This window comes from Marmoricola sp. RAF53 (assembly GCF_052114005.1).
Lineage (GTDB): Bacteria > Actinomycetota > Actinomycetes > Propionibacteriales > Nocardioidaceae > Marmoricola.
In genome coordinates, this window is sequence record NZ_JBFRDX010000013.1 from 57,236 (window position 1) to 112,271 (window position 55,036).

56 protein-coding genes and 1 other RNA gene (2 of these 57 cut by a window edge) are annotated in these 55,036 nt (G+C 73.2%); 27 read left to right on the top strand and 30 right to left on the bottom strand.

All coding sequences use genetic code 11. The features are described from left to right. Together cydB and cydD are read left to right on the top strand one after the other, a co-directional pair. Nucleotides 1-862: the 3' portion of a cytochrome d ubiquinol oxidase subunit II gene (gene cydB / locus AB4Y76_RS13020; RefSeq protein ID WP_441925888.1), read on the top strand. 179 nt of this gene lie to the left of the window's left edge; the window shows 862 of its 1,041 coding nt (coding positions 180-1,041); its start codon lies beyond the left edge, outside the window; it ends in the stop codon at nt 860-862. Continuing rightward, nucleotides 859-4,101: a thiol reductant ABC exporter subunit CydD gene (gene cydD / locus AB4Y76_RS13025; protein WP_441925890.1), complete on the top strand. Its 3,243-nt coding sequence runs from the start codon at nt 859-861 to the stop codon at nt 4,099-4,101. The genes cydB and cydD overlap by 4 nt, the downstream gene beginning before the upstream one ends. An 18-nt stretch (nt 4,102-4,119) precedes the next feature. On the opposite strand, the gene AB4Y76_RS13030 is transcribed toward cydD, so the two are convergent. The 3 genes from AB4Y76_RS13030 to AB4Y76_RS13040 all read right to left on the bottom strand — a co-directional run bounded on the left by AB4Y76_RS13030 (nt 4,120) and on the right by AB4Y76_RS13040 (nt 5,061). Further along, nucleotides 4,120-4,272 carry a GPGG-motif small membrane protein gene (locus AB4Y76_RS13030; RefSeq protein WP_441925892.1) on the bottom strand — a complete coding sequence of 51 codons (153 nt, stop codon included), beginning with the start codon at nt 4,270-4,272 and terminating at the stop codon, nt 4,120-4,122. A gap of 82 nt (nt 4,273-4,354) precedes the next feature. Then, nucleotides 4,355-4,900: a hemerythrin domain-containing protein gene (locus AB4Y76_RS13035; RefSeq protein WP_441925894.1), complete on the bottom strand. Its 546-nt coding sequence runs from the start codon at nt 4,898-4,900 to the stop codon at nt 4,355-4,357. Nucleotides 4,901-4,923: 23 nt separating this feature from the next. Next, a complete protein-coding gene (locus AB4Y76_RS13040; protein WP_441925896.1) occupies nt 4,924-5,061 on the bottom strand; it encodes a hypothetical protein in 138 nt (45 codons plus the stop codon). Between the two features lie 72 nt (nt 5,062-5,133). On the opposite strand from AB4Y76_RS13040, the gene AB4Y76_RS13045 reads away from it, so the two are divergent. Further along, on the top strand, nt 5,134-5,619 hold the full coding sequence (locus tag AB4Y76_RS13045) for a DUF6328 family protein (RefSeq protein ID WP_441925898.1): 486 nt from the start codon (nt 5,134-5,136) through the stop codon (nt 5,617-5,619). Here AB4Y76_RS13045 and AB4Y76_RS13050 read toward each other — a convergent pair. Beyond that, a complete protein-coding gene (locus AB4Y76_RS13050; RefSeq protein ID WP_441925900.1) occupies nt 5,616-6,281 on the bottom strand; it encodes an HAD family hydrolase in 666 nt (221 codons plus the stop codon). The genes AB4Y76_RS13045 and AB4Y76_RS13050 overlap by 4 nt on opposite strands. Nucleotides 6,282-6,416: 135 nt before the next feature. Here AB4Y76_RS13050 and AB4Y76_RS13055 point away from each other — a divergent pair, with 135 nt between their 5' ends. Both AB4Y76_RS13055 and AB4Y76_RS13060 read left to right on the top strand, forming a co-directional pair. Further along, nucleotides 6,417-7,055, top strand: coding sequence for a methyltransferase (locus AB4Y76_RS13055; protein WP_441925902.1), 639 nt, complete (start codon nt 6,417-6,419; stop codon nt 7,053-7,055). Nucleotides 7,056-7,186: 131 nt separating this feature from the next. Next, on the top strand, nt 7,187-7,885 hold the full coding sequence (locus AB4Y76_RS13060; RefSeq protein ID WP_441925903.1) for a GAF and ANTAR domain-containing protein: 699 nt from the start codon (nt 7,187-7,189) through the stop codon (nt 7,883-7,885). A 23-nt stretch (nt 7,886-7,908) separates the two neighbouring features. On the opposite strand, the gene AB4Y76_RS13065 is transcribed toward AB4Y76_RS13060, so the two are convergent. The 4 genes from AB4Y76_RS13065 to AB4Y76_RS13080 form a co-directional block, all read right to left on the bottom strand. Further along, nucleotides 7,909-8,124, bottom strand: coding sequence for a hypothetical protein (locus tag AB4Y76_RS13065; RefSeq protein WP_441925905.1), 216 nt, complete (start codon nt 8,122-8,124; stop codon nt 7,909-7,911). Beyond that, nucleotides 8,124-8,645 (bottom strand): hypothetical protein, encoded by a 522-nt coding sequence (locus AB4Y76_RS13070; RefSeq protein ID WP_441925907.1) that lies wholly within the window; start codon nt 8,643-8,645, stop codon nt 8,124-8,126. Before AB4Y76_RS13070 ends, AB4Y76_RS13065 begins: the two co-directional genes overlap by 1 nt. Nucleotides 8,646-8,655: 10 nt before the next feature. Continuing rightward, the gene (locus tag AB4Y76_RS13075; RefSeq protein WP_441925909.1) at nt 8,656-9,033 is read right to left on the bottom strand and encodes a hypothetical protein; all 378 of its coding nucleotides are present in this window, start codon (nt 9,031-9,033) and stop codon (nt 8,656-8,658) included. A 176-nt stretch (nt 9,034-9,209) separates the two neighbouring features. After that, on the bottom strand, nt 9,210-10,034 hold the full coding sequence (locus AB4Y76_RS13080; RefSeq protein WP_441926010.1) for a pseudouridine synthase: 825 nt from the start codon (nt 10,032-10,034) through the stop codon (nt 9,210-9,212). Between the two features lie 167 nt (nt 10,035-10,201). Here AB4Y76_RS13080 and AB4Y76_RS13085 point away from each other — a divergent pair, with 167 nt between their 5' ends. The 8 genes from AB4Y76_RS13085 (at nt 10,202) to AB4Y76_RS13120 (ending at nt 18,174) form a co-directional block, all read left to right on the top strand. Further along, nucleotides 10,202-11,542 (top strand): serine hydrolase domain-containing protein, encoded by a 1,341-nt coding sequence (locus AB4Y76_RS13085; RefSeq protein WP_441925910.1) that lies wholly within the window; start codon nt 10,202-10,204, stop codon nt 11,540-11,542. 238 nt (nt 11,543-11,780) lie between these two features. Then, nucleotides 11,781-12,311 (top strand): CAP domain-containing protein, encoded by a 531-nt coding sequence (locus tag AB4Y76_RS13090; RefSeq protein WP_441925912.1) that lies wholly within the window; start codon nt 11,781-11,783, stop codon nt 12,309-12,311. A gap of 4 nt (nt 12,312-12,315) precedes the next feature. After that, a complete protein-coding gene (locus AB4Y76_RS13095; protein ID WP_441925914.1) occupies nt 12,316-13,323 on the top strand; it encodes an alpha/beta hydrolase in 1,008 nt (335 codons plus the stop codon). 63 nt (nt 13,324-13,386) lie between these two features. Then, nucleotides 13,387-14,235 carry an LLM class F420-dependent oxidoreductase gene (locus AB4Y76_RS13100; RefSeq protein WP_441925916.1) on the top strand — a complete coding sequence of 283 codons (849 nt, stop codon included), beginning with the start codon at nt 13,387-13,389 and terminating at the stop codon, nt 14,233-14,235. Nucleotides 14,236-14,237: 2 nt separating this feature from the next. Beyond that, nucleotides 14,238-14,897, top strand: coding sequence for a TetR/AcrR family transcriptional regulator (locus AB4Y76_RS13105; protein WP_441925918.1), 660 nt, complete (start codon nt 14,238-14,240; stop codon nt 14,895-14,897). Next, complete coding sequence (locus tag AB4Y76_RS13110) at nt 14,897-16,438, top strand: FAD-dependent oxidoreductase (RefSeq protein ID WP_441925920.1); 1,542 nt, start codon at nt 14,897-14,899, stop codon at nt 16,436-16,438. The genes AB4Y76_RS13105 and AB4Y76_RS13110 overlap by 1 nt, the downstream gene beginning before the upstream one ends. A 179-nt stretch (nt 16,439-16,617) precedes the next feature. Further along, nucleotides 16,618-17,283: a hypothetical protein gene (locus AB4Y76_RS13115; protein ID WP_441925922.1), complete on the top strand. Its 666-nt coding sequence runs from the start codon at nt 16,618-16,620 to the stop codon at nt 17,281-17,283. Between the two features lie 6 nt (nt 17,284-17,289). Continuing rightward, on the top strand, nt 17,290-18,174 hold the full coding sequence (locus tag AB4Y76_RS13120) for an SMP-30/gluconolactonase/LRE family protein (protein WP_441925923.1): 885 nt from the start codon (nt 17,290-17,292) through the stop codon (nt 18,172-18,174). A gap of 40 nt (nt 18,175-18,214) precedes the next feature. On the opposite strand, the gene AB4Y76_RS13125 is transcribed toward AB4Y76_RS13120, so the two are convergent. From AB4Y76_RS13125 to AB4Y76_RS13150, 6 genes are all read right to left on the bottom strand, one after another. Next, a complete protein-coding gene (locus tag AB4Y76_RS13125) occupies nt 18,215-18,952 on the bottom strand; it encodes a hypothetical protein (RefSeq protein WP_441925925.1) in 738 nt (245 codons plus the stop codon). Then, nucleotides 18,949-19,614 carry a SatD family protein gene (locus AB4Y76_RS13130; RefSeq protein ID WP_441925927.1) on the bottom strand — a complete coding sequence of 222 codons (666 nt, stop codon included), beginning with the start codon at nt 19,612-19,614 and terminating at the stop codon, nt 18,949-18,951. The genes AB4Y76_RS13125 and AB4Y76_RS13130 overlap by 4 nt, the downstream gene beginning before the upstream one ends. A gap of 45 nt (nt 19,615-19,659) precedes the next feature. Then, nucleotides 19,660-20,124 (bottom strand): alternative ribosome rescue aminoacyl-tRNA hydrolase ArfB, encoded by a 465-nt coding sequence (arfB, locus tag AB4Y76_RS13135; RefSeq protein WP_441925929.1) that lies wholly within the window; start codon nt 20,122-20,124, stop codon nt 19,660-19,662. Nucleotide 20,125: 1 nt separating this feature from the next. Continuing rightward, nucleotides 20,126-23,131: a bifunctional [glutamine synthetase] adenylyltransferase/[glutamine synthetase]-adenylyl-L-tyrosine phosphorylase gene (locus tag AB4Y76_RS13140; RefSeq protein ID WP_441925931.1), complete on the bottom strand. Its 3,006-nt coding sequence runs from the start codon at nt 23,129-23,131 to the stop codon at nt 20,126-20,128. Between the two features lie 22 nt (nt 23,132-23,153). Then, nucleotides 23,154-24,491: a type I glutamate--ammonia ligase gene (gene glnA, locus AB4Y76_RS13145; RefSeq protein WP_441925933.1), complete on the bottom strand. Its 1,338-nt coding sequence runs from the start codon at nt 24,489-24,491 to the stop codon at nt 23,154-23,156. Between the two features lie 115 nt (nt 24,492-24,606). Next, complete coding sequence (locus tag AB4Y76_RS13150) at nt 24,607-25,986, bottom strand: FAD-binding oxidoreductase (protein ID WP_441925935.1); 1,380 nt, start codon at nt 25,984-25,986, stop codon at nt 24,607-24,609. 173 nt (nt 25,987-26,159) lie between these two features. On the opposite strand from AB4Y76_RS13150, the gene AB4Y76_RS13155 reads away from it, so the two are divergent. Next, entirely contained in the window at nt 26,160-27,281 is a 1,122-nt protein-coding gene (locus tag AB4Y76_RS13155; protein ID WP_441925937.1) for a LuxR C-terminal-related transcriptional regulator, read from the top strand. On the opposite strand, the gene AB4Y76_RS13160 is transcribed toward AB4Y76_RS13155, so the two are convergent. Both AB4Y76_RS13160 and AB4Y76_RS13165 read right to left on the bottom strand, forming a co-directional pair. Next, nucleotides 27,265-27,963 carry a type 1 glutamine amidotransferase gene (locus tag AB4Y76_RS13160; protein ID WP_441925939.1) on the bottom strand — a complete coding sequence of 233 codons (699 nt, stop codon included), beginning with the start codon at nt 27,961-27,963 and terminating at the stop codon, nt 27,265-27,267. The two genes, AB4Y76_RS13155 and AB4Y76_RS13160, sit on opposite strands and share 17 nt — an antisense overlap. A gap of 52 nt (nt 27,964-28,015) precedes the next feature. Beyond that, entirely contained in the window at nt 28,016-30,091 is a 2,076-nt protein-coding gene (locus AB4Y76_RS13165) for an NAD(+) synthase (RefSeq protein ID WP_441925941.1), read from the bottom strand. A gap of 332 nt (nt 30,092-30,423) precedes the next feature. Here AB4Y76_RS13165 and AB4Y76_RS13170 point away from each other — a divergent pair, with 332 nt between their 5' ends. From AB4Y76_RS13170 to AB4Y76_RS13200, 7 genes are all read left to right on the top strand, one after another. Further along, nucleotides 30,424-31,764, top strand: coding sequence for a DUF222 domain-containing protein (locus AB4Y76_RS13170; RefSeq protein WP_441925943.1), 1,341 nt, complete (start codon nt 30,424-30,426; stop codon nt 31,762-31,764). Nucleotides 31,765-31,975: 211 nt separating this feature from the next. After that, nucleotides 31,976-32,263: a DUF1330 domain-containing protein gene (locus AB4Y76_RS13175; protein ID WP_441925945.1), complete on the top strand. Its 288-nt coding sequence runs from the start codon at nt 31,976-31,978 to the stop codon at nt 32,261-32,263. Between the two features lies 1 nt (nt 32,264). After that, a complete protein-coding gene (locus AB4Y76_RS13180) occupies nt 32,265-32,588 on the top strand; it encodes an antibiotic biosynthesis monooxygenase family protein (protein ID WP_441925947.1) in 324 nt (107 codons plus the stop codon). After that, nucleotides 32,585-33,148, top strand: a complete 564-nt coding sequence (locus tag AB4Y76_RS13185; RefSeq protein WP_441925949.1) for a GNAT family N-acetyltransferase — start codon at nt 32,585-32,587, stop codon at nt 33,146-33,148. Before AB4Y76_RS13180 ends, AB4Y76_RS13185 begins: the two co-directional genes overlap by 4 nt. A gap of 103 nt (nt 33,149-33,251) precedes the next feature. Beyond that, nucleotides 33,252-34,133, top strand: coding sequence for a 3-methyl-2-oxobutanoate hydroxymethyltransferase (gene panB, locus AB4Y76_RS13190; protein ID WP_441925951.1), 882 nt, complete (start codon nt 33,252-33,254; stop codon nt 34,131-34,133). Nucleotides 34,134-34,135: 2 nt separating this feature from the next. Further along, on the top strand, nt 34,136-34,789 hold the full coding sequence (locus AB4Y76_RS13195) for a class I SAM-dependent methyltransferase (RefSeq protein WP_441925953.1): 654 nt from the start codon (nt 34,136-34,138) through the stop codon (nt 34,787-34,789). Between the two features lie 26 nt (nt 34,790-34,815). Further along, nucleotides 34,816-35,973, top strand: coding sequence for a PQQ-dependent sugar dehydrogenase (locus AB4Y76_RS13200; RefSeq protein ID WP_441925955.1), 1,158 nt, complete (start codon nt 34,816-34,818; stop codon nt 35,971-35,973). A 33-nt stretch (nt 35,974-36,006) separates the two neighbouring features. Here the strand turns inward: AB4Y76_RS13200 and AB4Y76_RS13205 are convergent, their stop codons facing one another. Further along, entirely contained in the window at nt 36,007-36,210 is a 204-nt protein-coding gene (locus tag AB4Y76_RS13205) for a hypothetical protein (protein WP_441925957.1), read from the bottom strand. A 65-nt stretch (nt 36,211-36,275) separates the two neighbouring features. Continuing rightward, nucleotides 36,276-36,467, bottom strand: coding sequence for a hypothetical protein (locus AB4Y76_RS13210; protein WP_441925959.1), 192 nt, complete (start codon nt 36,465-36,467; stop codon nt 36,276-36,278). Nucleotides 36,468-36,490: 23 nt separating this feature from the next. Between AB4Y76_RS13210 and map the strand changes: the two genes are divergently transcribed. Further along, on the top strand, nt 36,491-37,339 hold the full coding sequence (gene map, locus AB4Y76_RS13215) for a type I methionyl aminopeptidase (RefSeq protein WP_441925961.1): 849 nt from the start codon (nt 36,491-36,493) through the stop codon (nt 37,337-37,339). 14 nt (nt 37,340-37,353) lie between these two features. Here map and AB4Y76_RS13220 read toward each other — a convergent pair whose 3' ends face one another. Then, nucleotides 37,354-38,121 (bottom strand): hypothetical protein, encoded by a 768-nt coding sequence (locus AB4Y76_RS13220; RefSeq protein WP_441925963.1) that lies wholly within the window; start codon nt 38,119-38,121, stop codon nt 37,354-37,356. Between the two features lie 53 nt (nt 38,122-38,174). Further along, nucleotides 38,175-38,594 carry a tetratricopeptide repeat protein gene (locus tag AB4Y76_RS13225; RefSeq protein ID WP_441925965.1) on the bottom strand — a complete coding sequence of 140 codons (420 nt, stop codon included), beginning with the start codon at nt 38,592-38,594 and terminating at the stop codon, nt 38,175-38,177. A gap of 149 nt (nt 38,595-38,743) precedes the next feature. Between AB4Y76_RS13225 and AB4Y76_RS13230 the strand changes: the two genes are divergently transcribed. Then, nucleotides 38,744-42,121 carry an AAA family ATPase gene (locus AB4Y76_RS13230; RefSeq protein WP_441925967.1) on the top strand — a complete coding sequence of 1,126 codons (3,378 nt, stop codon included), beginning with the start codon at nt 38,744-38,746 and terminating at the stop codon, nt 42,119-42,121. On the opposite strand, the gene AB4Y76_RS13235 is transcribed toward AB4Y76_RS13230, so the two are convergent. From AB4Y76_RS13235 to rnpB, 3 genes are all read right to left on the bottom strand, one after another. Then, the gene (locus tag AB4Y76_RS13235; RefSeq protein WP_441925969.1) at nt 42,118-42,381 is read right to left on the bottom strand and encodes a hypothetical protein; all 264 of its coding nucleotides are present in this window, start codon (nt 42,379-42,381) and stop codon (nt 42,118-42,120) included. The two genes, AB4Y76_RS13230 and AB4Y76_RS13235, sit on opposite strands and share 4 nt — an antisense overlap. A 509-nt stretch (nt 42,382-42,890) precedes the next feature. Beyond that, nucleotides 42,891-43,583, bottom strand: coding sequence for a GAF and ANTAR domain-containing protein (locus tag AB4Y76_RS13240; RefSeq protein WP_441925971.1), 693 nt, complete (start codon nt 43,581-43,583; stop codon nt 42,891-42,893). Between the two features lie 324 nt (nt 43,584-43,907). Next, nucleotides 43,908-44,299: RNase P RNA component class A (gene rnpB / locus AB4Y76_RS13245), an RNA gene on the bottom strand. Between the two features lie 59 nt (nt 44,300-44,358). On the opposite strand from rnpB, the gene AB4Y76_RS13250 reads away from it, so the two are divergent. Genes AB4Y76_RS13250 through AB4Y76_RS13260 form a run of 3 tightly spaced genes read left to right on the top strand, consistent with a single transcriptional unit; the run spans nt 44,359 to nt 47,736 of the window. After that, nucleotides 44,359-45,957 (top strand): circularly permuted type 2 ATP-grasp protein, encoded by a 1,599-nt coding sequence (locus AB4Y76_RS13250; RefSeq protein WP_441925973.1) that lies wholly within the window; start codon nt 44,359-44,361, stop codon nt 45,955-45,957. Next, nucleotides 45,951-46,877 carry an alpha-E domain-containing protein gene (locus AB4Y76_RS13255; RefSeq protein ID WP_441925975.1) on the top strand — a complete coding sequence of 309 codons (927 nt, stop codon included), beginning with the start codon at nt 45,951-45,953 and terminating at the stop codon, nt 46,875-46,877. The genes AB4Y76_RS13250 and AB4Y76_RS13255 overlap by 7 nt, the downstream gene beginning before the upstream one ends. 19 nt (nt 46,878-46,896) lie before the next feature. Next, nucleotides 46,897-47,736, top strand: coding sequence for a transglutaminase family protein (locus AB4Y76_RS13260; protein ID WP_441925977.1), 840 nt, complete (start codon nt 46,897-46,899; stop codon nt 47,734-47,736). Here the strand turns inward: AB4Y76_RS13260 and AB4Y76_RS13265 are convergent. Next, nucleotides 47,733-49,178 carry an RNB domain-containing ribonuclease gene (locus AB4Y76_RS13265; RefSeq protein ID WP_441925978.1) on the bottom strand — a complete coding sequence of 482 codons (1,446 nt, stop codon included), beginning with the start codon at nt 49,176-49,178 and terminating at the stop codon, nt 47,733-47,735. The two genes, AB4Y76_RS13260 and AB4Y76_RS13265, sit on opposite strands and share 4 nt — an antisense overlap. 81 nt (nt 49,179-49,259) lie before the next feature. On the opposite strand from AB4Y76_RS13265, the gene yaaA reads away from it, so the two are divergent. Then, the gene (gene yaaA, locus AB4Y76_RS13270) at nt 49,260-50,054 is read left to right on the top strand and encodes a peroxide stress protein YaaA (protein ID WP_441925980.1); all 795 of its coding nucleotides are present in this window, start codon (nt 49,260-49,262) and stop codon (nt 50,052-50,054) included. On the opposite strand, the gene AB4Y76_RS13275 is transcribed toward yaaA, so the two are convergent. The 6 genes in view from AB4Y76_RS13275 to AB4Y76_RS13300 are tightly spaced (at most 43 nt apart) and all read right to left on the bottom strand, a layout consistent with a single transcriptional unit that may run on beyond the window. Then, nucleotides 50,007-50,285: a hypothetical protein gene (locus tag AB4Y76_RS13275; protein ID WP_441925982.1), complete on the bottom strand. Its 279-nt coding sequence runs from the start codon at nt 50,283-50,285 to the stop codon at nt 50,007-50,009. The two genes, yaaA and AB4Y76_RS13275, sit on opposite strands and share 48 nt — an antisense overlap. A gap of 37 nt (nt 50,286-50,322) precedes the next feature. Further along, a complete protein-coding gene (locus AB4Y76_RS13280; RefSeq protein ID WP_441925984.1) occupies nt 50,323-51,330 on the bottom strand; it encodes an LLM class flavin-dependent oxidoreductase in 1,008 nt (335 codons plus the stop codon). A gap of 9 nt (nt 51,331-51,339) precedes the next feature. Beyond that, the gene (locus AB4Y76_RS13285) at nt 51,340-52,545 is read right to left on the bottom strand and encodes a bifunctional RNase H/acid phosphatase (RefSeq protein ID WP_441925986.1); all 1,206 of its coding nucleotides are present in this window, start codon (nt 52,543-52,545) and stop codon (nt 51,340-51,342) included. Next, nucleotides 52,542-53,261 (bottom strand): zinc ribbon domain-containing protein, encoded by a 720-nt coding sequence (locus tag AB4Y76_RS13290; RefSeq protein WP_441925988.1) that lies wholly within the window; start codon nt 53,259-53,261, stop codon nt 52,542-52,544. Before AB4Y76_RS13290 ends, AB4Y76_RS13285 begins: the two co-directional genes overlap by 4 nt. Before the next feature lie 43 nt (nt 53,262-53,304). After that, nucleotides 53,305-54,423, bottom strand: coding sequence for a Nif3-like dinuclear metal center hexameric protein (locus AB4Y76_RS13295; protein WP_441925990.1), 1,119 nt, complete (start codon nt 54,421-54,423; stop codon nt 53,305-53,307). Nucleotides 54,424-54,453: 30 nt separating this feature from the next. Beyond that, on the bottom strand, nt 54,454-55,036 hold the 3' portion of the coding sequence (locus AB4Y76_RS13300; protein ID WP_441925992.1) for an AMP-binding protein. The gene runs 947 nt beyond the window's last position; only the last 583 of its 1,530 coding nucleotides appear in the window; its start codon lies off the right edge, out of view; it ends in the stop codon at nt 54,454-54,456.

Sequence of the window (55,036 nt, forward strand, 5' to 3'; positions counted from 1 at the left end):
GCTGGTCGCCGGCGGCGCCACCTTCGCCGCCTTCCCGGAGTGGTACGCGACCCTGTTCAGCGGGTTCTACCTGGCGCTGCTGCTGATCCTGCTCGCGCTGATCGTCCGCGGTCTCGCGTTCGAGTACCGCGCCAAGCGGGACGACGACCGCTGGCGGAAGTGGTGGGACGCCGCGATCTTCGTCGGCTCGCTGGTGCCCGCGATCCTCTGGGGCGTCGCGTTCGGGAACATCGTCCGCGGGGTGCCGCTGGACGCCCAGCACGAGTACGTCGGGAACTTCTTCGACCTGCTCAACCCCTACGCGCTGCTCGGCGGCGTGACCACGCTGCTGCTCTTCGTCACCCACGGCGCGATGTTCCTCGGGCTCAAGACCGACGGTGAGATCCGGGTCCGGGCACGCAGGATCGCCGTCGGCACCGGCCTGGGCGCAGCGGTCGCGGCCGTGCTCTTCCTGGGCTGGACCCAGGCCGACACCGGCACCGGCTCGTCCGCCGTGCTCTTCGTCGGCGCGGCGGTGGCCCTGCTCGGCGGGGTGTTCGCCGTCTCCCGGGGCAGCGAGGGCTGGGCGTTCGTCGGCACCTTCGCCACGATCGCGCTCGCGGTGGCCGGCCTGTTCGTCGCGCTCTTCCCGGACGTGCTCCCGACGACCCTCGACAACGGCGCCAGCCTGACCACGACCAACGCCGCGGCGACCGCGTACACCCTCCGGATCATGACCTGGGTCGCGGTGATCTTCACGCCGATCGTGCTCGGCTACCAGGCCTGGACCTACTGGGTCTTCCGCCGCCGCATCGCCGAGCACCACATCCCCGAGACGGTCCCCGAGAAGATCGCGGCGCCCGTCCCGGAGGCTGCTTCGTGAGACCCACCGACCCGCGGCTCCGGTCCCGGCTGCAGGTGGCCCGCGGACCGCTCACCGTGGTCGTCGCGGCCAACCTGGTGGCCGGGATCGCGGTGATCGTGCAGGCGTTCGCGGTGGCCGCGCTCGTGGTCGCGGTCGTCGGCGGCCACGACCTGCTCGGGCCTGCCGTCGCGGTCGCGGTCGCGTTCGCGGTCCGGGTCGCGGCGCAGTCGACCGGCGACGTCGCGGCCGGCCGGGCCGCGACCCGGGTCTCGGCCGACCTGCGCCGCCGGATCCTCGACGCGATCGTCGCCGGCGGGACCGGCGACCGGACCGAGGGCGAGCTCGCCACCCTGGCGACCCGCGGCGTCACCGCCGCCGAACCGTTCGTGACCCGCTACCTGCCCGCGGTCGCGCTCGCCGCGGTGCTCCCGGCGCTCACCGTCGTCACGATCGCCACCCAGGACCTGCTGGCGGCGCTCATCGTGGTGCTGACGCTCCCGCTGCTCCCGGTCTTCGGCGCCCTGGTCGGGCACGCGACCCGCGACCGTGCCGAGGCGCAGTGGCGGTCGCTGGCCTCGCTCTCGGGGCACTTCGTGGACGTCGTCCGCGGACTGCCGACCCTCGTCGCCTACCGCCGCGCCCGGGCCCAGTCCGGCACAATCCGGGCGATCACCCACCGCTACCGGCGGGCCACCGTACGGACGCTGCGGATCGCGTTCGCGTCCTCCGCGGTGCTCGACCTGGTCGCCACGCTCTCGGTGGCCCTGGTCGCGGTGGTCGTCGGCGTCCGCCTCGCCGCCGGCGGGCTCGGCCTGGAGACCGGCCTGGTCGTGCTGCTGCTCGCTCCGGAGGCCTACTGGCCGCTGCGCCGGATGGGCGCGGAGTTCCACGCGGCCGCCGAGGGCGTCGCCACCTTCGAGGCCGTCGACGCGCTGGGGACCGGACCGGCTGCCCCGCACCACGCGGCGGCGGTCCCCCGGCTCTGCGCCCGGAACGCCTCCTACACCTATCCGGGCAGGCGGGTACCGGCAGTGGCCGGGCTCGACCTCGCCGTCCCCGACCGCGGCCTCACCGTGCTGGTCGGGCCGTCCGGCTGCGGCAAGTCCACCGCGCTCCGGCTGCTCGCCGGCCTGCTCGTCCCGGACAGCGGCCCGGTTTGCGGGACCGTCACCACCGACAGCACCCGGGTCGGGTGGCTGCCGCAGCGGCCGTCGTTCCGGGCCGGCACGGTCGCGGAGAACCTGCGCCTCGGCGCGCCCGACGCGACCGACGAGCAGCTGCTCGCGGCGCTGGACCGGGTCGCGCTCGGTGAGCGGATCGCCCTGCTCGGCGGCCTGGGCGCCGACGTCGGCGAGGACGCCCGGCTGCTGTCGGCCGGCGAACGGGTCCGGCTCGCGCTGGCCAGGACCGTCCTCGCCGACCGGCCCTGGATCATGCTCGACGAGCCCACCGCGCACCTGGACCCGGTGACCCGGAAGGTGATCCTCGACGTGCTCGTCGAGGAGTCCCGGCAGCGGGCCGTCGTCGCGGTGACCCACGAGCCGGAGACGATCGCCGTCGCCGACCAGGTGGTCCGGCTGCCGGCCCGTCCGGTCCCGGCCGCCGTCGCGACCCCGGTCCCGCCGCCCCCCGTCCGCGCGGCGCCGGCCCCGGTGGCCACCGACCCGGACGACCGGAAGCCCGCGCGGTTCTGGCTCAGCACCCTGCTCGGCACGCTGTCCTCGTTGGCGGGGATCGCGCTGACCGCGACCGCGGGCTGGCTGATCGTGAAAGCCTCCGAGCAGCCGCCGATGCTCACCATGCTGGTCGCCATCGTCGCGGTCCGCACGTTCGGCCTGGCCCGGCCGGTGCTGCGCTACGTCGAGCGGATCCGGTCCCACGACGCCGCGCTCCGGCTCCTCGCCCGTCGCCGCGTCGAGGTGTACGACGCGGTCGTGCCGCTCACCCCGGGACGGCTCGGCAAGCGCCGGGGGGACGTGCTCGCCTCGGTCGTCGACGACGTGGACGCGACCCTGGACCGCGAGCTGCGGATCCGGCTTCCCCTGCGCACCTACCTCGCGACCACCGTGGTCGCGGTCGTGCTCACCGCCCTGCTGCTGCCGGCCGCCGGCCTCGTGCTCGCCGCGAGCTCGGCCGTCGGCACGGCGCTCGGCTACCTGGTCGCCCGGGTCCGCTGCGCCGGCGCCGAGCGCGCCGCCGTGAGCACTCGCGCCGAGCTCTCAGCGTCCGTGCTGGAGACGGCCCAGCTCGCCGAGGAGCTGCGGATCTGGCAGGCGGGCGACGGGGGCGCCGTCGACCGGCTCGGGTCCCGGCTGTCGGCTGCTACCCGCCGCGTGGCCGGCGCGACCACGGCCGGTCGTGCCCTGGTGAACGCCTCGGTCGGCGCCGGCGTCCTCGGCGCCGCCGCCGTCGCAGCGAGCGCGGTCGGGGACGGCCGACTGTCCGGGCCGCTCGCTGCCCTCGTCGTCCTGGTCCCGCTCGCGCTCGGCGAGGTCGCCACCGGGGTGGTCGAGGCCGGTGCGCTCGAGGGTCGGGTGCGTAGCGCCGAGCAACGGCTGGCGGCGTACGCCGCGACGGCACCGGCCGTCACCGACCCGGCGGCCCCCGAGCCGCAGCCGGTCGGCAGCGCCGTGGACGGGCGCGACCTGTCCCTCGGCTGGGAGCGGCCGGTCAGCACCGACGTCTCCCTGCGGATCGGTCCGGGTGAGCGGGTCGCGGTCGTCGGACCGAGCGGGTCAGGCAAGAGCACGCTGGCAGCCACGCTGGTGCGCTTCATCGATCCCGTCGGCGGGACCGTGACGCTCGGCGGCACCGGCCTGGACGCGCTCGCGCTCGACGACGTCCGCTCCCGGGTCGGTCTCGTCGACGACGACCCGCACGTCTTCGCCACCACCTTGGTGGAGAACGTGCGGCTGGCCCGTCACGGCGCGAGCGACGACGACGTGCTCCGCGCCCTCCGGGCCGCCCACCTCGGGCCGTGGGTGGCCCAGCTCCCCGAGGGCCTCGACACCTGGCTCGGCGACGGCCACGCGCAGGTCTCCGGCGGCGAGAGAGCACGGCTCGGGCTGGCCCGGTCGCTGCTCGCGGACCAGCCGGTGCTCGTCCTGGACGAGCCGCTGGCCCACTTGGACCGAGGCACCGCCGAGGAGGTCGCTCACGACCTCCTCGACGGTGCCGGCGCTCGCAGCGTCGTGTGGATCACCCACTCCGACATCGGCCTGGACCAGATGGACCGGACCGTCGACCTCGGACGCTGACCCGTTGCCCCTGGGGGTTCAGGCCCGGTTGGCGAACAGCGAGACACCTCCAGGGCCGACGAGCAGCCCGAGCACGATCAGCACGATGCCGAAGATGATGCTGCCCTGGAGCAAGGTCACGACTCCCGCGACGACCAGGACGACGGCGATCAGCCAGAGAAGCAAATTCATGATGAGTCCCTCCTTCGGCCACCGGCGGTGGCGCTCGTCCTGGTATTACCCCGAACCTCGCGAAACACTCACCTGCACGCACTCACCGGCGCAGCACCGCGCCGGCCACGTCCCGCACCATGTCGGCCAGGGTCGAGGCCGAGGACGCGGCGAGATTGCCGACCGCGGACTCCCCGGCCGCGGGGTGCGGGTGCGTGGGTGCGACGTCCTCGATCGCGCGCAGGGCCTCGGCGGCACGGACCTGCTCCTCGACGGTGAGGCCCTGCACCAGCAGGGGGAACTCGAACTCCTCCTCGGCCTCGATGTGGTCCAGGACGCGAGCGCGAAAAGCCGCGAAGCGGTGGTCGAACCCGGCGTGGTCCGTGCCGAGCTCCTCGAGGTCGGCGAGCGCTTCCTTCAGCTCGTGCTCCTCCTCCAGGCGACCGCCCACCAGGTCCCGGTTGACGTCCCGGGCCACCGGGTGGGTGACCACCTCCTCGGCCGTCTCGTGGGCGACCAGGAAGCGGCCGAGCTCGTCGAAGGCACGCCGGCGCCGCGCGCCCGCGGTGTCGGCCACCTCCTCCAGGAGCTTGCGGAGGTGGGTGTGCTGGTCGGCCAGCATCTGCACGACGGTCTTGCGAACATCCATGGTGTCCTCCACGGGTCCTCCGGTCAGCCGACCGGGCCCGAAGGCTCCGTCTGCGGCTCGGGCTGGTCCGGATCGCCGGGGAACGGACCCGGGTCGACCGGGATCGGCCGCGAGGTGCCGGGGACGATCTCCGGGTCGGGCAACGGCGGTGTGCTGGTCATGACGTCCTCCCTCCGAGGGATTTCCGGACCCGGTACCCGAGAAGGTGGCACGCATTCGGGTACCCACCGGTCATGGGCGAGGAGAAGATCGGGCCGGACCGGCTGACCCGTAACTGGAACGAGCTGCTCCAGGAGATCCGGGTGATCGAGACCGGGGTGCAGATCCTGACCGGCTTCCTGCTGACGGTGCCGTTCAGCCAGCGGTTCGGCGACCTCACCGGGTTCCAGCGCAACCTCTACCTGGTCGTGCTCTCCGGCTCGGTCGCGACCACGGCGCTCGTGGTGGCGCCGGTCGCGTTCCACCGGGCGCTCTTCCGGCACCGCAAGCGGTACTGGCTCGTCGAAGCCGCGAACCGGTGCGCGCGCGTCGGCCTGGTGATGACGGCGATGACCAGCAGCGGCGTGCTCTTCCTGGTGTTCGACGTCGTGGCGGGGACGGCCGTCGGCGTGGCCGCCTTCGGGCTGTCGCTCGGCCTGTTCGCACTGCTCTGGGGCGGCTCGCCCCTGCTGTCCGGGCGCCGCCGTCAGGTGCCGGACGGATCCGGGCCAGAGGACTAGCGGCGATCGCCACCGAGGGCGAGCACGTCGTCCACCGACTCCCGCAGCGCGTCGACGTCGGGGTAGACGCGGACGGCCCCGGCCTCCTCGAGGCGTTCGCACGCGATCCCGCCGGTCAGCACCCCGACCACCGGGACACCGGCACGGCGGCCGGCCTCGACGTCCCAGACCGTGTCGCCGACGAGCACGCCGTCGGGACTGCCCCCGGCGTCGAGCGCGAGCGTGATCAGGTCGGCGGCCGGCTTCGTCCGCTCGACGTCGGCACTGCTCACCAGCGGGAACTCGTCACGGCCGATCTCGAGGATCTGCAGCGTCCGCTCGATGTGCTCGTCGTGGCCGGAGGTCGCGAGCACGACCGCCTTGCCGGCGTGCCGGAACTCCTGCAGCAGGTCCGCCGCACCGGCGAACGGCCGGACCTCGCCCAGCAGCTCGTCGTACGCCTTGCGCCACAGCGCGCGCACGTCGTCCCCGACGCTGTGCTCCACCACCGCGCCGGCCGCGGCCTCGACCAGGTGGTCGCCGCCCATGCCCATGCAGGCGTGCAGCCGCCACGCGGGGACCCGGACCCCGACATCGTCGAAGGCCCGCGACCAGGCGAGCAGGTGGTGGTACGACGAGTCGACCAGCGTCCCGTCGACGTCGAAGACAACGGTGTCGACCATGCGCGCCCAGTTCCCCGTTCCGGCCCTGAACATGCGCCGGACATGCGCCGGACATGCGCCGGCGGGCATGCGCGTGAACAGACCCACATCGGGGTACGGCATCAGTGGCAAGGCATCTCGGGGGAAGGAAATCGCATGCCCAGACTGGTCTCCGCACGTGAGAACGGGACCCACACGATCCGCTACGGCCCGCTGACCATCGGGTACGACGCGAGCGTGCTCAGTCCGCGGAAGTGGACCCAGCTGCAGGCTCACTGGGGGTCGCAGCTCCTCGGCGACCTGCCGGCCGGCCCGGTCCTGGAGCTCTGCGCCGGAGCGGGCCAGATCGGCCTGCTCACCGTGCACGGCCACGACCGGAGCCTGGTCGCGGTCGACTCCAGCGCAGCGGCCTGCAACTGGGCCCGCCGCAACGCGCACCGGCACGGGATCGACGCCGACGTCCGGCACGGCAACATGGCGCACGCCCTCGACCCGGAGGAACGCTTCCCGCTGATCACCGCGGACCCGCCGACCGTCCGGCACGCCGACGTCGACAGCTTCCCCGAGCAGCCCGGCCCGGCGATCGACGGCGGCCCGGACGGCCTGACCGAGGCCCGGCGCTGCGTGCGGGTGATCGGCCACCACCTGAGCACCACCGGCGATGCGCTGATCCAGCTCGGCTCCGTCGACCAGGTCCACCAGCTCGGCCCGTCGCTGCGGCTCGCGGGCCTGGCCCCGACCGAGCTCCGGGTCATCCCGGACCGGGCCGTCGTCGTGCGGCTGCGGCACCGGTGAGGTGCCGGACGATGACCCGCCCCGGCGACGGTCTTGCGCCGCCGCACGCTCACCGCTTCCGGAGGACCCGGGAGCGACGTAACCTGGAACGGCGACGTGCCGGACGCCGCTGCTGACGCAGGGAACGACCGATGACGGAGCCGCACAACGACCCCAGCCGGTTCGCCGAGCTGGCCCTGGACCTCCACGAGGACGAGTCCGTCCCGGCCGCTCTGGAGACGCTCCTCGGCTTCGTCCGGACCGCGCTCGACGTGGACTACGCGGGCGTGATCCTGATCCGGACCGAGGGCAAGATCGAGACGGCGGCGGCGACCGACCCGCTGATCGCGAAGCTCGACGCCGTCCAGGGCGAGCTCGGCGAAGGCCCGGACGTGACCATCGTGTCCGACGTGCTCAGCGTGATGGTGCCGGACACCCGGGCGGAGACCAGGTGGCCGCGGTGGTGCCGGATCGTGGCGGACTCGGGGATCCGCAGCATGCTCGGCGTCCGCATCCACACCCACCAGGCGGTCGTCGGGTCGCTCAACTTCTACTCGACGCGTCCGGACGCCTTCGAGGTCGAGGACCAGGAGGTCGCGCACGTGCTGGCGCGGCACGCCGCCGTCGCGCTGCGGTCGCGGTTGAAGATCGAGAACCTCGGCAAGGCACTCGACTCCCGCAAGCTGATCGGGATCGCCCAGGGCATCCTGATGGAGCGCTACGACCTCGACATCGACCAGGCCTTCGGCGTGCTGCTGCGCTACTCCCAGCAGCAGAACGTCAAGTTGCGGCTGATCGCGCAGACGATCGTGGACACCCGCGAGCTGCCGGACTCAGTGTTCGACCGTTAGGCATTCGACCGTTCGCTGTTCGATCACTGGTGCGGACCGGTACGTCGCGCCCGTGCCCGCTCGAGCAGCCGCAGCCGGAGCGCGATGATCCCCTCGACCGGGACCTCCGCCTCTCGGGCGAGCCGCTCCGACGTCTCCTCCGGGAGCTCCGCGCACGCGTCGGCCAGCTCGTCCAGCGCGGCGTGGCGCTCGTCCTCCGCGGACCGCAGTCGCCTGCCCGCGCGCTCGACCCGCTCCATCAGCCGTTCCCTGATCGGACTCGGGGGACATGCCATCGCCGGCCGTCCTTCCACCTCTGGGCCGCCGTGGGAGACGCCCTCATCAGCCCCGTACCCCACGGCATAGGAGTCACACGTGTCACTCGGGCGACAGCCGGTCGCCCACGACTACCCGGATGGCGGCCGAAGGGGTCGCGGGGGTCGAGGTGGAGGTAGAGCGTGATCGGCCGGCGGGCCACCGGCGGTTGAGGAAGGCGCTCCGCGCCCACCGGTGGTCGAGGAAGGCGCTCTGCGCCCACCGGTGGTTGAGGAAGGCGCGCAGCGCCTGTCTCGAAACCCCCGGACGACACCATCTCGCCGCGAGCCAGGTTCCCCAGCGCCTCGGCCCGGCGTGCATCCAGCGATGCCTCCGAACCCCATTCCTTGAGCTGGGCCGCATCGGCCGACAGCCGGGCGTCGAGGTCGAGGGCCTCGACGAGGTCGAGCTCGCCGTGGATCAGGCTGGCGCCGTCGAAGGAGACCTGGTGGTGGTCCACGGTCACGTGGCGCTGATCAGCGCGACGTTCGGCGCGATCCCGATCCGGCCCGCCACACCTGCAAGGTCCCGGAGGTGACGCGGTGCCAGACCCGCGGCAGGCGGTGGGCGATCTCCAAGGCCTCGGCGATCAACGCCCGCCCGGAGTGGTCGGACATGCCCAGGGCGGCGGAGAACTCGGTGACACAGAAGTTCGACACCAACGGCGCATCCTCGCCCGCCAGCGGGACCGGAGAGTCACCCCAGGTCGCGGCGAAGTCCGGGTCGGTGACCGTGTGCTGGTTGGCCCAGGCGACAGCTTGCACCAGGACCTCGACCTCGGCGGCGTCCGCCTCCGAGCGGGCACGACGCGCAGCAGTCAGTGCCGTTGCTGCGTCGAGGGTGCCGGTCGCCATGGGATGAATCTACGGACCTGGATCGACAGTCTTGGTCTCGGATTCGCCTTGTCCGCAGGGGTTTCGAGACGGTCGCTGCGCGACCTCCTCAACCAGCGGGGATCGCGACCTCCTCAACCAGCGGGGATCACGCCTGCGCAACCAGCGGGGATCGCGCCCGCTCAACCAGCGAGGCGTCAGTCCTCGGCCACCAGCGGCAGCCGTCGCCGGCTCACGAACCGGCGCTCGGTCCCGTCGACGGGGTCGGTGAACGCGACCTCGCTGGCGAGCAGCTGCAGCGGCCGGGAGAAGTCGTCCACGTCGACGTCGAGCACGTCGGGGTAGAGCGGGTCGCCGACGATCGGGATCCCGAGGCCGTGGAGGTGGACGCGGAGCTGGTGGGTCCGGCCGGTGCGCGGGCTGAGCCGGTAGATCGCGGTCTCCCCCAGCCGGGTCTCGACCTCGACCAGGGTCTCGGCGTTGACCGGCGCCCCCGGCACCACCTCCGCCTGCCAGTTCCCGCGCACCTTCCGGAGGTGGTCGCGCACCGTGACCGGCAGCTCCAGGTCCGCGCGCCAGGGCGCGACCGCGCGGTAGGTCTTGGTGACCGCGCGCCGCTCGAAGAGCGACTGGTACGGGCCCCGCCAGCGGCGCTCGGTGGCCAGCATGAGGAGACCGGAGGTGACCCGGTCGAGCCGGTGCAGCGGGGACAGCTCGGGCAGGTCGAGCTCGGTGCGCATCCGCACCACGACGCTCTCCTGCACGTGCCGTCCCCGCGGGATGGTCGACAGGAACGGCGGCTTGTCCACCACCACGATCCGGTCGTCGCGGTGCACGACGTGCAGGCCGCCGGGGACCGGGACCTCGTCGCGGAGGTCGCGGTGGAACCAGACGAAGGTGTGCGGACGGTACGGGTCGTCGGCCCGCACCGGGCGGAGGTCGTCGTACACGAAGCGCTCGTCGGTGAGCATCCCGGCGACATCGACCACCGCGGGCAGCCGGTGCCGCAGCCAGACACCCATCGTCGGCCAGCCGCCCGGGACCTCGCGTCCGCGGTCGGGGGTGCGCAGCCACGCGGCGTCGAGGCCGTGGCGCCGCGGCAGCGGTGATCTCGGGGGCACCCGCCGATGCTAGAGGGCCAGCTCGACCCGCACTCCGGGCAAACCGGACAGTGGCTTAGCCTGCGGGCATGTCCCGCGCGCGCAAGATCCTGCTGGTCGTCCTGGCCCTGGTGCTGGTCGTCCTGGTCGGCGGCTACTGGTACGAGCGCCCGCTGCTGCTCACCGGCACCGGGTACGCCGCCCACAACGCGTGCGCGCTGCACACGATCGCCGACCGGGGCTCCCCCGAGGACGACCTGCCGCCGAACCCGCTGGTGCCGCTGCTGCGGACGAGGCTCGTCGACAAGGACACCGCCGCGCAGTCCACGATCCTGGGCGTGCTGGCCAAGCAGAAGGCGTGGGCGACCCCCGGCTTCGGCTGCACCCTCGCCGGCTCGCGCCCGGACGGCTTCCCGGCCGCGACCCCGGTGACCGCGGCCGGCAACCCGTACTCCACCGCGCCCGCACCCGACGCCGTGGCGCCCGCGGTGAGCGCGGCGCTCGACAAGGCGTTCGGCCAGGACCTCCCCGCTGCCGACCGGAAGGACCTCGGCACCCGCGGCGTGGTCGTCCTCCAGGACGGCAAGCTCGTCGCGGAGCGGTACGCCGACGGCTTCTCGGCGACCACGCCGCAGCTCGGCTGGTCGATGACCAAGAGCGTCACCAACCTCCTGGTCGGCCGGCTGGTGCAGCAGGGCGAGGTGCACCTGGACGACGACCACCTGCGCCCGGAGTGGACCGACCAGCGCTCGCTGATCACGATCCGCCAGCTGATGCAGATGACCAGCGGGCTCTCCTGGGACGAGACCTACGCCCTGGGCACGCCGATCACGCGGATGCTCTACCTGGAGCACGACATGGGGTCCTACGTGGCCTCGCAGAAGCTGTCGCACGCCCCGGGCACGTACCTGCAGTACTCCAGCGGCAGCACCACGCTGCTCTGCGCGATCGTCACCAAGGGCCGTGGCGAGGCGGACCTGCCCCGCCGCGAGGTGTTCGCGCCGCTCGGCCTGGCCAGCGCGGTCCTGGAACCGGACGCCACCGGGACGCCAGTCTGCTCGTCGTACCTGTGGGCGACCCCGCGGGACTGGGCGGCGGTGGGCCAGTTCGCCCTCCAGGACGGCGTCTGGAACGGCACCCGGCTGCTCCCGGCGAACTGGATGGCCGAGTCGACCAAAGCCGTCGACGTGAGGATCGAGAAGGACGCCGACGGCTACGCCTCGGGCTGGTGGTCCAACCAGCGACCGGACGGCACCGTCGTCGAGAAGGGTCTCCCGGGCGACGCCTACTTCGCCGAGGGCCACGACGGCCAGTGGCTGATCGTGGTGCCGTCGGCGAAGCTCGTGGTGGCGCGCCTCGGCTTCACGCCCGAGCGCGAGGACGACCGGGCCGTCGCGCTGGCCGCGGACCTCATCGCCGCCCTGCACTGATCCGGGCCGAATCCGGAGAATTTCCGGTTCGGGCCGTCCGCGGGCCCCGGAAACCGAAATTTCTTCAGCAGCACTTCCGGGGCGTGTCACTCCAGCCCGACACGCCACTTCACGCTCAGAAGTGAGCAGAAGCACACCTCGGATTTGGCCGTCAATGGCCCGGCAGGGTAGAACGCCCGAGATGCGAAATTTCGTCGAACCGCTTGCGGGCGGTTGTCTGGACCGCCACAGTGTCGCCATGCTGCGACGCATGGTGCTGCCGGTGCTCCCGGTGCTGGTGCTGGTTCTCCTCGGACCGGTCGGCACCCCGGCGGAGGCGATCAGCGGCCGGACCGAGCCTCCGGCCGCCACCCGGTCGTCCGCGACCTCGCAGTACACGACCGCCCAGTTCGAGAACCGGCTGCTCTCCCGGGTCAACGCCCGGCGCGCCCGGATCGGCTGCGCCAAGCTCCGGCTGGTCCCGACGCTGACCTCGGCCGCGCGCGGGCACAGCGCCCGGATGGCGAACTCGCGCAGCCTCTCGCACCAGCTCTCCGGCGAGGCCTCGTTCTCGACCCGGATCACCCGTGCCGGGTACCGCAACTGGCGGATCCTGGCCGAGAACATCGTGTACGGCGACCCGCAGCCGCCCCTGCTCTACAACGCCTGGCTGCACAGCCCCAAGCACCGCGCCAACATGGACAACTGCCGCCTGCGCGACGTCGGCGTCGGCGTCTCGTACGCCGGCGGCCTGGCCTGGGCGACGATGGACTTCGGCCGCCGCAGCTGAACCGGTGACCGCCGTCCGCCGTCGCGTCGGCACCCTGGTGATGGCGCTGTTCGTCCGCATCCGCCCCGAGCGCTGGCTCCCGCCGGCGATCTCGGCCCGGCTGGTGCGGCGGCTCTCCGACCCGGGCAACGCCGCCGTGTCGGAACGGATGCGCGCCGCGCTGCCGGCCGGAGGCCGCCGCGTCCGCCACGACCTCGTCTACGACCCGGCGACCGGGCGCGACGGCCTCTTCGACCTGGTCCTCCCCGACGGCACCGGCCCGTTCCCGCTGCTGGTCTGGCTCCACGGCGGCGGCTGGATCTCCGGGAGCAAGGTGGACCCGCTCCCGTACACCGAGCTGCTCGCCACCCGCGGGTTCGCTGGCGCCGTGCTCAACTACCCGCTGGCGCCGGGGTCGCGACACCCCGCCGCCCCGCTCGCCGTGCTGCGAGCGCTCGACCACCTCGTCGAGCACGCCGCCGGGCACGGGATCGACCCGAGCCGGATCGTGCTCGCCGGCGACTCGGCCGGGGCGCAGGTGGCCGCGTCCGCGGCGCTGGCCTGCGTCGACCCCGGCTACGCCGCCGCGCTCGGCCGCGCCACGCCCACCGCCCGGGTCCGGGCCACCGTGGGCTTCGGCGGCACCTTCGACCCAGCGGCGCTGCTGCACGCCGACCGGACGTTCAGGGCGGTGCTCGCCTCGGCGATGTGGGCGGTGGCGGGACGCCGGCGCTGGGTCGGGTCGGCGACGGCGCGGCAGATGACGATCCGGGAGCACGCGACGGCGTCGTACCCGCCCACGTTCCTGCGCGCCGGCAACGCCGACCCGCTCACGGCCGGCGGCACGGTGCCGCTCGCGGCGCGGCTCGCCGAGGTCGGCACGGACCTGGACCAGCGGATCGTCGGCGACGCCGCGGAGCCGCTGCACCACCAGTACCAGTTCGTCCTCACCAGCCCGGCGGCGCAGCGCTCGTTCGAGGAGCTGGTCGCCTTCCTGGAACGCGTCACCGCAGGGACTTCCAATTCTCATTGAGTCCTCTATGATTCCGTCCTGACCGCCGCGGACGACCCGGGGCGCCGACGAGGAGAGACCTGCATGCGCAACGGCATCGTGCTGTTCACCAGTGACCGCGGCATCACCCCCGCCCGCGCCGCCAAGGCCGCCGAGGACGCCGGCTTCGACACGATCTACGTGCCCGAGCACACCCACATCCCGGTCAAGCGCGACGCCGCGCACCCCGGCACCGGTGACGAGACCCTCCCCGACGACCGCTACATGCGGACCCTCGACCCGTGGGTCTCGCTGGCCACCGCCGCCGCCGTCACCTCCAAGATCCGGCTCTCCACCGCGGTCGCGCTGCCGGTCGAGTCCGACCCGATCACCCTCGCCAAGACGATCGCCACCCTCGACCACCTCTCCGGCGGCCGGGTCACCATCGGCGCCGGCTTCGGCTGGAACACCGACGAGCTCACCGACCACCACGTCCCGGCGAACAAGCGCCGTACCGTGCTCCGCGAGTACCTGGAGGCGATGCGCGCGCTCTGGACCCAGGACGAGGCGGCGTACGCCGGCGAGTTCGTGAGCTTCGGCGCCTCGTGGGCCTGGCCGAAGCCGGTCCAGGCGCACGTCCCGGTGATCGTCGGCGCCGGCGGCGGTCCGAAGACCTTCGAGTGGATCGCCCAGAACGCCGACGGCTGGATGACCACGCCCATCGAGGCCGAGATCCCGGGCAAGGTCGCCGCCCTCCAGGAAGCCTGGGCCGCGGCCGGCCGCGACGGCTCCCCCGACGTCCGCGTCCTGATCGCGATGAAGCCGTCCCCCGAGGACCTCGCGACCTGGGCCGAGTGCGGCGTCACCGAGCTGATCTGGGGCGTGCCGGACAAGTCCGCCGAGGAGGTCGAGGCCTTCATCGCGCGCCACGGCCAGCGGCTGGGGCTCTCCTGACGGTGAGCGAGCAGCCGCTCAGCGCCAAGGGCACCCGCCTGAACAAGCGGGGTCTGGAGACGCGCCAGGCACTGCTGCGCACCGCGCTGGAGTGCCTGGCCGCGGGCGGCCCCGAGGCGGTCAGCGCCAGCCTGATCGCCCGCGAGGCCGGGGTCACCTGGGGCACCGTCCAGCACCAGTTCGGTGACGTCGACGGGCTCTGGGCGGCCCTGCTCGAGGACGTCCTCGGCGGCGGCCCGGGCAAGAGCACCGCGACCGCGCTGCCGGTCCCGGAGACCTCCGACGTCGGCGAGCGCGTCGACGCCGTCGTCGGGATGCTCTGGAGCGCGATGGACCTGCCGGCGTTCCGGGCGATCCGCACGCTGCGCGAGGCACTCCCCCGGCACCGCGACGAGCTCGAGGCGGCGTACCCGGCGACCGCGGCGGCGATCGCGCGCTGGGACGCCTCCTGGACGGCGACCATGGAGCAGGCCTTCGCGGGCCTGGACCTCGACCCGGTACGGCTCGCCCGGGTCCGCAGCCTGCTGCCGGGCGCGATGCGCGGCCTGCACGACGAGCAGTACCTCAGCAGCTACACCGACTCGGCCGAGGCCCGCCGCGGCCTCGCCGAGGCTCTGACCAGCTACCTCTCGGACCAGCACACCCCGCGGAAGGGCTCCTGATGACCCAGCAGATCTTCGACGTCGTCGTCGTCGGCTCCGGCGGCGGCGCGATGACCGCCGCCCTCCTGGCCCAGAAGCGCGGTCTGGCGACCGTCGTGGTCGAGAAGACCGACAAGCTCGGCGGCACCTCGGCCTACTCCGGCGGCGCCTGCTGGCTGCCCGGTTCGGCCGTCCAGCAGCGCGCCGGCATCGCCGACTCCACCGAGTCCGCCCGCGACTACCTCGGTGCACTCCTCACCGATCCCGACGTCGCCAAGGTCGAGGCATTCCTCGCCGAGTCCCCGCGGCTGGTCGCCGAGCTCGAGGAGGACGAGGCGCTCGACTTCGAGTGGCTGCCGTTCCCCGAGTACTACGACGCCCCCGGTCGGGTCGGCTGGGGCCGCTCGATCCAGCCGGTCAACATCAAGCGCGGCGACCTGCCGGCCGACGTGGCCGCGCTGGTCCGCCCCCCGGTCGAGCTCGACCGCGCCGGCCAGCCGGGGCGCAACACCCTGTCCGGCGGCCAGTCGCTGATCGCCCGGCTCACCTGGGCGTTCACCCGCGAGGGCGGCACCGTGCTGACCGGGCACTGCGTCGACACGCTCATCACCGAGGGTGTCACCGAGGGTGTCACCGACGGCGACCGGGTCACCGGCGTCGAGGCCCTGACCGCCTCGGGCCGGGTCCGGGTCGGGGCCCGGCGCGGCGTCGTCGTCGCCGCCGGCGGGTTCGAGCACAACCAGGAGTGGCGGGACCGGTTCCACGTCCCGGGCGACGCGGCCTGGTCGATGGCCCCGGACGGCACCAACACCGGTGAGCCGATCGCGGCCGCGATGGCGATCGGCGCCGCCACCGACCTGCTCGACCAGGGCTGGTTCTGCCCGGGCCTGGAGCACCCCGACGGCCACGGCTCCTTCACCCTCGGCTTCCGCAGCGGCGTCATCGTCGACGCGGACGGCCGGCGCTACGCCAACGAGTCGCTGCCCTACGACCGGTTCGGCCGGGAGATGGCGAAGGCGGACAACAGGATCCCGTCCTGGTTCGTCTTCGACTCCCGCGAGGGCGGCCGGCTGCCGGCCATCGCCATGCCGGAGGGCGACCCGGCCGACCACCTGGCCGCCGGGACCTGGGTGCAGGCCGACAGCGTCGCCGGGCTCGCCGAGAAGCTCGGCCTGACCGACCTGGTCGCGACCGTGGACCGCTTCAACGGCTACTGCGAGACCGGGGTCGACGAGGAGTTCGGCCGCGGGAACGACGAGTACGACACCTTCTTCACCGGCGGCGACGGGCCCAACAAGGCGCTCGTCGGGGTCACCCAGGCGCCGTTCTTCGCGGCCCGCTTCGTGCTCTCCGACCTCGGCACCAAGGGCGGCATCGTCACCGACCCGCACGGCCGCGCACTGCGCGAGGACGGCTCGGTGATCGCCGGTCTCTACGCCACCAGCAACGCCGCCGCCAACGCGTTCGGCGCCTTCTACCCCGGCCCCGGCGCCCCGCTCGGCACCGCGATGGTCTTCGGCTCGCTGGCGGTCCAGGACATCACCGGCCCCACCGCCGGCTGAGGAAGGCACGCTGCTCCCCACGCGCTGGTTGAGGAAGGCGCTCTGGCGCCTGTCTCGAAACCCGTCGAGCGCGCGGCTTCGAGACGGGCCGTGCGGCCCTCCTCAACCACCGGGGCGGCGACGGTTGAGTCCGGCCTCCGTGCGAGAAACCATGGAGAGGACCTAAGGAGGCGGTCACCGTGATCGCTGAGCAGACCCTCTTCCGGCACACCACGCAGACGCACCGCGAGCTCGACCATCTCCTCGGGGCCGCCTCGGCGATGCGGAAGGTCCCCGGCCAGCCCCGCAAGGGGTACGAGGCCGCCGACCGTTTCCTGGACGCGACCAGCCGGCACCTCAGCACGGTCGAGAGCGTGCTGCTGCCGGCCGCCGCGAAGCACGCCGACGACCACGGCGTGCTGGTGCACGAGTACGTGCACGCGACCAAGGCCCTGGAGGCGGCGCTGGTCGTCGTGAAGGGCCGGGAGTACGGCTCCGCGTACGCGGCCAAGCTGCGCTGGGACGACGTCTGGGGCTCGGTGCGCACCGCTCTGCACCGGCAGGAGGACCTCGAGACCCAGCTGGTGAACCGGCTGACCGAGGCGATCGGCGAGGACAAGGCGGCCGCACTGGTACCGCGGCTCGACGGCGCATCCGCCAGCGCGATGAGTCGGCCGCACCCGCACGCCCCGCACCTCGGGATGCCGTCGATCGTGGCCCGTCGGTTCCTGCACTTGGTCGATTCCTTCTGGGACACCACCGAGGGCAGGATGGTTCCCGAGCCGGAGCACGCCCCGCACAAGAAGCCGGGCCCGATGGGTCAGTACCTGCTCGGCGACCCGCGCTTCGACGACGAGGAGGACTGAGGCCACGTGGACGCAGCCGTGCTGGCGACCGGGTTCGGTCTCGTGGAGTCACCCCGCTGGCACGACGGCAGGCTCTGGTTCGCGGACTGGTCGGCCGGCGAGGTCCGCGTGCTCAGCGACGACGGCCCGGAGGCGACGTCGGAGGTGGTCGTCCGGCACGCGTCGCTGCCGCTCTGCTTCGACTTCCTGCCCGACGGCACCCTGCTGGTCGTCTCCGCGGCCGAGCGCGCCCTGCTGCGGGCCGGACCCGACGGCACGCTGACCCGGTACGCCGACCTGGCCGCGCTGGCGCCGTACGGGTGCAACGACATCGTCGTCGACGGCCGCGGCCATGCCTACGTGAACAGTCCCGGGTTCGACTTCGCCACCGGACCACCACCTGGGCCGACCGCCCCCGGGACCGTCCTGCTCGTCACCCCGGACGGAACGGCCCGCCAGGTCGCCGACGACCTGTCCTTCCCCAACGGCATGGCCGTCACAGCCGACGGCCGCACCCTGGTGGTCGCCGAGTCGTACGGCTGCCGCCTGACCGCGTTCGACGTCGCCGACGACGGGACGCTGGGCGACCGGCGCACCTTCGCCGACCTCGGCGAGGACCCGCCGGACGGGATCTGCCTCGACGCCGACGGGGCGGCCTGGTACGCCGACGTCCCGCACCAGCACTGCGTCCGGGTGGCCGAGGGAGGCGAGATCCTCGACGTCGTCCCGCTGGACCGCGGCGCGTTCGCCTGCATGCTCGGCGGCGCCGGCGGCCGGACCCTGTTCGCGGTCGGCGCCCGCTGGCCCGGCGCCGAACGGCTYGGCGACCCGGCCTGGGAGTGGGACGGCTTCGTGGTCGCAGCCCCGGCGCCCGCGCGCCGCGCGGGCTGGCCGGGCGGCTCCGCTCCGTAGCGGCCTACCGGGCCAGCTACCGGGCCAGCTACTGGACCAGTTACTGGGCCAGCAGCACCAGGCTCAGCAGCGCCACCGTCCAGCTCACGAAGGAGCCGACCAGGAAGTACTCGGTGACCTCGTCGATGTTCGGGCCGCCGCCCTCGCGGCTGGCCTGCAGCTCGGGGAACCGCAGCAGCCCCTTGGCGGCGATCACGATGCTCGCCGCGGTCACGTGACCGGCCAGCGCCAGCCCGACGATGAACAGGCGTTCCATCGGGCCGAGCAGCCGGCCCCCCTTCAGGGTCCGGGTGGCGTCGTGGGCGGCGCCACGGGCCGGGTCGACGGTGCCGGTGGCACGCAGGACCAGACGCACGACGACGTTGCCGGTCGACATCTGCACCAGCAGCACGCCGGCCACCAGCAGAGCCCGGTCGGCGGTGAGCCCGGAGAGCACCGGGATCGGGGTCTCGTCGAGCCAGCGCTGCACCGCGCCGCCGGCCTCGCCGGCGTACACGGAGAGCACCAGGGCCGCGCCGACGGCGACCCCGAGGACGGTGAGCGGGAGCCAGGCCCGGTCGCGGCCGAAGCCGTCGCGGACCGTCCAGCCCCACGCGAGCACGGCCACCACCACCCCGACCAGGGCGGCCAGGTCGGCCGGGGAGGTCAGGTCGGCGAGCACCCAGAGGACGACGACGAGAGCGCCGGCGATCGACTCCGGCCAGCGACGGACGTCGCGGACCGAGTGCAGCAGGTCGGCCAGACCGAGGCCGATCAGCAGCAGCGCGAGCCAGCTCACCGCACTCCCGCCAGCAGCCGGTCGGCGGCGACCAGGGCAGCGAGTCCGTCGTTGCGGACGCGCTGGCTGACCGCGGACGCGGAGATCTCCTCCGCCCGGGCGATCTCGCTCTGGGTCATGCCGCCGAGCAAACCACGCAGCACCCCCCAGGATCGTGACGACGCCCCGGCGAGCAGCGCGTCGCGGCAGAGCAGCGCCGCGTTCACCGCGTCGGGCTCCGGGCCGCCGCCCGCCTCCGCCCTCCGGTACGCCGTCCGCAGCGTCCGCTCGACCCCGCCGGCGGCGTCCTCGACCGCGACGATGGCGGCGCGGGCCGCCCACCAGCCGGGGCCGTCCTCGACCCGCGGCTCGGCGTCGAGCACGGTGATCTGGCCCCAGCCGACGCCGTGCCGGACGTCCACGTCGGGGTGCAGGGCCAGCCGGAGCCGGAAGGCGGCGGCGATCGCCGTGCCGACGTCGTCGAAGACGCCCTGGTACTCGTCGCCGACGGTGATCCGGAGCGGCACCGCAGGGGCGAGCCCGTCGTTGAACCCTGCGTTGAACCCTGCGTTGATCCCGGCGAGCGCCACCGTCAGCCGCCGGTGCAGCACGGCACGGTCGGTCACCGCGCGGGAGCCGACGACGTCGCCGATGAGGGTGGCGACCGGACCCGATCCGTCCATGGATGAAGCATATCTCTTCATTTTCTGCAAATGAAGACTATTGCTTCAATCGTCGTGGACGCGTCCGCGCAACGACTTCGTCTGCCCGCGCGCCTTCTTCGCCTCGACCCGGCGGCGCTGCGAGGACCTGCTCGGCTTCGTCGGCCGCCGCGCCGGGGGCGGCGGCGCCACCGCCGTCCGCAGCAGCGCCACCAGCCGGGCCCGCGCGGCGGCCCGGTTCCGGAGCTGGGACCGGTGCTCGGAGGCCACCACCACGACCCGGCCGTCGACCAGGTCGTCGGCCAGGTTCCGCAGGATCCGCCGCCGCTGGGCGTCGGTGAACGCCCCCGACGCACCCGGGTCGAAGAGCAGCTCCACCCGGCTGTCGGTGGTGTTCACCGACTGCCCGCCCGGACCGGAGGAGCGGGAGAAGCGCTCGGTCAGCTCACCGGCCGGGATGGTCGTGCCCGACGGCAGCCCGGCCCCCGGCGGGACCCGGAGGTCACCGCTCGGTCCCGGGTCCGGCGCCACCTCAGGAACCCCAGAACACCCGGTCGACCACGGCGTGCGCCAGCCGGGTGCTGCGCTGGTAGTCGTTGACCATCGTGGTCGTCTCCCCCGGCCCGTAGCCGAGCACCTTCGCCACCGCGGCCCGCTCGCGCGGATCCGGCGGCAGCTGGTCCGAGGGCCGGCCGCGGACCAGCACGGTCGCGTTGCGGGACCGGCTCGCCAGCAGCCAGGCCGCCCGCAGCACCTCCGCGTCGGCGGCGTCGAGCAGCTCCGCGGCGACCGCCGCGTCGAGCGCCTCCAGCGTCTTGCTGGTGCGCAGGCCCTCGACCCGGTGGGCGTGCTGGAGCTGCAGCACCTGGATCGTCCACTCGACGTCGGCGAGCCCGCCGCGGCCGAGCTTGAAGTGCGTCGCCGGGTCGGCTCCGCGCGGCATCCGCTCCTCGTCGACCCGGGCCTTGATCCGGCGGATCTCGACCAGGTCGTCCGCGCTCAGCCCCGAGGCCGGGAAGCGCAGCGGGTCGATCATCGCCCGGAACTGCTCCTTGAGCCCGGGGTCGCCGGCGACCGGCTCGGCGCGCAGCAGCGCCTGGGCCTCCCAGACCTCCGACCACTTGCCGTAGTAGGAGGCGTAGGCCTCCAGGGTGCGCACCATCGGACCGTTCTTGCCCTCCGGCCGCAGGTCGGCGTCGACCTCCAGGGGCGGGTCCGTCGCGGGCAGCGCCAGCAGCCGGCGCAGCTCGGAGACGACGTCCTTGGCCATGCTCGCGGCCAGCTCCGGGTCGGCGTCCGGAAGCGGGTCGTGCACGAACATCACGTCCGCGTCGCTGCCGTAGCCCATCTCGTAGCCGCCGTACCGGCCCATCGCGATGATCGCCATCCGCGAGGCGAACGGCACCCCGCGCTGACGCTCCACCGACGCGGTCGCGACCACCAGCGCGGCCTCCAGGGTCGCGTCGGTGAGGTCGGTCAGCGCGTAGCCGACCTCGGCGACGCCGAACGGGACGCACAGGTCCGCGGCGCTGATCCGGAGCAGCTCGCGGCGCCGGATCGCCCGCACGCTGCGGACCGCCGCCTCGGCGTCGTCGCGGCGCGCCGCGTTCGCGAGCATCTCGGTCTGGATCGCGTCGCGGCCGAGCGGGCGCAGCGCGCCGTCGGCGCCCTCGCCGGCCAGGATCTTCACGCCCTCGGGCTCGCGCTCGAGGAGGTCGGTCGCGTACCTGCTGGTGGCGAGCACCTGGGCCAACCGGCGCGCGGTCTCGCCCTCGTCGCGCAGCATCGTCAGGTACCAGGGCGTGCTGCCGAGCGTGTCCGAGATCCGCCGGAAGCCGAACAGGCCCGCATCCGGGTCGGGCGCGTCCGCGAACCAGCCGAGCAGCGCCGGCAGCAGCGTGCGCTGGATGGCCGCGGTCCGGGTGACGCCGCTGGTCAGCGCCTCCAGGTGCCGCAGCGCCGCGTCCGGGTCGAGGTAGCCGAGCGCGGCCAGCCGCTCCTTCGCGGCGTCCGTCGTCAGCCGGGCCTCGTCGCCCGGGATCCGCGCCACCGCGGCCAGCAGCGGCCGGTAGAAGAGCTTCTCGTGCAGCCGGCGGGCCTCGCGGCGGTGGTGCCGCCACTCCTTCTCCAGCTCCTCGATCGGGTTGCGCAGGTAGCCGAGCGAACGCCCGAGCCGGCGCAGCGCCGCCGGGTCCTCGGGGACCACGTGGGTGCGGCGCAGCTGGTAGAGCTGGATCCGGTGCTCGAAGGTGCGCAGGAACGCGTACGCCTCGTGCATCGAGCGGCCGTCCTCGCGCCCGATGTAGCCGCCCTCGGTCAGCTTCGACAGCGCGCTCAGCGTCGCGGGCGCACGCACCGACGGGTCGGTGCGGCCGTGCACCAGCTGGAGCAGCTGGACCGCGAACTCGACGTCGCGCAGGCCACCCGAGCCGAGCTTGAGCTGTCGCTTCGCCTCGGCCGCCGGGATGTGGTCGAGGACCCGGCGGCGCATCGCCTGGACGTCCTCGACGAACCCGTCGCGCTCCGCGGCGTGCCAGACCATCGGCGTGATCGCCTCGGTGTACGCCCGGCCCAGCGCGAGGTCGCCGGCGACCGCCCGGGCCTTCAGCAGCGCCTGGAACTCCCAGGTCTTCGCCCAGCGCTCGTAGTAGCCGCGGTGGCTGGCCAGGGTCCGGACCAGCGGACCATTCTTGCCCTCCGGGCGCAGGTTCGCGTCCACCGGCCAGATGGTGCCCTCGGCGGTGTCGGCCGAGCAGACCTGCATCAGCGTCGAGGCGAGCTGCGTGGCCGCCCGCAGCGCGGCCTGCTCGTCCTCGCACTCCTCCGCCGGCGCGGCGACGAAGATGACGTCGACGTCGCTGACGTAGTTGAGCTCGTGGCCACCGCACTTGCCCATCGCGACGACCGCCAGCCGGCAGAGCCCGGCAGCGTCGCCGACCTTCGCGCGCGCCACCGCGAGCGCCGCGTCCAGGGTGCCGCCGGCGAGCTCGGCCAGCTCGGCCGCGACGTCGTCCACCCCGACGTGGTGGGCCAGGTCCCGGCTGGCCAGCCGGAGCAGGACCCGGCGGTACTCGACCCGGAGCGCGTCCACCGCGGCGTCGTAGCCGAGCGCGGACACCGGCTGCCCGGCCTGCGGGTCGCCGCCGACCGCCGCGACCAGACCCGCGCGGACCGCGTACGCCGCCGGCCGGGTCGACCCCAGCGTCGGGTCGCGCAGCTCGTGCCAGTGCTCGGGGTGCCGGACCAGGTGGTCGCCGAGCGCCGCGCTCATGCCGAGCACGCTGAGCACCCGCATCGCGGTGCCCTCGTCCTCACCGAGCACACGCAGCAGGTCGTCGCCGTCCGGCGCCGCCTCGTGCAGCCGGCGCAGCGTCTCCAGCGCGAGGTCCGGGTCCGCGGTGCGCCCGAGGATGGCGAGCACCGCCGCGGCAGGCGGCCCGAGGGCCGTCAGCGAGGCGGCGGCACGGCCGGTGTCCTGGAACCCCAGCCGGGCCAGGTTGCCGGCGGACAGCGCGTCCCCACCGGGTCGAGGAGTCATCGGGCCCAGATCACCGGAGGCACTAGATGACCGGAAGCATCCGGTCACGCTCGAAGGCCGAGACCTGGCCGCGGTACTCCTCCCACTCCTGGCGCTTGTTGCGCAGGAAGAAGTCGTAGACGTGCTCGCCGAGGGTCTCGGCGAGCAGCTCGGAGCGCTCGGCGATCCCGATGGCGTCGTACAGGCTCTTGGGCAGCTGCTCGAGGCCCAGCGCCTTGCGCTCGCGCTCGCTGAGCGACCAGACGTCGTCCTCGGCCTCGCGCGGCAGCTCGTACTCGCCCTGCAGGCCCTTCATGCCCGCGGCCAGCACGACCGCGAACGCCAGGTAGGGGTTGCAGGCGGCGTCGATGGTGCGCAGCTCGATCCGCGTCGACTGGCCCTTGTTGGGCTTGTACATCGGCACCCGGACCATCGCGGAGCGGTTGTTGTGGCCCCAGGAGATGTACGACGGCGCCTCGCCGCCGCCGATCAGCCGCTTGTAGGAGTTGACCCACTGGTTGGTGACGCAGGTGATCTCCGCGGCGTGGTGCAGGATGCCGGCGATGAAGTGCCGCCCGGTCTTGGAGAGCTGGTACTCCGCACCGGCCTCGAAGAACGCGTTGCGGTCGCCCTCGAAGAGCGAGACGTGGGTGTGCATGCCCGAACCCGGGTGCTCGGTGAACGGCTTCGGCATGAAGCTCGCCCAGACGCCCTGGCCGAGCGCGACCTCGCGGACCACCGTGCGGAAGGTCATGATGTTGTCCGCGGTCGACAGCGCGTCCGCGTAGCGCAGGTCGATCTCCTGCTGGCCGGGGCCGCCCTCGTGGTGGCTGAACTCGACCGAGATGCCCATCGCCTCGAGCATCGTGATCGCCTCGCGGCGGAAGTCCGAGCCGGCGCTGGTCGCGGTGTGGTCGAAGTAGCCGCTCTGGTCGACCGGGACCGGCGGCTTGCCCTTCTCGAGCTGCCCCTTGAAGAGGTAGAACTCGATCTCCGGGTGGGTGTAGAAGGTGAAGCCCTGCTCGGCGGCCGACTGCAGCGTCCGCTTGAGCACGAACCGCGGGTCGGCGTACGACGCCGAGCCGTCGGGCATGGTGATGTCGCAGAACATCCGCGCGGTGGCCGGGCCGTCGCCGCGCCACGGCAGGATCTGGAACGTCGCCGGGTCCGGGTGGGCCAGCATGTCGGCCTCGGTGACGCGGGCGAAGCCCTCGATCGCGGAGCCGTCGAAGCCGATGCCCTCGCTGAAGGCCCCCTCGAGCTCGGCGGGAGCGATCGCGACCGACTTCAGGTACCCGAGGACGTCGGTGAACCAGAGCCGCACGAAGCGGACGTCACGCTCTTCGAGCGCCCGGAGTACGAAGTCTTCCTGCTTGCCCATGGGGGCAACCCTAGGGCCTGGGCATGACAAAGGTGTGACATCCGCACGGACGTGGGCAGTCGGCCCGGGAGGGGGCCGGGAAGAGGCGCCCTGCCCACGTCCGCGCGGGCGCCCGTCACCGCGGAATCGCGTGGTTCCCGAGGAAGACCCCGGCCGGGTCGACCGCGCGGGCGACCTCCCGGAGCCGGCCCCAGGCCGCCTCGTCGAAGGCGGCCGCCGGGTCGGTCGGGCGCTCGGTGAAGTTGAGGAACCGCTGCCGCCCGGTCCACGGCGCCATCCGCGCGAGCACCGACGCGATGACCTCCTCGGCGGCGGCAGCCGCGGCCGGCGTCGGCGCGACGTCGATGAGCAGCAGGGCGTGCGTCCCGTCGAGCGAGGCGAGCGCCCCGGCCCCCGGCGCGGTCCGCGCGAGTGCCCCGCCGAGCTGGCGGAGCTCGGCGATGAACGGCGCCGCCGCGGCGCCCGGGCCGACCGCGGCCAGGAACTCCTCGACCGCCCGGTCGTCGAACCGGGTGAGCAGGACGCTGTCGCCGACGCCCGGCGTCGGGTCCTCGGGATCCATGTGCAGCCGGGTCAGCGCCGCCGTCGGCATCCGCCCGAAGGTGTCCAGCTCGGGGGCCAGCGCCCGCAGCGGGGCGAGCAGCGCCTCGGCCTCCGCGTCGCCCGCCTGCACCACCCCGTCGACGACCAGCACCTGCCGGCCGCGCAGGAAGTCCGGCAGCTCGGCGATCGGCGGGAAGCGGAGCGCGCGCAGCGACGTCGTCACCTGCTCCGGGGCGTCGGCGCACCAGGCGGCCCAGGTCCGGACGACCTCGGCGGCCTGCTCCAGCGGCCACAGCAGCATGCCGGCGTACACCTCCGCGATCGGGAGGAGCCGGACCTCGACCATGGTGACGACGCCGAAGTTGCCGCCGCCGCCGCGCAGCGCCCAGAACAGGTCGGCGTTCTCGCGCTCGTCGGCGCGGACGACCTCGCCGTCGGCGGTCACCACGTCGATGCTGACCAGGTTGTTGCAGGCCAGTCCGTGGCTGCGCGCGTACCAGCTCAGGCCGCCGCCGAGGCTGTAGCCGACCACGCCGACGTCGGGGGCGGACCCGTGCATCGCGGTCAGCCCGTGCGGGGCAGCCGCCTCGACGACGTCCTGCCAGCAGGCGCCGGCCTCGACCCGGGCGACCCGGTTGACCGGGTCGACGTGGACGCCGCGGAGCTCACCGGTGCGCACCAGGACGGTGTCGGCGAGCCGGTGCTGGGCGAGCACGGCGGCCGCGTGCCCGGTGCTCTGGGTGGTCACCCGCATCCCGGCGCGGGCGGCGGTGCGGACGACCCGGCGGACCTGCTCGACCGAGCGCGGCACGGCGACCGCGGCCGGGCGCAGCGAGACGGCCGCGTTCCAGTTGGCGCGGGCGCGGTCGTAACCGGGCTCGCCGGGCAGGTGGACGAAGTCGCCGCACTCGGCGCGCAGGTCGGTGATGCTCCCGTCGGTGGTGATGCTCATGGTTGTTCCTTCTTCTCGGGTTCTCGTCGTGGCTGACGTCCGGAAGCCTGCGGGGCCGCGACCGCCGCGGACCATCCCCACCGCCCGGGGACCTGCGGCCCGGGGGCACCGGGATTCCAGGACCCCAGAAATGTGGGATCCCCAACGCGGCCCGATTCGGCCACACTGGTTCCATGGCCCTGGATCTCACCGCGCAGCGCGTCCTGCGCGACGTCGAGGTCGTGTCGCGGGCCGGGCTGGAGCTGGAGCCCTTCCTGGACGAGGCGCTGACCTCGATCCAACGGGCGGTCCCCCACCTCGGCGCCTGCGTCGGCACGGTCGACCCGAGCACGCTGCTGCTCACCGGCACGCTGAAGTTCGGCGACCTGCACGGGCAGGACAGCCACGACCACGAGTGGGGCCTGATCGAGTACGGCGAGTGGGAGGACACCACCTTCATCGAGCTCGCGCACCGCGCCGTCCCCTCGACCGCCGTCCGCTCGGTCGACCCCGGGTCCTACCGGCTCAACGAGTTCATGGTGCCGCGCTACGGGTACACCGACGAGATCCGCACGGTGCTGCGCGACCACGGCCAGGTGTGGGGCGCGATCGCGATGTTCCGGGCCGACGGGCAGCCCGCCTTCGACGACCACGACGTCGAGCTGCTCTCCGCGCTGTCCGAAACCATGTCGGTCGGCATGCGGCTCGGTCTGCTCTGCCGACTGGCCGAGGTTCCCGAGGTCCCGCCGACCGGTCCCGCGGTGGTGATGGTCGACTCCGCGAACCGCATCGTGCAGCGCAGCACCGGGGCGGAGCACCGGCTCGACCAGCTCAAGATCGCCGACCACCAGACCGAGCCGACCGGCATCCTCGCCGCGCTCGTCGGCTCCGCCCGGCGCTACGCCCGCGGCGAGACGACCCAGCCGCCGCGCTGCCGGGTGCGCAGCCGCGACGGGATCTGGCTGGTGCTGCACGCCAGCCCGATGACCGCGCGGGACGGCGGCGCCGGCGACGTCGTGATCACCATCGAGGAGGCCAGGCCGCCGGAGATCGTGCCGCTCGTGGTCGCCGCCTTCGACCTGACCGAGCGCGAGCGCGCCGTCACCGAGCGGGTCCTCCAGGGGCTCGACACCAAGGAGATCGCGGCGTCGTTGCACCTGTCGGCGTACACGGTGCAGGACCACCTGAAGTCGGTCTTCGAGAAGGCCTCGGTGCGGAGCCGGCGCGAGCTGATCGCCCGGGTCTACTTCGACCAGTACGTCCCGCGGATGGGCACCGACATCGGACCGGACGGCTGGTTCACGACGGCCGGCTGACGCACAGCCGCGCGAACGCCGTCGCGACCGGCCGCCAGGCCGCCAGCAGGGCGTCCCGCTCCGCGGCGAACGCGGCCAGGAAGTCCGCGACGTCCACGCCGTCCTCCTCCGCCCAGGTCGCCAGCACCACCTCGTCGACCTCGGGGTGCGACTGGATCCCCCAGGCGCGGTCGGCGAAGCGCAGCGCCTGGACCTCGCCGCCGGGAGCGGTGGCCAGCACCGTGGCCGCCGGCGGCGGGGCGAGGACGACGTCGTCGTTCCAGTGCGCGACGCGGGCCGGTCGCGCCGCGAACACCGGGTCCGCCGCCGCGGCCTCGGACCAGTCGACCGCGAGCAGGCCGCGCTGGGTTCCGGCCGGGTTGACCGCCACACCTCCGCCGAGCGCGTCCGCGACGATCTGGTGCCCGAGGCAGATCCCGAGCACCGGCACTCCCCCGGCGACCGCCGCCCGCACCAGCTCCTTGGTCGGGCCCAGCCAGGGAGTGGCCTGCTCGTCGGTGGCGTTCATCGAGCCGCCGAGGACGAGCAGGCCGGCATGTCCGGCCAGGTCGGCGGGCAGGACGTCACCCCGGTAGGGCCGGCGGAGGTCGAGCACGACGCCCGCCGCCTCGATCCAGGTGCCGAACCAGGCCGGGGGGCAGTCGTCCTGGTGCTGGACGACGAGGACCGGGCGGCTCGTCACTTCTCCGGGCTCACTTCTCAGGGCTCACTTCTCCGGGCTCACTTCTCAGGGCTCACTTCTCAGGAACGTGCTCGAGGTCAGCCAGCCAGGCCCGGGCATTCGCGTCCGACGGCATCCGCCAGTCACCGCGCGGCGACAGCGATCCACCTGCGGCGACCTTGGGCCCGTTGGGCAGCGCCGAGCGCTTGAACTGGCTGAACCCGAAGAACCGGTTCACGAAGACGCCGAGCCACTTCTTGATCGTGGGCAGGTCGTAGCCGATCCGACGCGCCTCCGGGAAGCCCGGCGGCCACGCGCCCGCGTCGGGTTCGGACCAGGCGTGCCGGGCCAGGAAGGCGATCTTGCTCGGCCGGAACCCGTGCCGCAGCACGTAGTAGAGCGTGAAGTCCTGGAGCGCGTAGGGGCCCACGCTGGCCTCGGTGCTCTGCGGGACCTCGCCCTCCCGCGTCGGGATCAGCTCCGGGGTGATCTCCTGCTCGACGATCTCGGTGAGCACGTCGTCGACGTCGGAGCCCTCGCCGTGCTCGTCGCGGAACTGTCCGCTGCTGACCACCCAGCGGATCAGGTGCTGGATGAGCGTCTTCGGCACCCCGGTGTTCACCGCGTAGTGCGACATCTGGTCGCCGACGCCGTACGTGCACCAGCCGAGCGCCAGCTCGGAGAGGTCGCCGGTGCCGAGCACGATCCCGCCGCGGTGGTTGGCGATCCGGAACAGGTAGTCCGTCCGCAGCCCGGCCTGGACGTTCTCGAAGGTGACGTCGTAGACGTCCTCGCCCTCGGCGCTGTGCTCATCCATGAACGGGTGGTCGAGGTCCGCGAGCATCTGCCTCGCGGCGGGCCGGATGTCGAGCTCCTCGAAGGAGACGCCGAGCGCCTTGCAGAGCCGGGTCGCGTTGCTCTTGGTGTAGTCGCTCGTCGCGAAGCCCGGCATCGTGTAGGCGAGGATGTCGCTGCGCGGCCGGCCGAGCCGGTCCAGCGCCTTCGCCGCGACGATCAGCGCGTGCGTCGAGTCCAGACCCCCGCTGACGCCGATGACGATCTTCGGCTGCCCGATGGAGCGGAGCCGCTGCTCCAGGCCGGAGACCTGGATGTTGTACGCCTCGTAGCAGTCCAGAGCCAGCCGTGCCGGGTCGTCGGGCACGAACGGGAACCGGTCGACGCTACGGAGCAGGCCGATGTCGCCCGTCGGCGGGTCGAGGGTGAAAGCGACCCGGCGGTGCGAGTCGGTGCCCTGTCCCTCGAACCTCCGGTTGTCCTCGAAGGTCCCCTGCCGCAGCCGCTCCTGGCGGATCCGGTCGAGGTCGACGTCGACCACGCAGCGGCGCGCGCCTTCCGGGAACCGCTCGGTCTCCCCCAGGAGGTCGCCGCACTCGTAGACCATCGTCTGGCCGTCCCAGGAGAGATCGGTGCTCGACTCCCCCTCCCCGGCCGCGGCGTAGACGTAGGCGGCCAGGCAGCGCGCGCTCGCACTGCGCACCAGCAGCCGCCGGTCCTCGGCGCGTGCCACGGTGATCGGCGAACCGGACAGGTTGGCGAGCACGCTCGCGCCCGCGAGCGCCGCCGAGGCGCTCGGCGGGATCGGCACCCACATGTCCTCGCAGATCTCGACGTGCAGGGCGAGTCCGGGAACGTCGTCAGCCTCGAAGATCAGGTCCGGACCGAACGGGTAGTACTCGCCGAGCAGCTCGATACCTTCGCCGAACTCGTGCGAGCCGGACGCGTAGTGGCGGGCCTCGTAGAACTCCCGGTAGGTCGGCAGGTGGCCCTTCGGCACGACACCGAGGACCCGGCCGCGGTGCACCACGACCGCGCAGTTGTAGAGCCGGTTGCCCTTGAGCAGCGGCGCCCCGACCACCAGCACCGGACCGAGGTCCTCGCTCGCCGCGACGATCTGCTCGATCGCCGCCCCGACGGCCTCGATGACCACGTCCTGCATCACCAGGTCGTCGATCGCGTACCCGGTCAGGCAGAGCTCCGGGAAGACCGCGACCGCGACCCCGTCGTCGTGGCACGCCCGGGCCTGCTCGAGCACGCTCGCGGCGTTGGTCACAGGGTCGGCGATGGCCACGGGGATCGTGCACGCGGCGACCCGCGCGAACCCGTGCGCGTAACAGGAGTCGAAGTCCACCCCACCAGTCTCCCGGATCGGGCGAGAAAAGGTCGAGCGCGGGCCGAACCGGTGGTTGAGGAGGTCGCGCAGCGACCGTCTCGAAACCCACCCGCCGGTGGTTGAGGAGGTCGCGCAGCGACCRTCTCGAAACCCACCCGCCGGTGGTTGAGGAGGTCGCGCAGCGACCATCTCGAAACCCACCCGCCGGTGGTTGAGGAGGTCGCGCAGCGACCATCTCGAAACCCACCCGCCGGTGGTTGAGGAGGTCGCGCAGCGACCGTCTCGAAACCGCTTGTGGACAAGCCGATTCCAGAACCGAAACTGTCGGTGCCGATCCGTAGATTCCTCCCATGACCTCGGGTACGACGGACGCCGCCGCTGTGCTGGCGTCTGCGCGCCGACACCGGTCGGAGGCCGACGCGGCGGAGGTCCGTCTCTTCCTCGACGCGCTCGCCTGGGCTCACGCCCACACCGTGGAGGACGCCTCGGACTGTGCGACCTGGGGTGACTCCCCGATCCCGCTGGCCGGGGAAGGCGCACCGCTGGTCAGCGAGTTCTGCGTCACCGAACTTGCCGCCGCGTTGGGCATGTCCGATCACGCCGGCCGCGCGCTGATCGCCTCTGCTCTGGAGATCGCCCACCGGCTGCCCCGGATCTTCCACCGCGTCCAGACCGGCACCCTGCAGGTCTGGCGCGCCCGCCGCATCGCCGAACGCACCCTCGCCCTGTCCCCCGAGGCGGCGCTGCACGTCGACCGGTACCTCGCCCGCACCGCCCACCGCATCGGGCTGGCCGCCACCGAGCGGTTGATCGACGAAGCCATCGCGACCCACATGCCCGACCACGCCCGTCAGCTCGCCGAACAAGCCGCCGACCAGCGCCACGTCCGCATCGACCACCAGCAGGTCTCCTTCGCCGGCACCAGCCTGTTCGGCGGCGAACTCGACCTCGTCGACGCCCAAGACCTCGACACCCGACTCTCCGTCGACGCCGCCGACCTCAAGGAATGGGGCTGCGACCTCCCCCTCGACGTGCGCCGCGCGATGGCGCTGGGCAACCTCGCCCGCGGCGAAACCCCACTCCCGACAGCCCCCGCGAACCGGGCCCGGAGCGAGGAACCGGTCGTCGAGCAGCGGTCGTCGAGCCTGTCGAGACGGCGCGAGGAAGACAGGGCCCGGGCCACAAGCCGACCCATCACCCTCTACCTCCACCTCGATCCCCGCAACCCGTTCGGAAGTCTGGAGAACCGCGGCCCGCACCTGATCACGCGCGAGCAGATCGAGCAGTGGCTCAACGCCCCCGGAGCCCAGATCACGATCCGCCCGGTCCTCGACCTCAACCAAGAGGTCTCCACGCAGGCGTACGAGCCGACCGACCGGATCCGCGAACACGTCATCCTGCGCGATCGCACGTGTGTGTTCCCGTACTGCACCCGGCGAGCCCGCGCCTGCGACCTCGACCACATCGAGCCCTACGACCCCGACGGCCCGAAGAACCAGACCCGCACCTCGAATCTGGCCGCGCTCTGTCGCCACCACCATCGGCTCAAGACCCACGGCGGCTGGCGCTACCAAGCCGAACGACCCGGCGCCTACCGCTGGCGCTCACCGCTCGGCTACACCTACCTCCGCGACCAAACCGGCACGAGACAGCTCACCCCTCGACCCGTCGACCCACCCGGCATCTGTTGACGCCTCGCACCCGGTCAGGATTGCCGCTTCGCCTGGTGCCGTTCCTTGAGCTCGCCCACCCGCACTGCGTGCGTGGACGTGAGCGCCCGCGCCTCGTCCTCGGTCAACCGCACCACGACGGACGTGCCCGTCGGCCGGGGAGATCAGGCTGCGCGCGGATGCGCTCCGGACCCAGGCGTCCACGACGAACACCTCCTGGCACGATGACCCCATGACTGCGTACTGGGTGAGCGTGTACCGCGACATCAGCGACGACGACAAGATGGCCGCCTACGCCCGGCTCGCGGCGCCCGCGCTGACCGGGGCCGGCGGCCGGTTCATCGCCCGCGGGCTGCCCGAGCAGACCTACGAGGCCGGCGAATCGGGCCGTGTCGTGCTCATCGAGTTCGACTCCGTCGAGGCCGCCCGGGCCGCGCACGACAGCGCGCCGTACCAGGAGGCGCTGGCCGCGCTGGACGGCGCCGCGGTCCGCGACATCCGGATCGTCCCCGGCGCCTGACGTGACCGGCATCGCCGCGCTGCCGGAGCCGCCGTACACGGCGGTCATCTTCAGCAACCTGCGCACCGAGGGCGACCAGGGGTACGCCGTCATGGGCGCCCGGATGCAGGAGCTCGCGAAGGCGCAGCCCGGCTACCTCGGCTACGAGTCGGCCCGCGACGCCGACGGGTTCGGCATCACCGTCTCCTACTGGGCCGACGACCACGCCGCACGCGCCTGGAAGCAGGTGCACGAGCACGCGATCGCGCAGCAGCGCGGCCGCGAGGTCTGGTACGCCGACTACCAGGTCCGGGTCGCCACCGTCGGTCGCGCCTACGGCCCGTGACCCCTCCGGCGACGCCGCCCGTCCTCCGCACCGAACGCCTCGTCCTGCGCCAGTGGCGCGAGCAGGACCGGGACCCGTTCGCGGCGCTGAACGCGGATCCCCGGGTGATGGAGTTCTTCCCGGCGTGTCCGACGCGCGCGGAGTCCGACGCGCTCATCGACCGGCACCGCGCGCTGCTGGCGGCCGGTGAGCCCGGCCTGTTCGCGGTCGAGGTCGCCGCGACCGGCACGTTCATCGGCTTCGTCGGTCTCGCCGTCCCGCGGTTCGAGGCGGCGTTCACCCCGTGCGTGGAGATCGGCTGGCGGCTGGCCCGCGACGCCTGGGGGCACGGTTACGCCTCCGAGGCGGCCCGGACGGTCCTCACCCACGCCTTCGAGGACCTCGGCCTGCCCGAGGTCGTCTCGTTCACCGCCGCGGTCAACCTGCGCTCCCGCGCCGTGATGGAACGGATCGGCCTGACCCGGGACCCGGCCGACGACTTCGACCACCCGCTGCTGGCGCCGGACAGCCCACTGCTGCGGCACGTGCTCTACCGCGGCAGGAGATCGGCCCAGCCGTGAGCAGCGCCACACGGGCGAACCGCGCAGAACGGGTCTAGCGTTGATCCCGGTCCGGGGACTCCGTCAGGGAGCCTCGAGAGCGAACACACGAAGGAGCTCGACGATGAGCGAGAGCAGCAACCCCGAGGTCGCGGCGCCGTACGGCACCGGCGCGGCCCGGAAGGACGGATCGGCACCGGAGGCGACGCCCCGGAAGCGGATCCGCACGCACCACCTGCGCGAGATGAAGGAGCGCGGCGAGAAGTTCGCCATGCTCACGGCCTACGACATGTACACCGCCGCCACCTTCGACGACGCGGGCATCGAGGTCCTCCTCGTCGGCGACAGCGCGTCGAACAACGTCCTCGGCAACGAGACCTCGCTGCCGATCACGGTCGAGGAGCTGATCCCGCTGACCCGGGCCGTCGCCCGGTCGGCGCACCACGCGCTGGTCGTCGGCGACCTGCCGTTCGGGTCCTACCAGCGCTCGCCGGAGCAGGCCTACGACACCGCGGTCCGGTTCATGAAGGAGGGCGGCGCGCACTGCGTGAAGCTCGAGGGCGGTCGCGAGATGACCGGTCAGATCGAGCTGCTCACCCACGGCGGCGTCCCGGTGATGGCGCACATCGGCTTCACCCCGCAGAGCGAGCACGCCCTCGGCGGCTACCGGGTCCAGGGCCGCGGCGACGCCGCGCAGCGGATCCTCGCCGACGCCAAGGCGGTCGAGGCCGCGGGCGCGTTCGCGGTCGTCATGGAGATGGTCCCCGGCGACGTCGCCGCGCAGGTGACCCGCGAGCTCAGCATCCCGACGATCGGGATCGGCGCCGGCAACGGCTGCGACGGCCAGGTCCTCGTCTGGCAGGACGCGTTCGGCCTGCGCACCGGCAAGATGGCCCGCTTCGTGAAGCAGTACGCCGACCTGCACAGCGTCCTCAAGGGCGCCGCCGAGGCGTACGCCGCCGACGTGAAGGCCGGCACCTTCCCCGGTCCGGAGCACACGTTCTGAGCATGGCCGACCACCCGCACGGCCAGTCGGAGGACGCCGACATGTTCGGCCAGGCGACCTGGGACGCCCGCTACGGCGGACCGGACCGGGTCTGGAGCGGGAACCCGAACCCGCGCCTGGTCGAGCAGGTCGCCGACCTGCCCGCCGGTGACGCCCTCGACGTCGGTGCCGGCGAGGGCGCCGACGTCGTCTGGCTGGCCCGCCGCGGCTGGCGGGTGACCGCCCTCGACGTGTCCCCGGTCGGGCTCGGACTCGTCGCCGAGCACGCCGCCGAGTCGGGCGTCGCCGACCTGGTCACCACGGTGCACCACGACCTCCTCGACGAGGCTCCCCTGCCCGGCGGCTTCGACCTGGTCTCGGCGCAGTTCGTGCACCCGCCCCTCGACCGGTTCGACGCGGTGTTCCGTGCGATCGGCGCCGCGGTCCGGCCCGGCGGCACCCTGCTGGTCGTCGGCCACCACCCCGACGACCACACCACCGGGCTGCGTTCCGGGCACGGGCACGGCGCCCTGCTCTTCACCCCCGAGAAGGTCGTCGCGGCACTCGACCCGGACGAGTGGGAGGTCGTGCTCGCCGAGGCGCAGACCCGGCCCTCGCACCGGCCGGACGGACCGGCCACGGCGACGGACTCGGTGGTGCGTGCCGTCCGGCGATGACCAACGTCGAGGCGTACCGTCGGAGGATGCGCCGTCCCGTCGCTCTCGCGGTCCTGACCTGCTCGCTCGCCCTGGTCGCCAGCCTCCTCGCCACCGCTCCCGGGGTGGGCGCACCCGCCGGACCCGGCCGCGCGGCGGCGTACCCGGCCCTCCGGGTGACCACGCAGGTCCCGGGGCTGCAACAGCCCTGGGACGTGCAGGTGCTGCCCGGCCCGCGCTACCTGGTCACCGAACGGGACAGCCGGCGGCTGCTGATCCGGTTCCACGGCAGGACCCACCGGGTCCGGTTCCCGTCGGGCCGGGTGTGGACCTCCGGGGAGACCGGGCTGATGTCGGTCGCCGTCGACCCGCGGTTCCGGAAGAACCGGCGGATCTACACCTGCCAGGGCGCGACGACCGCCACCGGGCACGACGTCCGGATCGTCGCCTGGCGGATGAACGCGCGCTACACCGCGGTCCGGAGGGCGCGCTTGCTGCTCACCGGACTGCCCGCGTCCTCCGGTCGGCACGGCGGCTGCCGGCTGCTGATCGCCCGCAGCGGCGCGCTCCTCGTCGGCACCGGCGACGCGGCCGTGTCCGGCAACCCGCAGAACCTGGACTCGCTCGGCGGCAAGGTGCTCCGCCTCAACCGGATGACCGGGCGGCCGTGGCCCGGCAACCCGTTCGCCTCGTCGTCCTCGCTGCGCCGCCGGTACGTGCTCAACTACGGCCACCGCAACGTCCAGGGGCTCGCCCAGCGTGCCGACGGGACCGTCTGGTCGGTCGAGCACGGGCCGGACCGCGACGACGAGATCAACCTGGTCACCTCGGGTGGCAACTACGGCTGGGCGCCCGGCCCGGGCTACGACGAGTCCGTGCCGATGACCGACTTCGGCCTGCCCGGACCGCAGGTCGCGGCCCGGTGGAGCTCGGGGTTCCCGACGCTCGCCACCTCCGGCGCGGCCTGGGTGCACGGCAGCAGGTGGGGCTCGTACGACGGCACCCTCGCGGTCGCGGCCCTCAAGGCCGGCCGGCTGATGTTCTTCCGGTTCAGCGCGAACGGCACGTTCCGGTCGATGCGCACCCCGCCGGCCCTGACGCGCTTCGGGCGGCTGCGCTCGGTCACCCGGGCTCCCAACGGGGACCTGCTGGTCACGACCGCGAACGGCAGCGGCGACCGGGTCCTGCGGGTCTCACCGCGCTGACGCGACGGGGCCTCGCGGGCCTCGAACCCGGGCCTACCGCCAGGCGAGCACGAAGCCGGCGTACACGACGAGCGAGAGCACGCCGAGGACGAGCACCCGGGTCGGCTTGGTCATGAACGAGCGGCAGGCCAGCACGAACAGCACCGACCAGATCACGAACTGCGGCACCGCGCCCGCGGCGCCGTACAGCGGCCAGGTGCCGAAGACCAGGAACAGGCTGGAGACCAGCAGCACCATCCCGACGAAGGAGTTCCGGTAGGCCCGGATGTCCTGACCCAGGGCGGGCGGCCGCTCGCCGGTGCTCAGCTCTCACCCTTCTTGGGCTCGTTCCACTTCGGGTCGTTGTCCCACTCCTCGTTGCGCTGGGCGACCTTCTCCAGCGCGTGCGCGGCCTCGTCGGCGGTGGCGTAGGGCCCGAGCCGGTCGGCGTTCTTGCACCCCTCGCGCGGCTCGACGGTGTGGTGCTTCAGGCAGTACCAGAACTCCTCGTCCATGGGGCCAATCTAGACTCACCGCCGTGACTCCCGTATCCCCCGGCACCATCTCCGCCCGCCGTCCCGTCCCGGCGCACATCCCGCGGCCCGAGTACGTCGACAAGGCCGCGCCGGAGCGGTTCACCGGGAGCGAGGTCAAGGACGCCGAGACGATCGAGCGGATGCGGGTCGCCGGCCGGCTCGCCGCCCAGGCCCTCCAGGAGGTCGGCAGGCACGTCGTCCCGGGGGTCACCCACGACGAGCTCGACCGGATCGGGCACGAGTTCCTCCTCGACCACGGCGCCTACCCCTCGACGCTCGGCTACCGCGGTTTCCCGAAGTCGCTGTGCACCAGCGCCAACGAGGTGATCTGCCACGGCATCCCGGACAGCCGGGTCGTCGAGGACGGCGACATCGTCAACATCGACATCACCGCGTTCCTCGGCGGCGTCCACGGCGACACCAACGCCACCTTCCTCACCCCAGGCGTCTCCGAGGAGGTCCGCGACCTCGTCGACCGCACCCAGGAGGCGCTGCGGCGGGCGATCAACGCCGTCAAGCCGGGCCGTCAGGTCAACGTGATCGGCCGGGTGATCGAGTCCTACGCCAAGCGCTTCGGGTACGGAGTCGTCCGGGAGTTCACCGGCCACGGGATCGGCACGTCGTTCCACTCCGGCCTGATCATCGCCCACTTCGACGACCCGTCCTACGACACCGTCATGGAGCCGGGGATGACCTTCACCATCGAGCCGATGCTCAACCTCGGCACCCACGAGTGGGAGATGTGGGACGACGACTGGACGGTCGTGACGAAGGACGGCCGCACGTCGGCGCAGTTCGAGCACACCCTGCTGGTCACCGAGACCGGCGCGGAGATCCTGACCCTGCCCTGAGCGGTGCGTCGGCTCTACGGGCCGAGCTCGATGTTCAAGAACGTCAGCGAGAACAACGAGCCCGCGAACGAGATCAAGATCGACAACAGGATCGCCCAGCCGCCGGTGAGCCGGCGTTCGGGATGGCGCGGTGGACGTAGCAACCAGGCCGGTCCGGACATCACCAGGAACGCCGCGGTGCCGATCGGCGTCGAGATGAGCCAGAACCACGCCCATCGGGTCGCCCACCACGGCTGCGGCCCTGCGATGAGAACCGCCAGCATGCCGACGGCGAGGATCGTCGCCGGAAGCGCGAGGACCATCGGTGCGGAGAAGCCGAGGATCGTGTCGTCGACGTAGGAGCCGGATCCGCTCCGACGGATGAGCAGGTCAGGCTGGAGGTCTGTGAGTACCGCGCTGGGCGCCCGGTCGAGCGTCGTGTCCACCTCGTAGCAGGCATCCTCGTCACCGCACTCGTCCGGCTCCTGGCCACGCACCTGACCGACCGTGGTGACGTAGCGAAGGTGCCCGCGCGACCAGCGGACGTTGACGGCGGTGAACCCGGTCTCGCCCGCGAGGAGTTCGCCGTCTATCTCGACCTGGGTGACCTTGCTCGACCTCACGAGGTCGCGAAGGTCGTCCCAGTCCGCGGTCCGCTCGCCCACGAACGGCAGCGCCGCGAGCACGACTATCCAGCCGGCGATGAGCGTGAAGCGGACGAAATCCCACTTCCGTTCGTTCGTCGAGCGCTCCAGCGGCAGGCGGCCGATCGCAGTCAGATCGGGAGTGGTCGAGTCGGGCACCGCGCCACCTTAGGAGACCAAGGCCCCAAGTGTGGCGGAGTTGCCGTCCCGCCTCACACCTTTCCGGCGAGGCGCTCCACCCGGAGCACCGCGAGCTCGTGCTCGGGGTCGCCGGACATCGCCGCGGCGAGCCTCAGGTGCGGCAGCGCGTCCGCGTAGCGGGACTGCCGCTCCAGGCTGCGGCCCAGCGCGAACCGCATCCAGTCGTCGTCGGGGTTCTCGGCCACGAGCGACCGGAGCTCGTCCTCGGCCCGGGTCAGCTGCACCCGGATCAGGAACGCCCAGGCGCGCAGCATCCGCAGCCCGGTGTTCCGCGGGTCCTCGGCGAGGGCAGGCTCCAGCAGCTCCAGCGCGGCCACCGCGTCGCGGCGCCGGAGCAGGTCGAACGCCACCCGGTACGCCGACGTGAGGTCGCCGCGCTGGTCGGGGAAGATCAGCGACGGCGCCTTCAGCTCGAAGAACTCCTCGTCCATGCCCGGGCAAACGTCCGCGCCGCTCGGCGCATTCCTGACGGCGCCGGCCGGCGTTTCCTGACCTCAGCGGGCTCGGAACTGTCTGGACCGCCCAGGTGATCCGGTCCGATCACCGTCGATCAAGGGTGCCCGGGGCCTAGCGTGCGGGCATGGCAGGGGTGGCGGCATCCGTCCTGGGTGATCTCCGGGTCGTCCGGGACGATCTCGAGGTCACCGAGGACGCGCTCGGCGGCCGGCGGGGCGCGTGCGTCCTGGTACGGCTGCTCGTCTCCCGCTCCGAGGTCGTGTCCCGGGAGCAGCTCGCCGCGGCGATCTGGGGCGAGACCCCGCCCGGGTCGTGGCAGGCCGCGCTGCGCAACGTGATCGCCGCGCTCCGCCGCGGCTTCACCGCCCTGGGGCTCGACGGCGAGCAGGTGCTCCGGACCACCCCGGCCGGCTACCAGCTCGACCTCCCCTCCGGGAGCACCGTCGATCTCGACGACGTCCTGTTCGGTGCCGCCCGGGTCGAGGGACTGCTCCAGCGCGGAGAGGTGCAGCACGCGCTGACCGAGGCGCACCGGCTCGCCGGACTGGCCGGTGCCGAGCTGCTCAGCGGGACCAGGGCGCCGTACCTGGTGGAGCTGCGGCGGCGCGTGGCCGGCGCCGGCGTCCAGCTGCGCCTCAGCTGCGGCCGGATCGCCCTCGTCGCCGGTGACCCGGCCCTGGCCGAGTCCTGCGCCCGGGAGGTCGTGACGTCGGCGCCGCTCCGCGAGGACGCCCACCGACTGCTGATCCAGGCGCTCTCGGCCGGCGGGAACCGGGCTGCCGCGATCGAGGCGTACGAGCAGTGCCGGCTGCTGCTGGCCGACTCGCTCGGGGTGCACCCGGCGCCGGAGACGCGGGCGGTCTTCCTCGAGCTGCTCTCCGAGGACGCCGCGACCCCGGCGTCCGCGCACCAGCCCTGGTCACCGCTGCTCGGCCAGCGCGGCACCGCGTTCGTGGGCCGGGCCGAGGTGCTCGACGTGCTGCTCGGCGCCTGGGAGGAGGCCCGTCGTACCGGGCAGCCGCAGGCCGTGGACGTGGTCGGTGAGCCCGGCATCGGCAAGACCCGGCTGGCCGCCGAGCTCACCGCACGAGTCCGCGACCAGAGCGCTGCCGTGCTCTACGGGCGCGCGGAGGACCGGCTCGACGTGCCGTACCGGCCGGTCATGGAGGCGCTGGAGACCTTCCTCGTCACCCTGCCGCCGACCGCCCGCGGGGACGCGCTCGGCGACGGGGCGGCCGCGCTGGCCCGGTTCCTCCCGACCGCGCGCGACGTGGCCAGCCCGGCCCGCAGCCACGGCATCGCCGACCTCGACCGCCTGCACCTGTTCGAGGCGACCCGCGGCACCCTCTCCCGGATCGCGGGCGGCCGCGGGGCGCTGGTCGTCCTGGACGACCTGCACTGGAGCCCGCCCGCGACCGCCGACCTCGTCGCGCACCTGCTCGGCTGCTCCGCTCCGGTGCTCGTCGTGACCCTGCGCCGAGCCGGGGGTGAGCCCGGACCGTGGCCCGAGCCGGAGGCCGACGCCGTCACCCGGGTCGAGCTCGGCCCGCTCTCGCACGCCGAGGTCGCCGAGCTCGCCCGGCTCCACGGACGCGACGACGTCGTCTCCGACCTGCTCTGGACCGAGAGCGGCGGCAACCCGCTCTACGCGACCGAGCGGCTGCACCTCGGTCCGCCGGCGAGCGAGGACCTGGTCGAGACCCCGGTGCCCGATCCCCCGGACCGGCTCCGCGAGCTCGTGCGCACCCGGATCGCCGCCCTGCCCCCGGCGGCCGGCTCGGTCCTCGCGGCCGCCGCGGTCGCCGGACTCGAGTTCGACCCGCAGGTCGTGGTGGCGGCCGTCGAAGTCCCCGCCGAGGAGGCGATCCAGGCGCTCGCGGCAGCCGAGCGCGACGGCATCGTCGTCCCGGCAGTCGCCCACCCGGCTCGCCGTTCCTTCCGGCACACGCTGATCCGGGCGGCCCTGCTCGCCGACCTCGACGAGGTCACCACCGGGAGGCTGCACCACCGGATCGGTGAGGCCCTGGAGCACCAGCCCCCGACGCTGGACGCCTCGGTCAGCGGGCTGGCGCACCACTTCGAGCGAGCGGCCGTGCTCGGCGAGTGGCGCCGGGCCGTCCGGTACCAGCGGCAGGTCGCCGAGGCCGCGCTGGACAACCTCGTCCTCGACGACGCCGTCGCGGCCGCCGACCGGGCCCTGCTCATCCTCGACCGGGCCGAGGACCCGGACCCGGGTCTGCGGATCGACCTCCAGATCATCCGGGCCAGCGCCCTGCGCCGGCGTGGCGATGCCGACGCGGAGGCGGCGGTCGAGGCGGCCCACCACGCCGCCCGCGCCTACGGCGACCCGGTGCTGGTCGCACGGGCCGCGCTCGCGTTCTCGATCGCCAGCACCGGGGGCGACGAGATCTACTTCGACGGCAACCGGATCCACCTGTACCAGGAGGCGCTCGACGGGCTCGGCCCCGGCCAGGACGCCCTGCGCGCGAAGCTGCTCGGCTGCCTGGCCTCGGCGTACGCGTGGGAGACCGACGCGACCGAGGGCCGCCGGCTCGCCGATTCGGCGATGGCGCTGGCCCGAGAGGTCGGCGACACCGGCACCCTCTCCGCCGTGCTCACCAACGCTCGCCGCAGCCTCTTCGGTTCCGGGCGCGCCGACCTGGCGCACGCCCGGGAGGAGGAGCTGTTCGCGCTCGCCAAGGAGATCGGCGACCCGCTCCTGCTCGGCCGCACCTGGCTGTGGCGGTTCGAGACGGCGATGGAGCTCGGCCACGCCGGCGACCTGGACCGCGCGCTCGACCTCGCCCGCCCGGGGGTCACGGCGTACGGGCCCCCGTCGGACCGGTGGAGCCTGGCCTACTACGGGGCAGCGCAGGCACTGCTGCACGGTCGGCTCGAGGAGGCCGAGGAGCGGATGGAGGCGGCCCGTCGCCTCGGCATCGAGATCGGCGTCGTGCCGTTCCTGGTGGAGGCGCTGTTCCAGATCCAGCGGATGGGCGTACGTCGCGACCAGGGCCGGCTGCACGAGATCCGCGCGGAGCTCAGCACCTTCTTCGCGAACGCCGGCGTCGTCGAGTGGCAGGGCGCGACCGCGTTCGTCGAGAGCGAGGTCGGTGACCTGGACGCCGTCGGCCCGCTGCTGGACTCGGTGCTCGCCGGTTTCGTCGCGAACGGGATGCGCACCTCGGCGGCGATCGGCATGGCCGCCCTGCTCGCCACCCCGATCGCCCGGGTGCACGACGTCACGAAGGCGCGGGAGCTCTACGACCTGCTCGCACCGCAGACCGGGCGCGGCGCTTCCGTCGCCTACCTGATGTGCCCGATGGACTGGGCGCTCGGGATCTGCGCGGCCGAGCTCGGCGACCACGAGCGTGCCCGCAGCCACTTCGAGGCCTCGGCCCGGTTCGCCCGCACCATCGACTCGCCGATCTGGGTGGAGCGAAGCGTCGCCGCCGCCGAACGCGGCGGCCTGCCCCCGCGCCCGGGGCCGTACGCCGGTTAGCGCAGCACCTGCCCGTACGCCGCGAACCCCGGCTTCGCCGTCCCTGGCGGTTCCGAGGGCACCGGCACCAGCTCGGAGGCGTAGTGCCAGCCCACGTGCACGGCATCGTCGCGCTCGTCGAACACCACCACGCGCGCCTGCCACAGCGGCCCGGACGCCTGCGAGGGCACCTGCCGCCACCCGAGCACCAGCCCGGGACGCGCGACACCGACGCCGTACGCCGGCCGCACCCAGACGTGGCGCACCCGGGGACGACTCATCCTGCAATTAGAACAGGTGTTCGAACCCTGGGTGAGTCCTTGCCCAGATCGCCCGGGGACGGCCACCGGCCTCGGCCGTCCGGGCCAGGTCCATCCGTGGAACGAGGCACGCCGAACGGGGGGCGCCCGCTAGACCGATCGAGCCGGCCGGCTCGCCGGCGTGGTTTGCTCTCCTTCGGAGACCGGTCGGTCTCGCCGTTCAGGCGCCGCGCCCTCGCTCTATCCCCCAGCAGGGGCGCGCGCGTCCTCCCGCACCCACGACGACGCCCCCGCGGCCTCGGGTCGTGCGGGGGCGTCAACGCAGAAATACCCGCGTCAGAGGCGGTGAAACCGGGTACCTGCGCAGGACGAGGTTCGTTCGGCGCCCGTCCACCACGTGCTCGGGCTGGCCAACCCGAGGGCGGGCATCTCCTGGATGCCACCCTCACCGGTCGGCATCGCGCGACCCCCGAGGGCCCGCCCCACCTTTGGCCGGGCGGGCCCGCCCGCCACGTCCCGAAGGCGGTGGATCAGGTGGTGAGGTCGGGAAGAGTCCGGCGGTCGATGAGTTCCTGCGCGATGTCCCGCAGCTTGACGTTGCGGTGCTGGGAGTAGCGCATCAGAACGGCGAAGGCCCGGTCGCCGTCGAGGTCGTAGCGCTCCATGAGGATGCCTTGGGCCTGTCCGATGATCTTGCGGCTGTCCATGCCCTTCCACAGATGGGCGTTCTGGCGGGTGGCGGAGAGTGCGACCGCTGCGTGCCGTGCGATCACGTGCAGAGTCTGCTGGTCCTCGACGGTGAAGGCCTCGGGCGAGCGCGCGAACACGTTCAGGGTGCCGAAGCTCTCCCGCGAGGTGTAGAGGCGCACGCCCAGGTGACTGCGTACGCCGAGACCGCTGACCGCACGTGCCCATTCCGGCCACCTGCCCTCGGTCCGGGTGTCGGTCACCAGCACGCTCACCCTGTCCGCGAGCATGTCCAGGTCGGGGCCCTGGCCGGCCTCGAGCTGCAGTCTGTCGAGCTTCTCCACGAGCGGGTCGGTGGTGGCGACCGTCTCCATGCCGTGGCTGCGCGAGAAGAAGACGATGCCCGCGAAGTCGGCCTTGACGGCGCTCAGGCTGAAGCCGAGGACCGCCTCGACGGTGGCCTGTTCGGTGGGTTGCTCGTGGAGTCTGAGCGCGAGCTCGGCGAGCCTGATGGGGTTTGCGTCCTGCGCTGTCATCTCGAGGTTCCGACTGTCGTGGGAAGCCCCTGGGCGCAGAGCCGCGGGATCGGGGCCGGGTCAGCTGCCGCCAGTTGGCCGGAGGAGCCAGTCAGTTCTCTTCAGACGACGAAGTCGAATGGCGTGGACGCGCGAGGTTCGATGTCGATTCGCTGCTGACGACATTTCCTCGAGCGTACTCCCGGGACGACGGAGCAGATCGGTCCCGCCGAGGACAGGATCTTTGCTCGCGTCGGGGGTACTGGTGAAGCAGGGCGATCGTCGGGGCGCCCCGATGATCGGTTAGGGCTCGTGGGTCACACAGCCGGCACTCGGGCCCGAGTGCGGACGGGCTGGCTCATAGGCCGGGTTCTGTTCACCGGGCCGCCTCACGACCACCCGGCTGGCGACCATCCATCTCCAGGTGCCGTTGCCGACACCCTCCAGCGCCCTACCCGTGAGCTCGGGCGGGCCGCCCTCGAACGCTCACTGTCTGGACTTGCTCCGAGTGGGGTTTGCCGAGCCGCGACGGTCACCCGCCGCGCTGGTGGGCTCTTACTCCACCGTTTCACCCTTACCGCCGCTCCGGAGAGCGACGGCGGTCTGTTCTCTGTGGCACTTTCCCGCGAGTTACCCCGGGTGGCCGTTAGCCACCACCCTGCCCTTCGGAGCCCGGACCTTCCTCGACACGACCCTCGACGAATCAAGTGCCCTGCCGCGGTCGCCCGGCCAGCCCGTCCGCACCGGACACACTAGTGAAACATCGGCGAAACCGCCTCCTCCTACCGTGCGCGGGGTGACTCACCCACACCCGTTCGCCACGTACGCCGCCCCCGGGCCGGCGTACGACGAGATGTTCGAGGACTGCGTCCCGCGGCCGTCGTACACGCGGCTGGCGGAGTCGTTCGCCCGGATGCCGGCCCGGGACCTGGCGGCGCGGGCCGAGGGCCTGCAGTCCAGCTACCTCGACCAGGGCGTCACCTTCGACATCGGCGGCGAGGAGCGCGCCTTCCCGATCGACATCGTCCCCCGGGTCATCGACCAGCAGCAGTGGGCGCTGATCGAGCGCGGCGTCCAGCAGCGGGTGGCCACCCTGGAGCGGTTCCTCGCCGACGTGTACGGCGCGGGCGAGGTGTTCCGCGACGAGGTCGTGCCGCGGCACGTGGTGACGACGTCGAGCCACTTCACCCGGGAGACGTTCGGCATCGAGCCGCCGAACGGGGTCCGGGTGCACGTCTCCGGCATCGACCTGATCCGGGACGACGCCGGCGAGTTCCGGGTGCTCGAGGACAACGTCCGGATCCCGTCGGGGGTGTCGTACGTGATGACGAACCGGCGGGCGATCTCGACCGCGCTGCCCGAGACCTTCGGCCGGCACCGGATCCGGCCGGTGGCCGGGTACCCGCAGAAGCTGCTCGCCGCGCTGCGCGCCGCCGCCCCGGCCGGCGTCGACGACCCGACGGTGGTGGTGCTGACGCCGGGTGCGTTCAACGGCGCGTACTACGAGCACGCGCTGCTCGCCCGGACGATGGGCGTCGAGCTGGTCGAGGGCCGCGACCTCGAGTGCCGCCGCGGCCGGGTGCTGATGCGCACCACCCACGGACTCCAGCAGGCGCACGTCATCTACCGGCGGGTCGACGACGAGTTCCTCGACCCGGTGCACTTCCGCGCGGGGTCGCTGCTGGGCTGCCCGGGTCTGGTGAACGCGGCCCGGGCCGGGAACGTGACGATCGCGAACGCGATCGGCAACGGGGTCGCCGACGACAAGCTGGTCTACACCTACCTGCCGGACCTGATCCGGTACTACCTGGCCGAGGAGCCGGTGCTCGCGAACGTCGACACCTGGCGCCTGGGCGAGCCGGAGCACCGGGCCGAGGTGATGGACCGCCTCGACGAGCTCGTGCTGAAGCCGGTCGACGGCAGCGGCGGCAACGGCATCGTGATCGGTCCGGCGGCGTCCGCGGCCGAGCTCGACGAGCTCCGCGAGCAGGTCCTGCTCGACCCGCGGGCGTGGATCGCCCAACCGGTCGTCCAGCTCTCCACCGTGCCGACGTACGTCGACGGCAGGGTCGCTCCCCGGCACGTGGACCTGCGGCCGTTCGCGGTCAACGACGGCCAGAAGGTCTGGGTCCTCCCGGGCGGCCTGACCCGGGTCGCGCTGGCCGAGGGCGAGCTGATCGTCAACTCCTCGCGCGGCGGCGGCTCGAAGGACACCTGGGTGCTCGCCGCGCCGGCGGACGCGCCCGCGCCCGAACCGAAGGAGACGACGCCGCCCGCGGGACCGCGGGAGAGCACCCCGCTGGACCGCGGTCCGGTCGGCAACCAGCAGTCCACCCCGTCCGAGCAGCAGCAACAGCAGCAGCAAGCGGCCGCCGACGGGGGCACGCCGTGCTGAGCCGGATCGCGGAGTCGCTCTTCTGGATCGGCCGGTACGTCGAGCGCGCGGAGGACACCGCCCGGATCCTCGACGTGCAGACCCAGCTGATGGTCGAGGACCCGACCGTCGACGTGCCGAGCACCTGCGCGAGCGTGCTCGACATCATGGGCGTCCCCGCGGCCCCGGACGAGGTCGTCGGCACCGACGAGCTGCTCCGCCGGCTCGCCTACGACCCGGCCTCCCCGGCCTCGATCCACGCCACCCTGCGCAACGCCCGCGAGGTGGCCCGGCGTGCCCGCGAGACGTTGTCGACGTCGATGTGGGAGGCCGTGAACACGACCTGGCGGGCGATCCCGAGCGGCCGGTTCGAGTCGATGCAGCCCCCGGTCGCGTTCGGCTGGGTCCGGGACCGGGTCGCGCTGATCAACGGGACCGCCGACGCGACGATGCCGCGCGACGAGGGCTGGCAGTTCCTGGTGCTCGGCCGGTCCATCGAGCGGGCCGACATGACGGCCCGGCTTGTGGCCGCGGCGTCGCTGTCGACGTCCTCGGCCTGGTCCACGTCGCTGCGCGCGACCGGCGGCTACGAGTCCTTCCTGCGCACCTACAAGGGCCTGGAGACCGACCGGGTGGCCGCGGAGTTCCTGGTCCTGGACCGGCTCTTCCCGCGCTCGGTCGTGTTCGCCCTCAGCCGGGCCGAGCAGTGCCTGGAGAACCTGGAGGCGTCCGGGCAGCGGGCCGGCTTCCAGAACGAGGCGCAGCGGCTCCTCGGGCGGACCCGCGCGGAGCTGGAGTACCGCGCGCTGGCGGACGTGCTCACCGATCTGCCGCACGAGATGGAGCGGCTCCAGCGCACCTGCGCGCAGGCGACCGACGCGGTCACCCGCAGCTACTTCGCCGGATCGGTGGCCACGAGCTGGAACCCGGGCCGCCGCTAGCGGCCGGAGAGGAGTCAGGATGCAGCTCAAGGTGGTGCACACGACCGGCTTCGCCTACGAGGGCGGGGCGGCGGCGTCGTACAACGAGGCCCGGCTGACCCCGCAGACCCACGCCGGCCAGATCGTCGTGCACGCCCGGCTGGACGTGCACCCGGCGCCGTGGACCTGGAGCTACCGCGACTACTGGGGAACCCAGGTGACGGCGTTCGAGGTGCTCGACCCGCACGACACGCTGACCGTGAGCGCGACCTCGACCGTGCACACCGAGCCGCACGGTACGGCCGCGCCGCGGCTGTCCTGGGACGAGCTCCGCAGCCCCGCCGTCGCCGACCGGTTCACCGAGTTCCTCGGGATCGACGACCGGGTCGCCGCACCGGCCGACCTGGCCGAGATGTACACCGAGATCGCCGCGCACTGCGCCGACCCGGACAAGGCGGCCCGCAGCATCTGCTCGCTGATCCACGACGAGGTCGACTACGTCGTCGGCTCGACCGACGTCTCCGGTCGCGCCGCCGACTCCTGGGCCCGGCAGGCCGGTGTCTGCCAGGACATGGCGCACCTGGTCATCGGCGGGCTGCGTCAGGTCGGCATCCCGGCGCGCTACGTCTCCGGCTACCTGCACCCGGGCAAGGACCCGGCGGTCGGCGAGACCGTCAGCGGGGAGTCGCACGCCTGGGTGGAGTGGTGGGACGGCGGTTGGCACGGCTTCGACCCGACGAACGACACCGCCCAGAACGAGCGCCACGTCGTGGTGGCCGTCGGTCGCGACTACGCGGACGTGCGCCCGCTGTCGGGGATCTTCACCGGTGCCGGCGCCTCGTCGATGTTCGTCGACGTCCAGGTGACCCGGCTCGCCTAGCCGGAGCGCTGGACCGTGAAGCGCACCTTGCGGGTGACCACGTCGGCCTCGGACAGGGTCATCGCGATCTCCTCGCCGACCGGGAGCGGTCCGCTGCTGGACACCGGGGCGCTCACCGCCGGCTCGCGGACGATCGCGTCGCCCTTGCGGGGGTCGTCGTGGTCGGCCTCGACGACGACGCCGTCGAAACGCTCCCCCACCCGCCCGGCGAGGCTGGCCGCCTCGACCAGGTTGAGCACGGCGTTCTCGTAGGCACTGGCTCGCCGGCCCGAGCGGGCCATCGTGTCCGGCAGCTCCCGGAGCCCGTCGCGGGCCCACTGCGGGACCGGCGTACCGGCGCACAGGGCGGCGCACACCTCGAGCCCGAACCGGTCGACGAGCCGGCGCAGCGGCGCGGTGACGTGGGCGTAGGCGGCGGCGACCGCCGCGTGCAGCGGCTGCTCGGGCACGGCGCCGTCGAAGTCGACGTACCCGGCGCCGCGGAGCAGGCTCGTGGCCGCGGTGACCATCGCCAGGTGCTGCGGCTTCGCCGGGTCGAGGGAGCGCAGGAACTCCGGGTAGTCCTGGGCCTCCGGCCAGTCGATGTGCAGCGCGCGCGCCGTACGCCGCAGCCGCTTGACCGCCTCCGGGTCCGCCGGGGGCAGGGTGCGCAGGATGCCCACCCGGCCGGCGAGCATGATCTGCGCGGCGGCCATCCCGGTGAGCAGCGAGATCTGGGCGTTCCAGCCCTCCGCCGGCAGCACCGCCCGGAACTCCAGGGTCCACGGGTTCGTCGAGCAGTCGACCTCCTGCTCGGGCAGCGGCAGGCTGACCCCGCCCCGCAGGGCCTCCTGCTTCTCGCGGAGCTGCCCGACCTCCCGGAGCAGGGCCAGCACCTCCCGGGGCTCGCCGCGGTCGACCTCCTGCTGCACCCCTGCGTAGTCGAGCCTGGCCACCGATCGCACCCGGGCCCGCTCGACCTTCGCCGCCGTCTGCACGCCGTCGGCGTCGAGGTTCACGGTCCAGAGGAAGGCCGGCCGCACCTGGTCGGGCAGCAGCGACGCCGCGCCCTCGGAGAGCACCGGCGGGTGCAGCGGGATCTTGCCGTCCGCGCCGTAGAGGGACTCGCCGCGCTGCCGCGCCTCGACGTCGACCGGGCTGCCGGGCTCGACGAACGCGGCCACGTCGGCGATCGCGTAGTGGACCACGTAGCCCGCGCCGGCGGGGTCGCGCTCCAGGTGCAGCGCCTGGTCGAGGTCCATCGAGCCCGGCGGGTCGATGGTGACGAACGGCAGGTCGGTGCGGTCCAGGTCCGGGAGCCGGGGCTCGGCCGCGGCGGCCTCCGCGGCGGCGAGCACCTCGGCCGGGAAGTCGGGGTCGAGCTTCTGCTCGGTCCGGATCGCGGCGATGCCGTCCTCCAGGGTCGCGACGGGGTGGCGGACCCGCAGGACGCGGCTGCTCACGAGATACCTCCGGGAGGGTCGGGGGTGCTACCGGTGCCACCCTATGCAGCCGGCGGGCAGGCTGCTCCTTAGGCTTGCGCGGTGCTGATCCTGCTCCCTCCGTCCGAAGGCAAGTCCGCCCCGGCCCGGGGCGCCCACCTCGACCTCGGCGCGCTGGACCTGCGCGCGCTCACCGAGCCGCGGGCGCGGATGCTCGACCTTCTCGTCACCGCGTCGGCCGAGGACCCCGCCGGGACCGCCGCCGCGCTCGGGCTCGGACCCACCCAGGCCGACCTGGTCGAGCGCAACGCCGCACTGCGGACGGCGCCGACGGCACGCGCGGACAGGATCTACACCGGCGTCCTGTACGACGCCCTCGACCTGGCCGGCCTCGACGCGAGCGCCCGCCGGCGCGCCACCCGCTGGCTCGGCGTGATGTCGTCGCTGTTCGGTGTGGTGCGGCCGAGCGACCGGATCCCGGCGTACCGGCTCTCCGGCGACACCAACCTGCCCGGCGCCGGCATCGTGAGCTCCTACTGGAAGCCGTTCCTGGAGCCGGTGCTCACCGAGGCCGCCGGCTCCGGCCTGGTCGTCGACCTCCGCTCCGGCACGTACGCCGGCTTCTGGCGGCCCTCCCCCGAGATCGGCCGGAAGGTCGCGACCGTGCGTGTGCTCCACGAGCACAACGGCACCCGCAAGGTGGTCAGCCACTTCAACAAGGCCACCAAGGGCAGGATCGTGCGGGCGATGCTGACCGACGGCGGCACCCCGGGAACTCCGGCCGCTTTCGCCGAGCAGCTGCGCGACCTCGGCTGGACCGTCGAGGTCGGCGAACCGAAGCAGAGCCGTTCAGGGGGGCTGGGCACTCAGCTCGACGTGGTCGTCACCGACCTCTGAGGCACAGGCCTCACCCGCGCGGGCGTGCTCCAGCGCCTCGCCGACCGACTCGCCGTCCTCGATGTCGATCTCGGACGAAGCCATCAGCAGGTCGAAGGCGCGAGCAACCTGCTCGGCGGGGAGCCGGAACGAGCGGCTGAGCACCCAGTGCAGCTCGGCGACGACGGTCAGTGCGACGAAGCCGCGGTTCTCCTCGCTCAGCGTGGCCAGCAGCCGACGGGCGGCACGCACCTGGTCCGGGTCGTCCTCGGCGAGGTAGCAGTAAGAATCACCCGAGCTCGGGCTTCACGACCTCGCAGATCAGCTTCAGGCTCTCCCAGGACGGCTCGGCGGGCAGGCCCCCGCAAGCCGGGTGCGTCGTGATCAGCCGCAGTTCACCGGACCTCGCCCGGTCGATCATCTCCTCCGGACTGAGCACCACGTACACGCCGGCGGCACGCATCTCCTCCACCGTGGTGGAGACGTCGCGGACATGGCTGACCGTGCTGCCCGGCTGCCTCCAGGCCTCGTACCCGGTGGCGTCGGCCAGCAGGTGCTCCCCGTAGGCGTCCCAGAACTTGTCCGGGTCCTCGGCGCAGAAGACGTTCGCAGGACCGCCGGCCGGCGGCTGGATCACCATGCCGGGTTCGCGTCCGTGCGCCCGGCACTCCTCCTGGTAAAGCGCGACGAGCTCGGGCGACTGCCCCTGCGGCGCGAACGGGAGTCCGAGCCGGGCCGCCCGGCGCGCGGCCGCCTTCGAGCCGCCGCCGTAGAAGAGGAACGGGCCCGGGTCGGAGAACGGCGTCGGCACCACCTGGACGGTGCGGCCGTCGTACTCGAACGGCTCGCCGGTCCACGCCTGCTGCAGCACGCCGATCGCGGCCTCGACGTCCTGCCCGCGGGACTCCCAGGGGCGCCCGTGAAGCGCGTACTCCTCGGGCCGGTAGCCGAGCCCGACGGTGTACGTCACGCGGCCGCCGGAGAGGTGGTCGAGGACCGCCATGTCCTCGGCGAGCCGGATCGGCTCGTAGAGGTTGAGCAGCAGCGCCGAGACGGCGATCGGGATCCGCGAGGTGCGCGCCGCGAACGCCGCCGCCACCGGGATCGGGCTCGGCAGGTAGCCGTCCGCCGAGGCGTGGTGCTCGGAGACCATCAGCGAGGCGAACCCGTGGCTCTCCACGTACGCCGCCTGCTCCAGCGAGCGGGCGAAGATCTCCTGGCGGGTGGCGCGGTCGGCGCCGGGTGCGCGGAAGTCGTAGCGGGCGACGAAGTACGTTCTCGGGGAGGTACGCGGCATGCGCGCAACCTACAGCGGCGCGTCCGTGGGCCGCCCGTTGAACAGCCGAAGATTCGACAACCGCTCGTTGCCGCCATCCCCTTGAGGTGTGGCCCCTCGGAAGTACGAGATCACCGTGACGGAGGCCGGCGACAGCTCCATCTTGTAGAGCGCGTCCAGCGGTGCCCCGACCGCGTCCGCGACCAGCGTCTTGATCGGCGTCACGTGGCTGACCACGACGACGGTCTGGCCGGTGTGCGCGGCGAGGATCCGGTCGCGGCCCTCCAGGACCCGGGCCTCGACCTCGCGGAACGACTCTCCCCCGCTCGGTGCCACGTCGAGGTTGCCGAGCCACGCCGACAGGTCGTCGGGGTAGCGCTCCTGGATCTCGGCGAAGCTGAGCCCGTCCCAGAGCCCGAACTCCATCTCGGCCACGCCGTCCTCGACCAGCACCGGCTTGGCGAACCGCTCGGCCAGGATCTCCGCGGACTCCCGGGTCCGCCGGACCGGCGAGGAGATCAGCGCGTCGACCTGGTCGGCCAACGGCGCCAGCCAGTCGCCGGTGGCGCGCACCTGCGCCCGGCCCTCGTCGTTCAGGCCGGGGTTCGCGCCGCCGAGCCCGCCCGAGAAGAGCCGCTTCGCGGTGTGGTCGGTGACGCCGTGGCGGACCAGGATCAGCGTGGTCGGCGGATCCGTCGGCGGCATCCAGCCACCGCCGGGCTGCGTCTGGTCGCGCTCCCCGGCGACGTCCTCGGCGACGTCCTCGGCGACCTCGTCGGCAACGGCGCCGACGACCACGTGCACCCCGGGCGCGAGCGTCCCGTCGAGGGCCTCGTTGCCGAGCCGGTCGGCGTGCCCGTTCTCGGCACGCGGCACCCAGGTGTAGACGGTCCCGGACGGCGCGAGCGCCTGCGCCCGGGCCGCGAGCGGCCGCATCGACGGGTGCTTGATCTTCCAGTTGCCGGACATCTGCTCGACGACCAGCTTGGAGTCCATCCGGACCTCGACCGACGCCTGCGGCACCAGCTCGACGGCCATCTCCAGGCCCGCGATCAGGCCCTGGTACTCGGCGACGTTGTTGGAGGCCACCCCGATCCGCTCACCGCGCTCGGCGAGGACGACCCCCGTGGCCGCGTCCTTCAGCACCGCCCCGTACGCCGCCGGCCCCGGGTTGCCCCGGGAGGCCCCGTCGGCCTCGACGACGACCGCGGTGACCTCGGAGAATCCGTCGGTCACAGACCTGACTCGGAGGTGCGCACGAGGATCCGGTCGCACTCCTCGCACCGGACCACCTCGTCGACCGGCTTGGCCGCGATCACCGCCAGGTCGGACGCGTTCAGGGTGAGCCGGCAGCCCTCGCACTCGCGGCGGCGCAGCGCCGCGGCACCGGTCCCGCCCTTGGACGCCCGGAGCTTCTCGTAGAGCGCCATCAGGTCGTCGGGCAGGCCCGAAGCCCCGGCCTGGCGCTCGGCCAGCACCTTCTCGAGGTCGGTCTCGATCTCGCGGGCCCGGTCCGCCCGGGTGCGCTCCAGCGCCTCGGCCTCGCGGTCGATCTTGGCGAGCGCCGCCTCCCGGTGCTCGAGCTCGGCCTGGGCCGTCTCCAGGCGCTCCATCACGTCGATCTCGACGTCCTCGAGGTCGGAGATGCGGCGCTGCAGCGACTCCAGCTCGCCGAGCATCCGCTGCAGTGCCTTCGGGTCGCTGATGGAGCCGGCGTCGACCATGCCCTGGTCGCGCTCGCGGCGGGCCTTGACCTGCTCGACGTCGGCGTCGGCGCGCTTCTGCTCCTCGGTGAGGTCCGCGACGGCGACCCGGAGGTCCCGGGCGGCGTCGTCGACGTCGGACCGGCCGCGCATCAGCTCGGCCAGCGCGGTCGCCTCCGGGATCGTGGCGAGCTGGTGGCGCAGCCGGTCGAGGCGCGAGTCGAGCTCCTGCACGTCGAGCAGCTTCAACTGGACAAACGGGTCGGCTTTCAGTGCGGGCTCCTCGGTCGGATCAGACCCGGAAGGACCACGGGTCTGTGTTGATCGTGCTGACGTGGACGTCCACCGTATCGCCCAGGGCGACCAGCAGCCGATCCCGGAGTACCGGGAGCCACATCCACTCGGCCGCCCAGTGCGCGATGTCGACCAGCGCGGGGCCGCCGTTCTCGCCCGACTCCGACGCCGGGTGGTGCCGCAGGTCGGAGGTCAGGTAGACGTCCGCGCCGGCCGCGCGGGCCCGGTCGAGCAGGAAGTCACCGGCCCCGCCGCAGAGCGCGACGGTCGACACCGGCCGGTCCGGGTCGCCGGCGACGCGGACGCCGTGGGCGGTCTCCGGGAACGTGCGGGCGACCAGCTCGGCGAAGCCGCGCAGCGTGGTCGCCTCCGGCAGCGTGCCGATCCGCCCCGACCCGTGGTCGGGGTCCGGGAGCGAGGCCAGCGGTACGACGTCGTACGCGGGCTCCTCGTAGGGGTGCGCCGCGACCAGGGCGGCGACGACCTGCTCCCGCAGCCGGCGGTCCAGGATCGCCTCGACCCGTACCTCCTCGACGACCTCGAGGTGGCCGACCGCGCCGATCGCGGGGTTCGCGCCCGGCAGTGGCCGGAACCGGCCCTCCCCCGGGGTGCTGAAGCTCGCCGAGTCGTAGTCGCCGATGGCACCGGCCCCGGCGCCGGTGATCGCGGTCCGGACCCGGTCGGCGTCGGCGACCGGGACGAAGACGACGACCTTGTCGCGCGGCTCGGCCGGGTCGGGTGCCAGCGGCCGGGTCCCGGTCAGGCCGAGCGCGAGCGCGATCGACGCGCTCACCCCGCCGGCCGGGGCGTCGGCGTTGGTGTGCGCGGTGAGCAGCCCGCAGCCCGACGAGACGAGCCGGTGCACGACGCGCCCCTTCGCGGTGGTGGCCGCGACCGTGGAGGTGCCCTTGAGGTACAGCGGGTGGTGCACGATCACCAGGTCCGCGTCCCGCGCGACCGCCTCGTCGGCGACCGCCTGCACCGGGTCCACGGCCAGCACGATCCGGCGCACCTCGGCGTCCGGGTCGCCGCACACCAGCCCGACCGCGTCCCAGTCGTCGGCGCGGTGCGGCGGGTACCAGCCCTCCACCAGGGCGGTGACGTCGGCGAGTCGCATGGCCGCAGGCTACCGGTGGGCGGGCGCGTCCTAGTTGACCTGGCGGTCGCGCCCCTCCCAGTACGGCGCCCGCAGCTTGAACTTCTGCAGCTTGCCGGTCGCCGTCCGGGCGAGCACCTCGCGGAACTCCACCGTCGTCGGCGCCTTGTAGCCGGCCACCTTGGACTTGCAGTACGCGATCAGCTCGGCCTCGGTGAGCGCCGACCCCTCGGCCTTCACCACCAGCGCCTTGATCGTCTCGCCCCACTTCTCGTCCGGGACGCCGATCACCGCGACCTCGGCGACGTCGGGGTGGGAGAAGATGACGTCCTCCACCTCGATCGAGGACACGTTCTCGCCGCCGGTGATGATGACGTCCTTCTTGCGGTCCTGGATGGTCAGGTAGCCGTCCTCGCCGATCACGCCGCCGTCGCCGGTGTGGAACCAGCCGCCGGCGAGCGCGCGCTCGGTCTCCTCCGGCTGGTCCCAGTACCCCTCGAGCACCACGTTGGAGCGGGCCAGCACCTCGCCCTGCGGATCGACCTGGAGGGTCACGCCGATCGCCGGCGCCCCCGCGCGCACCAGCCGGGACGCCCGGTCCTCGGCCGAGAGGTCGTCCCACTCGGCCCGGGTG

Excerpts from the sequence above, each read along its gene's own strand:
- AB4Y76_RS13030 (WP_441925892.1), bottom strand. The coding sequence starts at position 4,272 with ATGAATTTGCTTCTCTGGCTGATCGCCGTCGTCCTGGTCGTCGCGGGA.
- AB4Y76_RS13035 (WP_441925894.1), bottom strand. The coding sequence starts at position 4,900 with ATGGATGTTCGCAAGACCGTCGTGCAGATGCTGGCCGACCAGCACACC.
- AB4Y76_RS13040 (WP_441925896.1), bottom strand. The coding sequence starts at position 5,061 with ATGACCAGCACACCGCCGTTGCCCGACCCGGAGATCGTCCCCGGCACC.
- AB4Y76_RS13045 (WP_441925898.1), top strand. The coding sequence starts at position 5,134 with ATGGGCGAGGAGAAGATCGGGCCGGACCGGCTGACCCGTAACTGGAAC.
- AB4Y76_RS13050 (WP_441925900.1), bottom strand. The coding sequence starts at position 6,281 with ATGGTCGACACCGTTGTCTTCGACGTCGACGGGACGCTGGTCGACTCG.
- AB4Y76_RS13055 (WP_441925902.1), top strand. The coding sequence starts at position 6,417 with ATGCCCAGACTGGTCTCCGCACGTGAGAACGGGACCCACACGATCCGC.
- AB4Y76_RS13060 (WP_441925903.1), top strand. The coding sequence starts at position 7,187 with ATGACGGAGCCGCACAACGACCCCAGCCGGTTCGCCGAGCTGGCCCTG.
- AB4Y76_RS13065 (WP_441925905.1), bottom strand. The coding sequence starts at position 8,124 with ATGGAGCGGGTCGAGCGCGCGGGCAGGCGACTGCGGTCCGCGGAGGAC.
- AB4Y76_RS13075 (WP_441925909.1), bottom strand. The coding sequence starts at position 9,033 with ATGGCGACCGGCACCCTCGACGCAGCAACGGCACTGACTGCTGCGCGT.
- AB4Y76_RS13080 (WP_441926010.1), bottom strand. The coding sequence starts at position 10,034 with ATGGGTGTCTGGCTGCGGCACCGGCTGCCCGCGGTGGTCGATGTCGCC.
- AB4Y76_RS13085 (WP_441925910.1), top strand. The coding sequence starts at position 10,202 with ATGTCCCGCGCGCGCAAGATCCTGCTGGTCGTCCTGGCCCTGGTGCTG.
- AB4Y76_RS13090 (WP_441925912.1), top strand. The coding sequence starts at position 11,781 with ATGCTGCGACGCATGGTGCTGCCGGTGCTCCCGGTGCTGGTGCTGGTT.
- AB4Y76_RS13100 (WP_441925916.1), top strand. The coding sequence starts at position 13,387 with ATGCGCAACGGCATCGTGCTGTTCACCAGTGACCGCGGCATCACCCCC.
- AB4Y76_RS13110 (WP_441925920.1), top strand. The coding sequence starts at position 14,897 with ATGACCCAGCAGATCTTCGACGTCGTCGTCGTCGGCTCCGGCGGCGGC.
- AB4Y76_RS13130 (WP_441925927.1), bottom strand. The coding sequence starts at position 19,614 with ATGGACGGATCGGGTCCGGTCGCCACCCTCATCGGCGACGTCGTCGGC.
- AB4Y76_RS13140 (WP_441925931.1), bottom strand. The coding sequence starts at position 23,131 with ATGACTCCTCGACCCGGTGGGGACGCGCTGTCCGCCGGCAACCTGGCC.
- glnA (WP_441925933.1), bottom strand. The coding sequence starts at position 24,491 with ATGGGCAAGCAGGAAGACTTCGTACTCCGGGCGCTCGAAGAGCGTGAC.
- AB4Y76_RS13150 (WP_441925935.1), bottom strand. The coding sequence starts at position 25,986 with ATGAGCATCACCACCGACGGGAGCATCACCGACCTGCGCGCCGAGTGC.
- AB4Y76_RS13155 (WP_441925937.1), top strand. The coding sequence starts at position 26,160 with ATGGCCCTGGATCTCACCGCGCAGCGCGTCCTGCGCGACGTCGAGGTC.
- AB4Y76_RS13170 (WP_441925943.1), top strand. The coding sequence starts at position 30,424 with ATGACCTCGGGTACGACGGACGCCGCCGCTGTGCTGGCGTCTGCGCGC.
- AB4Y76_RS13175 (WP_441925945.1), top strand. The coding sequence starts at position 31,976 with ATGACTGCGTACTGGGTGAGCGTGTACCGCGACATCAGCGACGACGAC.
- panB (WP_441925951.1), top strand. The coding sequence starts at position 33,252 with ATGAGCGAGAGCAGCAACCCCGAGGTCGCGGCGCCGTACGGCACCGGC.
- AB4Y76_RS13195 (WP_441925953.1), top strand. The coding sequence starts at position 34,136 with ATGGCCGACCACCCGCACGGCCAGTCGGAGGACGCCGACATGTTCGGC.
- AB4Y76_RS13200 (WP_441925955.1), top strand. The coding sequence starts at position 34,816 with ATGCGCCGTCCCGTCGCTCTCGCGGTCCTGACCTGCTCGCTCGCCCTG.
- AB4Y76_RS13205 (WP_441925957.1), bottom strand. The coding sequence starts at position 36,210 with ATGGTGCTGCTGGTCTCCAGCCTGTTCCTGGTCTTCGGCACCTGGCCG.
- AB4Y76_RS13210 (WP_441925959.1), bottom strand. The coding sequence starts at position 36,467 with ATGGACGAGGAGTTCTGGTACTGCCTGAAGCACCACACCGTCGAGCCG.
- AB4Y76_RS13225 (WP_441925965.1), bottom strand. The coding sequence starts at position 38,594 with ATGGACGAGGAGTTCTTCGAGCTGAAGGCGCCGTCGCTGATCTTCCCC.
- AB4Y76_RS13230 (WP_441925967.1), top strand. The coding sequence starts at position 38,744 with ATGGCAGGGGTGGCGGCATCCGTCCTGGGTGATCTCCGGGTCGTCCGG.
- AB4Y76_RS13235 (WP_441925969.1), bottom strand. The coding sequence starts at position 42,381 with ATGAGTCGTCCCCGGGTGCGCCACGTCTGGGTGCGGCCGGCGTACGGC.
- AB4Y76_RS13240 (WP_441925971.1), bottom strand. The coding sequence starts at position 43,583 with ATGACAGCGCAGGACGCAAACCCCATCAGGCTCGCCGAGCTCGCGCTC.
- AB4Y76_RS13260 (WP_441925977.1), top strand. The coding sequence starts at position 46,897 with ATGCAGCTCAAGGTGGTGCACACGACCGGCTTCGCCTACGAGGGCGGG.
- AB4Y76_RS13280 (WP_441925984.1), bottom strand. The coding sequence starts at position 51,330 with ATGCCGCGTACCTCCCCGAGAACGTACTTCGTCGCCCGCTACGACTTC.
- AB4Y76_RS13295 (WP_441925990.1), bottom strand. The coding sequence starts at position 54,423 with ATGCGACTCGCCGACGTCACCGCCCTGGTGGAGGGCTGGTACCCGCCG.